The organism is Methylocapsa aurea (assembly GCF_000746085.1).
GTDB lineage: Bacteria > Pseudomonadota > Alphaproteobacteria > Rhizobiales > Beijerinckiaceae > Methylocapsa > Methylocapsa aurea.
In genome coordinates this window covers 1-55159 of the sequence record NZ_JQKO01000016.1, presented here as the reverse complement: position 1 = coordinate 55159, position 55159 = coordinate 1, and the positions used below count along the sequence as shown (strand labels likewise).

Sequence of the window (55159 nt, the reverse complement as noted above, 5' to 3'; positions counted from 1 at the left end):
TGTGGACATTCAAGGACCTGTCCTCGCTCAACGGCACTTTCATGGATTTCATATAGTGCATTGCCTCTGTACGGAAAGTTCCTGGTTTTACGGCTTCCGCCAATGCGTAGGGCGCCATGGCGACTGCGATGGTTCCCGCCATTATCGCAGGGAAAAGAAGCTTGCGTTGCATGGTCGTTTCCTTGTTGTCCGATCAATCGTCGCGGCCGGAGCCGTCGTCGGCCCGCACCGACGCATGAACTATGAGCAATCAGCCGACGAAGTTGAAATATCCTTTGGCTTGGACTTCGATAGCGGCCGGCTATCGCGAGGCTCCCCCGGCGCTTTGGACGGGACGTCGTGATCGCAGCCGGATGGGCTATGCGCGCGAGGGCCGCGAGATTTCATCGATCTCCATGCGGGTGCGAAAATCAGGATTGACCAAGCGCGCGATAACGCAGCAGTTTTCGATCGAGCGCGAAGGTCGCTGGAACGGCAGCGTCCAGCTGCCGTTGCCTTGATATTGGCTGAGGTTCAATCCGCACGCTTTCATCAAGTCAATGGCATTGTCGCCGACCCAATAAACGAGCCGGTCGAAAACGCGAACGCGTTGTCGACATCCGATAGGAGGATCAGTTCCTCATCGAGGTCATGCGCCAAAGGCCCCGTCCATGTTTGCGGCTCCGGAATGATCGATACGACTGTCGCTTGAAGAGACGCGAAGGCGGGCTTGGCCTCGATAAGGCCGTGTAGCTCGATTTGGCGGATTGGGCGCAAGTGGCCGCAATGAAAGCTCAAGATCGTGCGGCCGACGCCCGTCAAGTCCTCCAGCGTCACGAGCCTGCCGCTTTGGTCCGGACAGAAAAAAGGAGGCATGGGGTCGCCAGTCTGCGGCGCGCTTTATCCGACCCTGGCCTTGACCAGGCGCGCGACCAGCTGATCATAGACTTCGGCCAAAGGAGCATTGATCTGACCTTGCGCGCCGACAAAAGCGGCGAGGCGTTGACGCATCCGCGTGTCCAGGCAGATGATTTGCGACAGGGCTTCGGCGAGGCTGACGAATGGCTTCACGGCTTGCTCATGGCATTCGACCAAAGCGCGTTTACATTCTTCAGATGAGCCTAAAGACTGTTATTGCCGCCCTTGGCCCTATACCGCCATGCGACCCGACTCGATCGTCAGCCGCGATGTGAGAAACGCCGCCGCCGCGAGCGCGACAGCGATGCCGAGGACGCAGGCCGGCCAGCCGAAATGGTCGAAAATCAAGCCCAGAACCGCCGTACCGGCGAGGCCGCCGCAAAAATAGCTCGCGAGATAGATGCCGCTCGCGGCGCCGCGATCTTTCGTAGCCGCGCGCCCGACGAATCCCGTTGCGACCGCTTGCGCTAAAAACGTTCCAACACCGATCAGAACCATGCCCGCGACCACCGCTTCGAGACGCGGCGCCAACACCAGCGGCAGGCCGAGGCCGGCGAGCCCTAGCGAGCCCGACAAGGTCGGCCGCGTCCCCCAACGGCTGACTGCCCCGCCGGCCAGCGGCGTCGTGACAATGGACGGCGCGAAGACCAGATAGATGAAACCCACGGTCATCATGCCAACCGCGATCGGCGGGCGGACGAGGATGAAATTGATGTAGGTGAAGGTTCCGATGAAGGCAAAGAGGATGCAAAAGCCGATCATGAAGCTCGCTCGGAGCGCACGGTCGCGAAGATGCATCGCGAGCGCGTCGAAAGCGGAGCCCTGCTTCGCCGCGGCCGCCGGCATCGGGGGAGCCCGGTCAATCGTGAAATAGACGAGGATCGCGCCCGCGAGATTCAGGCCGGCGAAGACATAAAAATTAGTGACAAGACCGAAATGGTCGGCGACGCCCGCAGCCATGAGCCTCCCGAATAGGTTGGAGGCGACATTTCCGGTGATGTAGGCGGCGAAGGCGCCCGCTGTCTCGCGCGCGCTGTAATTTTCGCCGAGATAGGCAAGCGTCAGAGTGAAAGCCGACGCCATGCAGAGCCCCTGCGCGATGCGAAGCCCGGCGAAGGTCGACAGATCGGGGGCGTGCGCGAGCAGCAATGTCGGCAAGGCGAGGAGCGCGAGGCTCACGAGGATGCCGAGGCGGCGATCGATCGCGCGGCTGAAAAACGCCACGCCAAGGCTCGCGATCGCCATGCCGAGCGTCGTCGCGTTGACCGCGAGGCCCATCTCTCCGGGACTTACGCCGTAAGCTTTCGTCAGCAGCGGAAGAATGGCCTGCGTGGCGAAGAGATCCACCAGGGTAAAAAAGGCGACAAGTCCGATCATCAGCGCCCGCATGAAGAACGCCAACTGCGAGCGCTCGGAACTTCGATTGGCGCGACCTGCTGGACCAACTGTCGGATATTTTGCTTGATACGGCATTTCACAATGCTCCCGACGAGCTGCCGAGAAAGGGCGACGATTTGGCGCCCGACAATATTCGGGCCCCAAGAGCGCTGCATCGGCAGATCACATGTTCTGATCACGCTCGTCGTGCTGAACGTCGGCGGAGAGCAGCGTGACCGGCGAATGTCCGGCGTTCTTCCACCAATGCGAAGTCGCGCTCGCTTCGCGGGCGACGTCGCCGGCCTTATGCACGATCGGCACGGCGCAATTGCTGGCGTATTCGGTGATTGTCCCCTCGACGATATAGATGATGGCGGGCCGATCTCCGTGGCTATGCCAGGGAACGACGCCTTGCGGCCGCACAACGAGCTTGCGCAGGCGTAGTTTGCGATCGGCGATGTTCGCGGGCTCTTGCGCCAAGTCGATCGCCGCCAGCACCGTGTCGCTGACGCCCTTGCCCGGCGTGGCGACGGGTTTCGTCGCATCCGCTCTGACCTTGTCGGCAGGGCATTGGCCGGCCTCGGCCGAGGTGACGAGCAATGCGGCCGCGCCGGCGAGCAGCGCCGCGGGGAGGAAGAACTTTTGCCTTTTCATTTCTTGATCTCCGGTCTCTGACGCCGAGCCAGGGAATCGGCGTCGGCTCGAATGCAGCATCAAGGAAATGGGAGGCGGGGTGAAATATCGAATGGCTTTCGAGTCGATAGCCAGACGCTATCTGGGGCAGGCCCTTTGCGCTGCGCCGAGCGCCCCAAAACAGGATCAGCGTTTCCGGCCATAGCGCGTCGGCGGAGGCAGGGATACAAGTCTTTCCAACGGGTTGTCAGGGGCGTGTCGGTTCCAGGTTTTCGTTCCGGCTTCCGAATGTGCCGGGTTCGCGAACCGACAGGATCTGATAATTGAAGCGCGTGGGGCGGAGAAAGCCTGTGAAGAAGGGCTTTTGTCGCGCGCTGCAGTTCCAAAGTTTGTGAACCCAATTCGTGAAACCTGGCCTCGGCAATTTCACCAGCGGACCCGGATACGCCGACGCTGCGTCGGATTACAGATTTATGGCACGCTAATGATATACTCTATTGATTTCTCTTAATAATTTCTGTCGCCGCAAATCACAAATGGCGCCGCAGCAGCAATTTTCAAATGACACCAAGCCGTTCTCACAACCTGGGCGAGGGGGCAGCCGCGGCGTAGCTGGTCGGGTTGCGCAGCCGCGGCCGCCCCCGGTCTCGCTCGGCGCCAAAGCCCTCAGCCGACCTTGAACATATGCCGCTCCGCCTGGCCCCTCCGCCGCGGCGCCTTTTTCGAGCGCGCCATGTCGAGCTCCTTCTGCCGCTCGGCCACATAAGCCAGCACTGGGCCAAGCCGCTTATTTTCGACGATTGCCGCCTGGTCGACCTGCTGCAGCCGATCAAACATGCGATAGGGCAAATCCCGACCTTGATGGCTAATCGCCAGGCGGCCATCGGGATAGTCGAAAACCGTCACGCGCTTGCGGGCGAGCGGCCGCGTCACCTCGTTCGGCTCCAGGATGAAGAGAATCTTGTCGTACTGCAGCGTCAGGTTGTTCGAGACCGTGCGCTCCTCCTTCCAGGCGAAAACATCCTCAATCGCCACATTTTCCTGCAGCGGACGATGGGCGTCGGCGGCGGCGAACGGCGGCTTGCCGAACCGCGCGTTATGCGCTTCCAGAAAACCCGGCAGGAACGCATTCGCCGCCTCGAGCGTCGCTACGTTCGCGAGCCGCAGCTCCCTCACCAAGCGGTCTTGCAAGGTCCCGAAAGAGCGCTCGACCCGGCCCTTCGCCGGAGCCGAATTGGCGCAGAGAATATCGATGTTGAGCTCGTGCAGCGCGCGCCCAAACTGAGTCATGCCGTCGCCGCCGGCCGCGTCGCGCTTGTTGACCCGAAAGATGGCGTGCTTGTCCGAATAAAAAGCGATCGGACGCCCATGCTGCTCCACATAGGCTCGGGTCTCGCGCAAATTATCGAGCGTCGATTCGGACGGGACAAAGGCCGCATGGAGAATCCGGCTCGTCGCATCGTCGATATAGACGATCAGCGTGCATTGGGGGCCGCGGTTCTCGAACCAGAAATGTTTTGAGCCGTCGATCTGGATCAGTTCGCCCGTGCGCTCACGCCGGTTCCTGGGCTGATGCACCGAGGGCAGGCGGCGGCGCCGGTCGATCCACAAGCCGTCCTCGATCATCCATTTGCGCAGCGTCTCTCGCGAAACGCGACAGTCGTGAAGCGCGGCGAGCTTCTCGCACGCCAGCGTCGGACCAAAATCAGCGTAATGAGCCTTGACCAGGCCCATCGTCAGATCGCGCACCGCGTCGGGCAGACGGTTGTTGCTCGGCCGTCCGCGGCGCTTGGAAATCAGGCTAGCCCCGCCGTCGGCGCGGAACCCCGCCAATAATCGAAACGCCTGCCGACGTCCCATCCCCAATAGCGCGCAGGCCTCCCGGACTGACATCCGCCCAGCCGCGACATCGAGAAGAACATCAAGCCGCGAAAACTCTTTGTCGCTCATTGACACCACCGCCATCTGGCACGTCCTCCCGTAACTCCGAAAGGAGGGAGAGTGCCATTTCAACCTTGCTGAATGGTGTCATCACAATATTGCGCTTACAATTTCTATTCGCATAATTTCTGTTATGGAACTCATAGGCTCACTATCGGGTTCAAATGCTTCGTCGAGCGACGATGAACAGCGTCGGAAAGGCAAGGAGAACTTTGCCGTCAATTTGCGGCGGGTAAGCCGCGATGATTCGTGCTTCGTATTCTTCGAGAAACCTTCGACGGTGGTCTTGATCAAGCGGAGCGAGAAATGGGCCGAGGCCAGACCCCTTCATCCATTCCACGATTTTTGAAGCGTTATCAAGCGGATGAAAGTAGGTAGTGCGCCAAACATCGATTGAACCGCACGTGGTCGCGAGCATGTCATAGTAATCATTAATCGTGCCGATTCTCGGTCGAGATTTGGCAACCGACATCAGCTTTGCCTTCCATGGTCCATCGGCGGCGACCATGCGCATGAGCGCGCGAAGCGGCTCCTGAAGAGTGTCCGGCATCTGCACGGCGAAGCAGCCACCGACCGTGAGCAGCGAAACCTGCCGCGGAAAAAGTGCTTCGTGGTCAGGCAGCCATTGTAGACTCGCATTGGCGAAGATGACGTCGTAAGGCCTGTCCGGCCGCCAATGGGTTAGATCGATCTCTTCGAAGTTGACGAACGGCAATCTGAGTTTGGCCGCCGCCAGCATGCCAGGCGATTGATCGAGTCCTGTAATGCTCGCCCTAGGAAAGCAATTGACCAGCAGTTCGGTACTGTTGCCCGGTCCACAGCCCATGTCCACACATGTCCGGGGATTCTCATGGGATATTCGGGCCAGGAGATCGATTGTCGCGTGCGCTCCTTTTCAAACTTCAAGTACTGAGTCGCGTCCCAATCTGTCATTTGAGCCTTTACGTACTAAATGTACTGACTATTGGCGACGCGGTCTATCGGGCCGCGACGAAATCGGCGCTGACCCGCTGAGAGCGACATGAAGGCTCCGGACTTTGTCCAACGCTAACCAATTCTACGCGCGCTCCCATCACACTCGGATGTGCGGCGACCCTCGCCTTCGTCAAAGGTTTCGGCATTCGCCGATCTTGCGGTCTCACCGTTCTATTATGCTGCCCACATTTTGTTGACGCCAAACTGCATTTGCTTCACTTAAAGTAGCTCTAGGCAAGATTGCGTCGGAAAGGCGCTGGAATCTCGCTTAGGGCATTCGACTTTGCGTCATTTTTTCGAAAACCTGCGACGAGTTTCCGGAAATAACGCTTAGCAATCAAGGAACGCATAGCTAGACATGGCCGTTCACGCGCCGAAACGCGCAGCGACTGCGGTCGCAGTCGTGGCCGGAGCGGTCACTTTCATGGCGATCGCCAGCCCCGCCGCTGCGACTGAACCGCTCCACGGAGCGCACCTCCCCTGGCCGCTCGCCCTGCCCTTCGCCGGCATTCTGCTTTCGATCGCCTTTGGCCCGCTCGTCGTCAAGGAATGGTGGCATATCCACTACGAGAAGGCGGCAGTTTTCTGGGCAACCCTGACGATCGCCGGCCTCACTTATATTGAGGGTCCAGCCGCGACGGCGGCGGCTTTCGCGCACAGCATGGCGCTCGAATATTTGCCTTTCATTCTCATGCTTTTCGCGTTGTTCACCACGGCGGGAGGCATTTTGATTTGCGGCAGACTTGCCGGCTCACCGGTTCTCAACTGTGCAATCCTCGCGTTTGGCGCTGCGCTCGCCAGCCTTATCGGGACAACCGGCGCTTCGATGATTTTGATCCGGCCGCTCATTCGCGCCAATGAAAGCCGCGGCTTCAATGCGCATGTCGTGGTCTTTTTTATTTTTCTCGTCTCAAACATCGGCGGCGGCTTGACGCCTCTCTGCAATCCGCCGATTTTCCTCGGCTTCCTACGAGGCATCGACTTCTTCTGGACCACGCGCGTTCTTTGGCCGCAGACCTTCTTCGTGGTATCTGTCTTGCTCGCGCTTTTCTTTCTTATCGATTTCTACTTTCATTCCCGGGAAAATGGTTATCCTCTCTGCGATTTTGGGAAATCTCTGGAAGATCCGACTGCGGCGGCTTCCGCCCAAGGCGGTCGTCTCCGCGTCAGCGGCACTATAAATATCTGGCTGATCGCCGTGGCAATCTCCGCCATCATTGTGAGCGGAATCTGGCGCCCCGGCATCCACTTCGACCTTTTCGGTGCGAGGATCGAACTGCAAAACCTGGTTCGCGAGGTGGTCATGATCGGCGTCGGCCTCGCCTCGCTCGCCTTGACGAGCGCGCGGGTGCGGGCGGAAAATAGCTTCGAATGGGAGCCGATCAAGGAGGTCACCTATCTCTTCGCCGGCATTTTCATCTGCATTATTCCCGTCATGGCCATGCTTCAGGCCGGGATGGACGGACCGTTTGCCGGGATTTGTCGACTTCTTACACTTGGGGATGGCGCGCCGAATAATCCTGTTTATTTCTGGGCGACCGGCCTGCTTTCATCCTTTCTCGACAATGCGCCAACTTATCTCGTTTTTTTCGAACTCGCCGGCGGCGATCCGACGACGCTCATGGGCCCGCTGCGCGAAACATTGGAGTCGATTTCTCTCGGCGCGGTGTTCATGGGCGCCAACACCTATATCGGCAATGCACCAAATTTCATGGTCTACGCCATCGCACGGCGCTCTGGCGTGAAGATGCCGAGTTTTCTTGGCTACATGCTCTGCTCCAGCGCGATCCTTCTGCCAGTCTTCGCCGTAGTCACATGGCTGTTCATACCGTAACGCCGCCCGGTGCGATAGTCATGCGCTAGCCCGGGCTGCACTGCGTGTGAACGGGCGAAGCGCGCGCCTACCCATCGCATACATGATCGAAGCGCCAACTTGAACGGTCGGTCCCTCCCGGCCGATCGAGGCAGCGCTGGCTGGGAATGTCCCACGATCCTAGAAGCCTTGAACGCGTGCGACGATCTTTACTTCGACGCAGTCAGCCAGATCCGAATGGATGCTTGGTCCAATGGTCGGATCACTCTCGTCGGAGACGCCTGCTTCTGTCCGTCGCTTTTGGCAGGTGAAGGATCTGCCCTCGCGATGGCGGGCTCCTATATCCTCGCCGGAGAGCTCACGGCGTCGGAGGGCGCCTACGAGGGAGCATTTAGCGCCTACCAAGCGCGATTCAAACCGTACGTTGATGCGAAGCAGGCGATGGCCGAAAAATTCGGCGGATGGTTTGCGCCGAAGACATCGTTTGGCATCTGGCTGCGCAACACGACAACCGTCCTGAGGGCTGTTCCGCAACAGAGATTGAGGATGAACCGATAATCTCGAGATCCGGGCAGCCATCCAGAAACGCCTTGTCGATCCTTTCAGGCGTGAACGCCAAAAGGCCGAACGCATCGCGGCAGCGACCCTTCAGCTCCTCATATGGCCAGGGATCGGACGTCGTGTTGAGTTCCGTGCGGGCGTTACTGTCCAGCAACAGCCGAGTCTCAGGGAAAACTCTGTTGGGCGCCACGATCTTCGGCAGGTCGCGCATTGGCCGACTCCTATTTAAGCTTGCCGCGCATCCAAGCGCCGATCGCGTCGACAACCACAACACAAGCGAGGATCGCCAAGAGGATCGCGGAGACCTGATCGTACGCGATGAGCCGGAACGCAGGCACACACCCTCGTGCGATCGTTTGCAAGATCGAACGACTTGTGCAGATGATCAAGGACTTCGACAAATATCTCGAGCTCAACCAGGGGTCGCCGTGCTCGACGGGCGACTACACGACGGGACATTGCAGCTCGCCGCATGACCTCCAACAATTTCTTCCACTCTCTGGGTCAAATATGTCTTGAATGATCGTTCCATTCTCGCTATGTAAGTTCTCGAGGAGAAGGAAAATGCCGTGGCAGAAGCAGTTCGATGTCGATTGGGTCCTGGACAAGGCCATGCAGGCATTTTGGAGCCGTGGCTATGAGGCGACCTCGATGCAAGCCCTTGTGGACTGCACGGGGATCAACCGCGGCAGTCTTTACGCGACATACGGCGACAAGCACGCGCTCTTCGTGGCGGCCCTGCGCATGTACGATGAGAAGGTGCGCCGCAAGCTTTTGGATGAGGTCGAGGCAAACCATGGCCCGCGTGAGGCCATTCGTCAGCTGTTCCTCGCGTTCACCGCGCCGGTCTCGGAGAGCGGCGGCAATCGCGGCTGCTTCTTGACCAATACCGCATTAGAGCTTGCCGCGCATGATCCGGAAATAGGCCAAATCGTGGCCCATTCGCAGAAGGAAATCGAGGCCTTCTTCCTCCAGATGATCAAGAAAGGGAAAGCGCAAGGTGAAATCGCGCCTCACGTAAAGCCCGTCGAAGCTGCTCGTGGTCTGCTGGCTTCGCTGATCGGGCTTGTGGTGTTGACTCGCAGCCGCCCCGACCGGACATTGCTTTCCTCGATCGTCGATGACGCCATGCGCCGCCTCAACTAATTTTTTTTTTTGGTCATATCTTGAACGATCGTTCAAGATATACCACTAATGGGAGAAAGTGAAATGACCTATGCCGTGCATACTATTGAATCCGCTCCAGAGGCCGCCAAAGGGGCTCTCGTCGATGCAAGTAAAGCCTATGGCTTTCTGCCCAACCTTCTGGCCGTAATGTCAGAGGCGCCAGCCCTTTTGAAAGCATACCGCGCCGCGATGGGCTTGTTCGACGAAACCTCCTTCAATCCGTCCGAGCGGCAAGTCGTACTGCTGACAACGAGCAACGAAAACGATTGTGAATATTGCGTCGCGGCTCACAGCATCATTGCCGCGATGCAGAAAGTGCCGGACGAGGTCGTGCAGGCCATCCGTGAAGGCAACCCGATCGCCGACGCAAAACTAGATGCGCTCCGACGATTCACGGCAAGCGTGGTCAGCACGCGCGGCCGCCCCTCCGACGAGGACACGAAGAGATTCCTGAACGCTGGATACGCGAAGGCGCAGATCCTGGAGGTCGTGCTCGGCGTCGGGATGAAAACGCTCTCCAACTACACAAACCACATCGCCGATACGCCGCTCGATCAGGCCTTCGCCGAGGCGGCCTGGTCGAAGGTTCCGTAACCAACAATCATCAAACGGAGACGACAAATGCCGCTCATTCAGATCAAGGGCGTCGGGGGCTACCTGACGCTCGAGCAAAAGCAAGATATGATCCGCAAGGTCACGGACGCCGTATTGTCCGTGGAAGGCGAAGGCCTGCGAAACGTGACCTGGGTCACCATCGAGGACGTTCAGCCGGGCGCCTGGGGCGTCGGCGGAAATCCCGTCACCGACGAGGACCTGCGCGTCCTTGCGCGGCAAACGGCTTCCGGTTGAGCAATAGCGAATGACGAAAGCTGGTTCAGCTCATCTTCCGGGATTCGAAGCAAGCCGAACGTCATGCGATCTGGTTAACGGAAGCCTGGGATATCCGCGTCTGTCAGGCGCGGATATCCCAGGTCAGCAACAGGCGCTAACCGATCTGGTAGCCTCGATGGGATCGGAGAACGGCGCGGCCAGTCCACAATCGGCGAAGATCCCATAGTGCCGTGTAAAGTCGCCAAAGAAGTCGAAATGTGCGGCGAGCCGGCTTTCCTTTAGCATCCGCCAGGTGTTGCCGCAGACTGGGAACATGCGCCCCGCCTCGATGCGATGATGCTTGTCGAACCGGAAAATTTGTTCGGCGTCGGGAATGCCGCCACGGTAACGCACCGCTTGGCCGTAGTCTTCGCAGGCGGGCTCCAGCCCCGCGAGCTTGAACAGCCGATAGGTTGCCGAGAAAAAGCGGATCGGCGCGACCTTGGCGGCGATTTCCGGGTCTCCCACGGCCAACGGCCGATCCGACGCCAGGCGCGTGTCGAGGAAGCCGGCGGCCTTGGCGAGCATCATGAAGTCGCCCCAATAAAGAGCGCCGGCGAGGCACTCGCCATGCAGCACCGAATCCTGGCGGAGTTCCCTTGGGACGCGACGATCGGCGTAAACGTCCGAAAAGTAGAACTCGCCGCCGGGCTTCAGCAGCCGGTGCGCCGCCGCGAACACGGCCCCCTTGTCTTCGACGAGATTGATCACGCAGTTGGAAACGATCACGTCGAAACTGTTCGGCTCGAAACCCAACTCGTCGAGGCGGGCGATATCGCCGTCGATGAAATCCACCGTGGACTGCGAAAATCCGAACAGCTGGCGATGCGACTCGACGTGCCGGCGCGCTATGGCGAGTTGCTCGGGCGTCGCATCGACGCCAACGACGCGGCCGGCCGGGCCGGCGAATTGCGCCAGGACGTAGCAGTCCTGGCCCGAGCCGCAGCCGAGGTCGAGGATCCTCGCGCCCTCGAGCGCCGGAGGAACGAGCAACCCGCAGCCGAAATACCGCGCCTTCACCTCCTCATGGACGCGGCCGAGCGCCTGGCGCACGCGAAGAGAAGGAGGCTCGGCGGTCGCGCAGGCGTCTGTGCGCAGATCCTGCGAGGTCCCAAGCACCTTGCCATAATAGTCGCGGACATTCTCGAGGCTCATATCGTTCACAGCGATCTCCCTAGCGATTCCCTCGCTCGCGCAAGGGAGGTTCGTCGTACGCAGACTAATGGTTACATCTCGGCAAGGCCGTCCAAAGGAATTTTTCCGACGACAGGTTCTCCCGCGCGGCCGTTTGGCCTCAGTGGAAGAGTGATGATGTTCCGGTGGCGCAGCCCGATAAGGGGCATTGAGCAGCCCGCTCATTGCTCCCACCCGAGATTTTTTTGAGGCGCATCGTAACCTGGGCTCCGCCCAAAACGAATATCAGTTCGGCCGTCATCATCGTGGCGACGGTTGTATGTCCCCTACGGCAAGCCAGCGAGAGCAAAAACGCAAATCGTTGTAACGACCGGCCGCCTCGACAGACCCCGCTTGCGACCGGTCGGCGTTTTGTCGGATGGAACATCGCCAACTCCTACAGGAAAACTCTTATGTTGAAAGAAACTCTCGCCGCCCTTTCTCTTGCAACCGCCGCGGTCGCGGCGGCGCAGGCCGCCACCCCAGCCATTGAGCTTGCTCAAGCAAACCCCTGTTCGGCAAAGCGTAATCCTTGTTCAGCAAAATCAAATCCTTGTGCGGTCAGATCAAATCCTTGCGCCGCTAAATCAAAGCCGCGTGCGGACAAGTCGAACCCCTGCGCTCCGAAGAGATAATTTTCGACTGACGCCGACACTGTCGAGCCCGAACCGACAGTGTCGGCGTTGTAAGGAAGCTAAACGATGGCTTTTGAAGACGTTGGCGCATCGATTCCGTCTTGTAACGATGTCGGGATTGCGCAGCCGCGGACCGCCCTCGTGGGAATGCCTTCGATGGAGCAGCTGCAGATGATGGCTTCGGCCGCCGGGGTTGTCGTCCAAACGATGGCCGAGCTAGCCGCGCGCGGCTCCCAGGTCGTCGCGGATCTGCTGGCAATCTCAGGTGATGGCTTTGTGGAATGGGCCCATTATCCAGCGGATGACGCCCGCGATGCGATGCAGTCCAGCCGATATTTCTATCATGCGCATGCAGGCCCCGGCCGGTTGGCGTCCGAGCACGGCCATTTTCATCTTTTTCTCGACAAGGGCGCGGTCCAGCGGTCCGAGCCCCTCGAAATGGATCCGCTTGATCAGAACCCGAGCACCGCGGATCTCGTTCATCTTGTGGGCATCGTGATGAATCCTTTTGGGCAACCGCTCGCCCTGTTCACGACGAATCGTTGGGTGACGAACGAAACCTGGCATCCGGCGGCCGACGTCATCGCAGCGCTCGCTCATTTTGCGATGAGCTCGCCGGACACGCCAGCCAATCGCTGGATCACGGGGATGATTCGGCTCTTCCGACCGCAGATCGAGGCGCTTCTTTACGAACGCGACCGAGCAGTTGCAGCCTGGGCAAAAGACCATCCGGAGACTTTCGTCCTGGAAGACCGCCGGCTCGAGGTCACGTCGATCATAGCCGTCTCACTCGCCGATCACATCCACGCGCTTGATGAACAGCTGGTGAGGCTAGGGCTTAGCGCCGGGTGAGGAGGCATCCCGGTTTCGGGCGGCGCCACGAAAGATCAGACCCCAAGGCTACCCCATCGTATAATATCGAAGCAAAGCCCGTCCCGTCGACGATGTCCAGTCCGCCTCGCCGACCAGATAGCCGGCGACGCAGCCGTCTCGGTCGATGATGTAGGAGATCGGCAGACCGTACAGGACGAAGGGCGCGGGTCCATTGTCGCCGATGCCTTTTGCTATTTGTCCTCTGGGGTCGAGATATGGCCGCAGACGCTTGATGTTGAGGCGCTCCAAAAAAGGCTGCACCGCCCGGCTTCCTTCCTTGTCGATCGAGATGGCGACGATTTCGAGCGGCTCCGAGCGAACGATCTCTTGAAGTTCGGCGAGGAGCGGCAGCTCTCGCCTGCAGGGCGGGCACCAGGTCGCCCAGAAGTTCACGAGAACGGCCTTGCCGCGAAATCCCGCGAGATCGATCAGCTTGCCGTCGATCCGCTCAAGCCGGATAGCTGGAGCGGCGAGCGCCGGCTCGAAGACTATGAACTGCGCAACCCTCGTCTGGAACGGCGGCGGATCGACGCCCGCGGGAAGCGCCTGACCGGTTCCAGCGGCCAAACCGAGGATGGAGCCGAGCCCTGTCAGGACGGCGCGCCTGGAGGCCTCTCGTTCGATGACCGTTGCCGGCGACTTAAAGGCTGGGGTTCGCGCAGGCATGCCCTGGCTCCAAGAAGAAATTCGCTGACCGCCGCACCAAGCGAGTTTATCGACCATTGCGTCCACGCTTTCTCCGCAGCCCGCTAAAGAGGCAATGCTCATCAAACCTTGGATGGACGTCCGTTTGGAAGGCGGCAAAACCCCTGCGACGGCACGTCGAGCGCGGCGTTGAACTTCGACGATAGATTCTGGAAAGCGATCAACCCCGTCAGTTCGACGATGAAATCATTCTCCCAACATTCTTTCAGGCGCCGCCGCAGGTCGTCGCCGACCCCTGGCGCGGTGATTGTCATCGCCTCGGCGTAGTCCAGCGCAAGACGTTCCTCGGGGGTGAAAGCCGAGCTTTCGCGCCATGTCGCCAGGGCGTCGATCCTGTCCATCGCCACGCCGCGTTTGAGCAGCGTCGCGGAATTGATATCGACGCAGAAGGCGCAATGATTGATCTGCGACACCCGCACGGTAATCAGCGATCGCAGCGCCGGCGGCAAAGGCGATGAGCGCCGGTCCAATGCGCCATAGAGAAGGGCCACCGCCGCAAAGACCCAAGGCGAGCGGCCCCAAAGCAGGCCGGGGTCGAGGACGCGGCCGTAGGTGCGTTTCTGCTTCCAGAAGAACAGCCGGACGAACCAGGGATAGGAGGCAAGCGGCTTAGCTTCGACGGCGCGCATGGAGGAACTCCCATGGGGATTGGCGGGCGAGGGATTCGACATCATCGACGTCCTCCAGAACCTCGAGGCTCGCGACCGAGCGCCCCGAAAGATTGGCCAAACTATCGGCCAAGGCATGTTCGGTGGACCATCGAACCTTCTCGAAGGGATCGAGGAAGCGCGGGCGGCGGCGAAGACCGACCGCCCAATATCCCCCATCGGTTGCGGGGCCGAAGACGGCGTCATGGTCGCCCAAGGCCCGGAACCCACGCGCAACCGCGGCGGCGCCTATGCCCGGAATATCGCCGCCGACGATCAGCACCGGCCCCGGCGGCAGAACCTTGGCGACCCGCGCCATGCGCTGGCCAAGATCGCCCTGGCCCTGCGGCAGAACGCCGAAACGCGGCGGCCATGGCCCCGAACGGTCTGGCGTCACCGCGAGCCAGGTGGTCCAGCGCGGATCGGCGCCGAGGCGGCGAAGCATCAATGACAATGTCACCCGCTGGAACCGCAGCGCCTGCACCGGCCCTATTCCAGCGGCGAGGCGGCGCTTCCCGGCGCCGTAGCGTGGGCAGCGTGTGAAGATGACGAGATGGCGGCGAAGGGACATGGTCAGCCGTAAAGTCGCTGGATCAGGCGCGGCGGCGCGCCGAGAAAATACAAGGCAAGGCAAACGAGATTGCGCAGGCTGCGCCTGATCCAGCCGTCGCGCCGCCATCGCGCCGCCGAAGTGCGCGCCGCGACCGGCAGGATCACGAGCCGCCGGCGGCCGATCCGGCGCACCAGATCGACGTCCTCCATCAGCGGAAGCGGGCGAAACCCGCCTAAGCTCCGGTAGAAATCGCGGCTGATCAGCAAGCCCTGGTCGCCATAGGGCAACCCCATCCACCGCACGCGCCATGCGACCAGCCGCTCCAATCGCCTTGCTTCAGTCGACGGATCGTCGAGCGCGAAGAGGAACACGGCGGCTTTGCTCCGGTTCGCCGGATCGACGCGGAAGGTTTCGACGGCGGCCCTCCAGCCGGGGTCCAATCGCGTGTCCGCATGGAGAAGGAGCAGCCAATCGCCAAGGGCCGCCTCGGCTCCCGCCATCAACTGCCGGCCGCGCCCCCTTGGCGCAGCCATTGCCCGCGCGCCCAACCGGCTGGCAAGCTCCACTGTGCCGTCGGCGGACCCGCCATCAACCACAATCACTTCGTCGACTCCATCGAGCCGCGCCAGCGTCCCGGGCAGCGATCCAGCGGCATTCAGCGTCGGGATGATGACCGACAGGCTCATGGCCTGTTCTCCCGCATCCGTTTCACAATGACCGGGAGCAAAGCGAGAAAACCCAGTCCGATCAAACCGGCGATCAGGGTTGGGTTGAGGATATCCTTCAGATCGACGTCGCCGCCGGCGTCGAAGATGCGCCCGAGGCCGGCGCCGAAGGCGGCGAAAATCAGCGCAGCTGGAAGGATGCCTATAGCTGTCGCGGCGACGAAAGACGCCATCGGCATGCCGAGCAATGCCGCGGCCAGATTGACCGCGAAGAACGGGAAGGCCGGAACCAGGCGCAGAAACAGGAGGTAATGGAAAGCGTCGTGGCGAAAGCCATCCGCCATGCGCGCGAGGAACGGACCAGCGCGCCGGCGCAACAGCTCGCCTAAGGCCGAACGGGCGATGAGAAAGAGAGCCGCGGCGCCGCAGGTGGCGCCGACGACGCTCAGCGCCGCTCCCGCGCCGACGCCGAACAGGAAGCCGCCGCCAAGGGTCATGATCGTCGCGCCCGGCAGCGATAGGGCGACCACCCCGATATAAATGACGACAAAGACCAGCGCAGCGCCCACGCGATGGGCGGAGACGAACGCCAGCAGCAGGGAGCGGTTGTCGCGCAAGGCGTCCAGGGTCAGGAAACGCTCCAGATGCAAGGCATAGGCAACGGCGGCAAGACCAACCAGCGCCAGCAAGGGCAGCACGCGCTCGAGACTCATCCAAACATCCCCAAGACGCGCACCAGCCGGCGCATGCGCGGTGAAAACAGCGTCGGCGCGTAGAAGCAGCCGGCCGCCCGCTTGCTGATTTCGCCGAGCGTCGGATAAGGCGCGATCATCCCGGCGAGAGCGCCGATCTTGAGGCCGAGACCGACGGCGAGGACCCAGCTCTGAATCAGCTCCCCCGCGTGGGGGCCGACGATCGTGGCCCCCAGCACGTGGCCGCGTCTTGTCACCATCGCCTTGAGGAAACCCTCGACGACGCCCTCGGCCTGGGCCCGATCATTGTCCGCGAAATCCGACCGAAGCACACGGAAACGATCGCCATGGCGTTCTCGCGCCTGCGCCTCCGTCAGGCCCACTTGAGCCAGTTCCGGATCGGTGAATGTCACCCATGGTAGAGCCCGCGTATCTGCTTTGGCTGGCAAGCGGAACAAGGCGTTTTTCAGCACGATCGCGGCGTGATAGCCGGCCAAGTGAGTGAACTGATAGGAGCCCGCCACATCGCCGGCGGCGAAAATGCGCTTGTTGCTGCTGCGGAGGCGCGCGTCCACCTCGATGCCCTTGGGGCCGAACCTGACCCCTGCGGCATCGAGGCCGAGGTTTTCGACATTGGGCCGGCGGCCGGCGGCGATCAGCAGATGCGAACCCTCGATCAAGCGTTCGCCGTCCCCTTCCCGCAAAGCCACGACAATGCCGCCTTGGCTCCTTTCGACGCGCAGGATCGTAACCCCTTCGAAGGCGGCAATGCCCTCAGTGGCGAAGCTTTTGCGCACCACCGCCACCGCCTCGGGATCGTCCTTCGGCAGCATCGGGCCAAGGTCGAGCAAGGTCACTCTCGCGCCGAGCCGACGATGCGCCTGCGCCATTTCGCAGCCAACGGGCCCGGCGCCGATGACCACGAGATGGTTTGGCAAGACAATGTTGTCGAACAAAGTCTCGTTGGTGAAATAGGGAACGCCGCCGAGCCCTGGAATGGCTGGGGCGGCGGCGCGGCTGCCCGTGGCGACGACGAAACGCCGCGCGCGCACAAGCTGCCCGCCGGCCTCAACCGCGCCGGGGTCGATGAAGCGGCCATGCGCCTGAATGACCTTGCACCCGAGCCTCGTGAACCTTTCAACGGAATCGTGCGGCGCGATGGTCTCGATGACGTCGTGGACGCGGCGGGACACGGCGGCGAAATCGATGCGCGGCTCGAGACCGTCGGCGCCGAAACGCCGTGCGGCGCGGATTGCTTGCATCGCCTTGGCGGCGGCCAACAGGGATTTCGACGGCACGCAGCCGGTGTTCAGGCAGTCGCCGCCCATGCGCCCGGCCTCGATGAGCACGGTGCGCGCCCCCATGCGCGCGGCCCCCGCAGCAACCGACAGACCGGCCGAACCGGCGCCGATGATACAGATATCCACGGTGATCGCGTCGGTCATGGGCGCCTTATTTTTGTGGGTTGCAGGAGGCGCCGCCCAGGACGCAGAAGCGAGCACAATGGTTATGGTTGAGCTTGACCGGCCGCGCCGCCGCGGCCAAGGTCGCTCCCATCTCGAATTGCGGGTCGTAAGGCAGCAGCGTGCAGGCGGTGACCACCGGCCGCGCGGCGCCCTTGCGCTTTTCCACCATGCGCGAGCTGGCGCACATCATCTGATCGGGCGATTTGCCGAGAATGGTCCAGCAGGCTTCGCTGATTTCCGGCGCTTCTTCCCCGGCGTCCATCTCCGGGAACAGCACAAGACGGGTCGGATCATCCGCGTCGATCTCGAGGCCGATGTCGTCAAAGAGCGCGCGAAAGCCAGCGCGCGTAGCGGCATCGGTCTCATTCCATGCCATGCGGGCGGCAATCGCGAGATTGAAACGGTTTGCGGCAAGCCAAACCAACCCGTCGATGGCCGTTCGCCAAGAGCGCCGGCCACGCAGTTTCTCGTGACCGGCCGCCTCGTAATGGTCGAGGGAAACCCGCAATGTCAGCTTGCCCGGAAACCGCGCATTGAGGTTCAGCAGGACCGCCTTCAGGCGCTGCATGGGCTTCATCGCATTGGTCAGAACCAGGACCCGATAGCCGCCCGCCAGGCTGTCCTCGATCATGCCGAGGCAATCGGGGTTCAAGAAAGGCTCGCCCCCGGTGAAGCCGATCTCGATCGGCGGAGGCGTCAGAGTCGCGGCCTCGTCGAGGATGCCGAGCACTTCGTCGCGGGTGAGATAGGCGAGACGATCATTCCGGGGGGAGGACTCGATGTAACAATTGTGACAGGTGAGATTGCATAACGTGCCGGTGTTGAACCACAAGGTCTCCAGCCGGCTGAGGGAGACGCTGGCGCGCCGCTCGCCTTTGGCGGTGAATTCGGGATCGCTGAATTTGGCGCGAGGCGGCAGCGGGCGCGCGACGCCGGGCCAAGCGGCGGCTTCGATCGCGGGATGCGCGCCGCCCGTCATCGGTTGGGCAGTCGCCAGATCCTGCATCTTGCTGAAACGCATCAGAATGATCCTCGCCTTTCCTATACGGAACTTCGCCGGGACTTCGGAAAAGGTTACGCCAGCCGAAAATTTATTCGAGACTGTAACCTTTCCGGTCGTCGCGGCGAACAACTCCCGGGACGCCGCCGACAGGAGCGAACGGGCATGAATTGGCAATCCATCGCCTATTTGGCGTGAGGCGAACACCCCATGCAAATAGAGCTTTATTTGATTCATCCACATGTCCGACAGCCTCGACGACCCTCCACTCTCGAAAATGACCGATTGCGCGCCGTTGCGGTCGACGTCACTCTGCGATCGTCTTCGGGAGAGTCGCAGGTGGAAAAGGTGAATAGCCGCGAGGCGCGATGGGTGGGCTTGATGCGTGCGGCGCAACAGGGCGATCGCGCCGCCTACCACAGTCTTCTCTTCGAGCTCGCCCCGTTTATTCGCGGCGCTATTGGGCGGCGCTGGGGCCGGTTCGAGGGCATCGAGGATCTCGTTCAGGACGTTCTCCTATCCATGCATTCCGTCCGCCACACCTATGATCCGCAGCGCCCGTTCACGCCCTGGCTGATGGCGATCGCCCGCCACAGGATGGCGGACAACGCGCGTCGCTACGTCCGCAAGGTGAGGAACGAGGTGAATGTCGACGAATGGCCGGAAACCTTTTCCGCGCATGAGCCGAATTATCTCGATGAAGGTCCGGGCGACGTGCAGTCGTTGCGCGAGGCCATCGCCAAACTGCCGGTTGGGCAGAGGCAGGCGGTCGAAATGCTGAAGCTGCAGGAAATGTCGCTCAAGGGCGCCTCGGCTGCGAGCGGCCAGAGCGTCGCCGCCTTGAAAGTCGCGATGCACCGGGCGCTCAAGGCCCTGCGTGCGGCCCTAGGCGAAGAGAGGCAAGGATGAGAACCAACGTCTTGATCCAACGCCTGTCCGATCAGACGACGCCCGTGCGGCGGCTGCCCCCGCCGCTGCGACGTCTCGTCCTGTGGCTCGGCATCGCCGCGCCTTCCGTCATGATTATGGTCGCGGTGATGTCGCCGCGCCCTGATTTGATCGAAAAGCTCGGCGAAAGCCGTTACCTTCTGGAACAGGGCGCGGCAGTCGTCACCGCCCTGACGGCGGCATTCGCCGCTTTTTCGGCTGGCGTGCCGGGGCGTCCACGTTGGCCACTGCTTCTGCCGCTTGCGCCACTCGCCCTATGGCTCGGCAGCCTGGGTCAGGGGTGCCTTTCAAACTGGCTGAGCCTGGGGCCTGAAGGCCTGACGCTCCAACCCGACTGGATGTGTCTGCCGGCGATCGCCTTAACCGGCGCCGTTCCCGCCATCGCGATCACCGTGATGATTCGGCGTGGCGCGCCCCTCTTGCCCCGCGCCACAGTCGCGCTCGCAGCACTGGCGGCAGCAGCCCTCGGCAACGTCGGGCTCAGGCTGTTTCACCCGCAGGATGCGAGCTTGATGGTGCTTGTCTGGCAGTTCGGCAGCGTCATGCTGTTGACAACCGTCGGCTGCTGCTTTGGCAGGCTGCTCCTGCGTTGGCGCCCGATTCGTGCGTGAGGGAAAAATATGATCCTTCCCCTCGAACACGATGCCGAGGTCGAAAACTTCGACGCACACTTTCGCGCGGCGCCCGGTCGCAGTATTGATCCTGCACACCCAGAGTCGCCAATCACGCCTGATAGGGTTCGGAGACTGAGTACCTTCCGACTCATTACCGAATCTAGGGTAAATAAGTAGAGGGTTCCTAAGTAGCGTCCAATTCACGCACCTCCTGATAAGTCGTTTCCGCAGTCCACGACGTCGGCCAATCCGCCCCGGCGTCGGACGCTGTCGCGTTTGGAGCCGAAGCGCTTGCCTCGAGCGGCATGTCGTTTTGCGGCGGCTGTTCCGCTCCGGCGAATTCCGCCGCAGCTGGCGTCACTCTGAACCAGATGGCGTATAGCGCCGGCAGGAAGACCAAGATCAGAACCGTGCCGACGGCGGTGCCGCCGATCAGCGTATAGGCCATGGATCCCCAGAACACGGAATGAGTCAGCGGGATGAACGCCAGAACGGCGGCGAGCGCGGTGAGGATCACGGGCCGCGCCCGCTGGACCGTGGCCTCGAGGACTGCGTGGTAGGGATCGAGGCCATGCTCCTCGTTGGTATGGATCTGCCCGATCAGGATCAGCGTGTTGCGCATCAAGATCCCCGCCAGACCGATCAGGCCGAGGATGGCGTTGAAGCCGAAGGGCTGGTGGAACAGCAACAGGACAGGGACCGCGCCGACGAGACCGAGGGGCGCTGTGAGCATCACCATGGTCATGGCCGAGAAGGAGCGGACCTGAAGCATGATGATCGTGAGCATCGAGGCCAGCATGAGCGGGAAGATGGCGGCAAGAGCTGTGTTCGCCTTGACCGACTCTTCGATCGAACCGCCCATCTCGATCCGGTGACCCGCGGGCAGATTGGCCATCATCGGCTGGAGGGCCTCCTGGATCTCGGTCGAGACCTCCGGCGGCTGAAGGGTTTCGTCGATGTCGCCGCGCACGGTGATCGTCGGTGTGCGATCGCGGCGCTTGAGGATCGGATCCTCCATCCGCACATTGATCTGGCCGATCTGATCGAGCGGGATCATGCGCCCATCATTTGATGTGAGAGTGAAGTCGGCGAGGCGGGCGGGATCGAGACGGCCCGAGCCGGAGCTGCGGGCGACCACGTCCACCGTGCGGATATCCTCGCGCACCTGCGTGACCGTCACGCCCGTCAGCAGGAATTGCAGCTGTTGCGCGGCTTCGCTGGGCGAGAGACCAATCAGCCGCAGCCGATCCTGATCGAGGACGAACCGGACAGTCGGCGACCGTTGACCCCAGTCTTGGTTCGCCTGCCGCATGTTCGGATTGGCGCGCATTACCTCCTGGACCTCGCCGGCGAGGCCGAGCAGCACGGCGGGATCAGGACCCATGACCCGGAACGCTACGGGAAAGGGGGAATAGGGACCGAACACGAGCTGAGTGACGCGAAGGCGCGCCTCGGGAGCGAGGCCTTCGGCGATCGCCGCCCGCAGGCGGACTTTGAGAGCTTCCCGCGCCTCGGCATCTGGCGTCAGGACGACGATCTTGGCGAAGGACGGATCGGGCAGCTCCGGGTTATAGGCGAAGAAGAATCGCGGCGCGCCCTGGCCGATATAGCTGGTGACGATCTTGGCTTCAGGCTGCTCTTTCAGCCATGCCTCCACCTTGGCTGTGGCGGCGCTGGTCGCCTCGATGCTGCTGCCCTCAGGCAGCTGGACCTCAACCAGAAGCTCGGGACGATCCGATGTCGGGAAGAATTGCTTCTTTACTCCGCCCAAGCCTGCGCCGGAGATCGCCAAGGCGCCGGCCACGGCGCCCGCAACAACGATTTTGTGGCGAATGGACCAGGCGATCACGCTGCGGAGGCGCCGGTAATTGGGCGTGCCGTAGATCGCCTCGTGACCGCCCTCGATCGGCTCGATCTCGGGCAGCAGCTTCACCCCCAGGTAAGGTGTAAACGCCACGGCTACGAACCAGGAGGCGATCAGGGCGAAACCCAAGATCCAAAAGATGTTGCCGGCATATTCGCCCGCGCTGGAGCGCGCAATGCCAACCGGCAGGAAGCCGGCCACGGTGACAAGAGTGCCCGCCAACATGGGCGCCGCGGTGTGGCTCCAGGCATAGGCGGCCGCTTCGATGCGGCCCATGCCCTCCTCCAGCTTCACCACCATCGCCTCGATCGCGATAATGGCGTCGTCGACGAGAAGGCCAAGGGCGAGGATGAGGGCGCCGAGCGTGATGCGGTCGAACACCCGTCCGGTGTCGAGCATGATGACGAACACCACGGCAAGGGTCAGCGGCACCGCCGCCGCCACGACGATGCCGACGCGCCAGCCGAGGCTGATCAGGCTGATGACGAGCACGACGCTGAGGGCGACGAAGAACTTGAACATGAACTCATCGACGGCCTCTGAGATGTTGACCGCCTGATCCGTGATCTTGGTCAGGGTTATCCCAAGCGGCAGGTTGACGGAAATCGCCTTGGTTTCGGCCTCGAGCGCCTTGCCGAGGTCGAGCCCGTTCCATCCCTCCTGCATAACGACGCCGAGGGCGAGGGCCGGCTCGCCCTGGTGACGGATCAGGAAGGTTGCCGGGTCCTCATAGCCCCTGCGCACCTCGGCGACGTCGGAGAGCTTGAGATTGCGCCCTCCGGCCACGATGGGCGTGTCGGCGATCTTCCGGATATCGTCATAGGCGCCATCGAGGCGCACGAAGATTTGCGGTCCCTTGGCGTCGATCGATCCCGCTGGCGTCACGGCGTTCTGGCGCGCGAGCGCGGCGAAGACGTCCCGCGCGCTGACGCCGAGTGTGACGAGGCGCGCATAGGTGAACTCGACGAAGATCCGCTCCGGCCGCTCGCCCAAAATGTTCACCTTTTTGACGCCAGGGACATGCAGCAATTGCTGGCGCATTGTCTCCGCCTGGCGGGCGAGCAGACGCGGCGCCATGCCCGGCGCCTTCAGGGCGTAAAGGGCGAAAGTCACGTCCGAATATTCATCGTTGACGAAGGGACCGAAGGCGCCCGCGGGCAAGGTGCGGGCTTCGTCGCCGAGCTTCTTGCGAGCCTGGTAGAACTGCTCGGGAACCTCGGCCGGCGGCGTGCTGTCCTTCAAGGTGAGCGTCATGAAGGCAAGACCCGGACGGGTCATCGTCTCGACGCGGTCATACCAGCGCAGCTCCTGCAGCCGCTTCTCCAGCGGCTCAGCGACGAGATCCTGCATTTCCCGCGCGGTGGCGCCGGGCCAGACCGTCGTCACCGTCAGCACCTTGATGGTGAACGACGGATCCTCGGCGCGGCCGAGCTTCAAAAATGCATAGGTTCCGGAGATCGCGACGGCGAGAATCAAGAAGAGGGTGACGGCGCGCTCGCGCACCGCCAGCGCGGAAAGGTTGAAGCGGCTCATTGCGCCGCCATCCTGTCATTGGCGATGCGGACGCGCTCGCCCTGGTGAAGAAGGTGCGCGCCGAGCGCCACGACGCGTTCGCCCGCGCGAACGCCGCTGGCGACAGCGGTCTCCTCGGCCAGCCGGCGAACCAGCACGGGCCTGAAGGCGACGGACGACGACGCCGGATCGACGACCCACACGCCCGTGGATTTGCCATCGTCATAAAGCGCGCCGAGCGGGACTTCCGAAGCGTCGATCGCGCCGGTCGTCGCCACCCCGACGGTGACGGTTGCGCCAAGCGGGGCCCGCGAAGCCTCGCCCTCAAGGACATAGCGCGCCTCATAGGTCCGGCTCGAGGGATCGGCGGCGTCAGAAAGCTGACGGAGACGCGCCGGCGAAGCAGCGGACGAGGCCCCGTAAATCTTGGCTTGCGCGGCAGATCCGATCGCCGGGCGCACGGCCTCGGGGAGATTCACAGCGGCTTCGCGCGGACCAGCATGCGCCAGCCTCACCACGGTCTGACCGGCGGCGACCACCTGCCCCGGCTCGGCCAAGGTCTCGACGATGGTCCCGTCGGCATCCGCGAGCAGCAACGAGTACCCGGCCTCGTTCCTCGCGACCTCGGCCTGTGCTTCGGCCGCCGCCAATTGCGCATTGGCGCTGTCGAACGCGGCCTTGGCCTGATCGTATCTTTGGCGGGTCGAGTATCCCTTGGCCACGAGTTGGCGGTAGCGCGCCTCGTCGGCCGTCGCTTGGACGGCCAGCGCCCGCGCCGCCACGACCGCGTGCTCCTTGGCGGCGAGCGCAAGATTGAGATCCTGTTGGTCGAGCCGCAGGAGCGGCCGCCCGGCGCGGACGTTTTGACCAATGTCGACAAGGCGCTCGATCACCTTGCCCGGAACGCGAAACCCCAGATTGCTTTGCACACGCGCCGAAACGACGCCGGTAAAAGCCCGCTCCGAAGGCTCCGCCGGCTTCACGATGGCGATTTGGACAAGCTGCGGTCCTTGACGAGGATCTCTTTCGCCCGCCGCGGCCGCCCCAACGCCGACCGCGACGATCACAGCGGCGGCAAGAAGGACTGTCTCGAAGCTGTCCATGGGTGATCTCGCTCGTGCTGGAGGGGCGCAATATCCGCTCAGGGCGAATGTCTTGCTGAGGCTTCGATCGGCCGTCTGCGTCGCATGAAGCGGCGCAACCGCTGGCGCATCGGCGGGCGCCTCAGGGTTGAGTTGCAGGACGAGGAAGCGAATCACCCTGTTGGTCTTTCAGCTCCGCAAGCTTTCGCTCGAGCCTGGCGACGCGCGCGGCGAGCAGGGCGGTCTCGTCCAGGTCCATTGCTTCTCCGAACTGGCGGATGAGGCGCCCGATGCGCGCCCAGAAGGTTTCGCTGTTCGGCATCGCGGCATGGTCGCTCATGGGCTTGTCTCCTGATTTGCGCTTTGACTTGTTTCCTGCAATTAAGTGCATATGCCCCTATTAGGTCGTAAGGTTTTGCGCCGGATAGTCGTTCATCAAGAACTGGCGTCCGCGGGATACGGAACTCCCATTGCGCATCCGCGCAGTCTAACCGTAAGCTATCGCCTCCAGAGCGGAATGGAGACGCTCAAGGTCTGCCTCCTCGAGGCTGGCTGAGACCGCATCATTGGCGGCTTGCCAGTGAGGGACAGCCTCGACCAGCAGGGCGCGGCCTGCGTCGGTGAGGACGATCCGTCTCACGCGGGCGTCATGTTCATCGAGCCGGATCTCCAGCAGCCCTCGACGTTCCAAAGGCCTCAGGTTCTTTGTCGTCGTGGTTCGGTCCATCCCGAGCTGCTCCGCCAGTCCATTGACGGTGAGCGGGGAGGGGCGACTAAGGTTCATCAGCAAGGAAAACTGCCAGTTGTTCAGCCCGACGGACCGGAACGCATCATCGAAACGACGCCCGATGGCGCGGCTGGCCCGCTGGATGCGCAAGCAGAGGCACCTGCTCGCGATCATTTGGGCTGTTTCATATGAGGGTGCGGAAATTTGTGACATTGTCTTTAATATGTGTATATCCACGCATCCGTCAAGCGACATTATTGAATCTTGGTTCGTACCGGGTTTGCCGACTCTCCCAACTTTTGATGGACGGGCGCCGAGCTTGGTCGCGGCGCCCTTGAACTCCGACAGCGAAGCCGACCGTTCAGAAAGTCAGAACCCGGTAGCCTGCATCGAGATATTTGGAGAGATCGATGATGCCGGACGTGCCCGGGATCGCCTTTTCATCTATCAATGGCAGTCCTGTCACCTTGACGGCATCGGTTGCGCCAAAGACGTCGGCGCAGCCGCGACAAGCGCCGACGACCGTGTCCTTCACCGCATTGTAAAGGGCATGAGCGGGGTGGTCTGGTTTGATGACCTCACTCGCCCAGCGGACGCCCGCGCCCTGAAAAATAAGCGCGACCTCCTGCTTCTTCTCCTTTAACTCGTAGGCGACGAACATTGCGTTGAAGAGGCGTCCGAGCGCTTCCTCCGAACCAGCCTTTGGATCAGCGTAGACGACGATTGCTGTTTTCGACATTGAAGATGCTCCTTGCGCAGCCTTGATTATAACCGAACGTTCGGTATTATTTGGATGCTTGACCGCAGCGCGGACGTCAACCCGATATTTACCGGTCGTTCGGTCATTATTTTGTGACTTAGCAGATAGGGGACCAAATGGGGCGCAAAGCGTCGGTCGAAGAAGAAGATCTGATGGCCCGGCTCAGCGCCGTGTTTCGCGATGTTGGCTATGAGGGCGCGACGCTGACGATCTTGTCGGAAGCGACGGGCCTCAAGAAGGCGAGCCTTTATCACCGCTTTCCTCAGGGCAAGGAGCAAATGGCGCGGGAAGTGCTGGAAAGCGCCGGAGCTTGGCTCGACGAGCATATTCTTTCTCCGCTCAAGGGCAAAGGGGCGCCCAACGACCGGATCAAGGATATGATCAAGAAACTCGACGCGTTCTATTCCGGAGGAAAACAGGCCTGCCTTTTGAACATGCTGTCTTCAGCCCGTATCCATGAAGGCCCCTTCACACAGCTGATCAAACAGGTTTTCGAAGCCTGGATCAGTGCCTTGTCCGCAGTCCTTGTCGATGCGGGACTGGACAAGAAAGTCGCCAGCACGCGCGCTGAACGCGCGGTGGTCATGCTCCAGGGGAGTCTGGTCCTTTCGCGCGGAATGGGAACGACGCGCCCATTTCGCGAGTTTCTCAAAACGCTCCCCGACGAGCTATTCGGGGCCGTGTAAGGGACTCAAAACCGGCGACGTCTCGTTGATCGAAAAAACCGTCCTCCCTCCGACAGCTTCGGCGCCAAGGTGAAGGACATCGGTCACGCAAGCGCCACTTCTCCCTCCAAACATTCGCGATGCGTTTTGATCGCAGCGACGATGAATTCGGAAAAGGCGCCAATGCGCGCCGCCGCCCGAATTGCGGAGGGGAGACCAAAAACGCATAGCATCGGAGGGACGCGCAGGAGCCGTCTACGCGGCGGCGCCTGTCCATTTTTGGAAAAGACCGAACCGGCTCGTCGCGAAAAGAAAAGTCCACAGTTGGGTTTCTGTGGCGTAGGCGTTTCCGGTGATTTCCGGATTGGGGCGCCACTTGTCGGCAATTGCGAAACTAACGGCGGCTTGAAACGGACGACCTGTGGAAAGCACCCCGTTGAGCCGACGCTCCCGCCTCACGCGCCTCCAGCGATTCGGGAAAATGGCCGCCGAGCGCGAGAGCGTGCTGAACCGGGATTTCGTCTTCACGAAACTTGGCGCCAGTTCGCGGAACACAGCGCCTCGACAGCCGAGTCGAGTCCGGAAATGAGCGAGCCAGTTCACCTTTGACCGATCCAGTCCGGCGAAAAGCGAGAAACAACAACGGGCGCGTGCTTCAGGCTCGCCCGTTGCAGCCGCAACTAGATTATGGAACTTCTTACAGATTGGCTATGGTCATGGCGTAAAGAATCAAGATTAGGTTGGCTGCCGACGCGACGAGAAGAATTGGCTCACTGCCAAGAGAAGCCCATCTGGCGCCATGACGGTCGCCGAAGCGGAGCTATTGCGATCGTTGGATGACGAGAGCAGAGTTTCAGCTTTCGCCAATTCCTCTCGGCTGCAACCTCAAGCAGAAATTGCTTTGCCAGGCCCGTGTCGCGTTTTCCTCTCCTTAGCCGTTTTAGCATCAGGGCAGTATTTTCCCTCACTTAAGGTCGGACGATGAGAATCGAGTTTGGCCATCTGAAAGTCGGTGAGCGAGGCCGCGTCATAGGCTTCAAACCCGGGGATATCGGCCATCGCCAAAAATTGCTGTCCATGGGCCTCACGCCCGGCGTCGAATTTACCGTCGTCCGCGTTGCCCCGCTCGGTGATCCGGTCGAGGTTCGCGTGCGCGAAACGTCCCTCACCATGCGTGCGAGCGAGGTGTCGGCCTTGTCGATCGAGCGCGTCGGCGCCGAGGCGCCCCTTGGGCAAAGCAATACGTTTAAGATCGCGATCATCGGCAACCCCAACTGCGGCAAGAGCACATTGTTCAACGGCCTGACCGGGACCCGGCAGCGAGTGGGAAACTGGCCCGGCGTCACGGTGGAGAAAAAGGTCGGGCGATATCAGTTTGAAGACAAGCGCTTCGAGGTCGTGGATTTGCCGGGGATCTACTCACTCGACGCCTATGACGAGGCCACCGCTATCGATGAGAGGATCGCGCGAGATTACATTCTCTCGGGCGATGCCGATCTCATCATCGATCTCATCGACGCCTCGCACCTGGAGCGAAACCTCTATCTGACAACTCAATTGCTGGAGATGAAGGCGCCTTTGGTCGTCATCCTCAACATCATGGAAGACGCCAGGGGCAGCGACGCAGAGTTTGACGTCGAAGCCATCCAGCGCCGACTGGCTTGCCCGGTGCTGGCGGTGGTCGCCGCCAAGCGGGGAGAGGTCGAGGGACTCAAAGCAGAGCTTCGGCGGCTGGCTGAGGAAAAGCCGCGGCCTAGCTTCGCTATCGACTACCCGCCGTTGATCGACGATGCGGCGTCGGAACTATCGCACTCGATCAGCGAAAATTCTGGAGCGAATCGCTTCGATGTCCGCTGGCTGGCTATTCGTCTGCTGGAGGGCGACGCTTTCGCGACCCATCAGGTCGACCCCGCGGCGAGAGAAGCTCGAGAGAGGCTGGCCAATCGAATTGCGCAAGAGGCGGGCGACGAGGCCGATACCCTCATCGCCAACAGCCGTTACCGTTTCGTCCATGCGCTCGCCGGCGAGGCGCTGCCCAAGCGCGCCGCAGTGGGCCGCAGCATGTCGGACCGGATCGACGGCGTCGTGTTGAATCGGCTCCTCGGCATTCCCATCTTTCTCGGGGTCATGTATTGCCTGTTCTGGTTCACAGTTCAGCTCAGTCGGGCCTTCAAGCCGTTTGTCAATCAGCTTTCCGACACGTTATTCGTCGAAGGCCCTCGGCAACTCCTTAGCTTCGTAGACACTCCGGCGTGGCTCACCGCCCTGCTGGCCGACGGGCTTGGCAACGGCGTTCTCCAGGTCGTGAATTTCGTTCCCATCATCGGATTCCTTTATCTGTTCATTTCGATGCTCGAAGAGTCGGGCTACATGGCTCGAGCCAACTTCGTCATGGACCGGCTCATGCAAGCCCTGGGTCTTCCGGGCAACGCGTTCGTTCCGATGGTGATAGGCTTTGGCTGTAACGTGCCCGCCATCACGGCGACGCGCACCATGGAGCGCCCTCGCGATCGGATCGTGGCTGTGCTGATGAGCCCATTCATAAGCTGCGGCGGGCGGTTGGCTGTGTACACGGTGTTCGCCGCAGCCTTTTTCCCAGACCAAGGCCACTTCGTGATCTTTGGCGTTTATCTTCTCGGCATCGTCTTCGCGATGATCACCGCGCTCGTCATGAAACACAGCTTGCTTCCCCAAGAGCTCTCGCTGTACGCTTTTGAATTGCCGTCCTATCATTGGCCAAAGCCGAGGAACGTGCTGATCAATGCGTGGATGCGCGTCAAGGTCTTCGTGTTTCACGTGGGCAAGTTCATCATCCCGATGGTGCTTATCCTGAAGGTGTTGAGCGCGTGGGGGACCGACGGGTCGTTCAACGAGAAGCCGATCGACCGCTCGATGCTGGCTGCGGGCGGGCGCGCGATCACGCCCGTGTTGGCGCCGATGGGTGTTGGCCAAGACCAATGGCCGGCCACGGTCGCGCTCTTGACCGGCGTCCTGCATAAGGTCGCAATCGTGAGCACTCTGGAATCGATCTACTTGGAGGCCAAGCGCACGCCGCTGTCGGCTGCCGATCGAGGCTTCGATATAGTCGAAAGGATCAAGCGGGCGGCTCTGACCATTCCACACAATCTGAAGGCCCTGGTAGGGTTCGGCGACGGGCCCGCCCACAGAGCCGGCACAACCGCCGATACGCTGTACCAAGCGGCGGAAACGCGCGACCACGGGTACGGGCATGGCGTTAGCAGCGATCTCGCCCCAGCATTGGCAAATCGGTTCGATGGCAAGATCGGAGCGCTCGCCTATCTCCTCTTACTCCTCTGCTACCCATGTATCGCGACCACGGCGGCGACCACTCGCGAGACCAATCAGCGATGGACAGGATTCATGGTGTTTTGGACCGTTAGCCTCGGCTACGGCGCCGCCGTGCTGTTCTACCAGATCGGCACTTTTACCTCGCACCCCTCCTCGTCGATTGCATGGATGTTGGGCGTTGTGACCTATTTCATTCTCCTGAGCGCAGCGAGCGCCTATATCGGGATGGGAAATAGGCGTGGGCCGGCGCGAAAGGTGGCGACCAGGGCCTAATGCTGACCGAGATCAAAGAGTACCTGGCAACGCACAAGCGGGTATTTATCCGCGAAGTCGCCATGCATTTCGATATTCCGCCGGAGGTGGCGCGGGCGGCGCTCGATCATTGGGTGCGAAAGGGCAAGGTCTCGCGCCTCGATATCGCGGGGCAATGCCAAGCGGGCTGCGGCGGACCTTGTAGCGAACGGCGGGACGTTTATCAGTGGATCGATCGGCCGCCGCCTGGCGGGTGATCGCGGGCTGGCCATGTTTTGGGGGCGGTTTTTGTTGGCGGAAAAGCTAGGAGTTCATCGGAGAAATGAACAAGCTTCGCCAGGAGCGATGCCGCGGCCATGCCGCGTGTTAAGAATTTCAAATTGGAGCGTTTCGACAACGATCGATTGTAAAGAGCGTAGTGATCAGCGTGATCGCGCTCTATGCGCTGTTGCTGCAAGCTTTCGTTGCCGCAGCCATCCCGGTCGCAAGCTTCGAGTCCCTTGCCGGCATAAGCTGCGCGCAAGACGGATGGGGCCCGCAAACGCCGGGCGACGAACGGCATCGCCGCCACAATCTTTGCTGTATTCTGGCTTGGGCCGCCGATGGCTGCGGCTATGTCGCGGTGGCGACCGGTGTTGCGGTTTTTCCGGCGCCCACAGCTTCCCTCTTCGTCTGGGCCCTAACGCCTGCGATCGCACCGCGCCCGCCGGAGACGTGTCATTGCGCCGCGCGCGGCCTTCCGCAAACACTCTGAGCGAAGCCTCAAGAGTCGAGGGCGTGACGACCTTACGACGCCGTGGGGCTCCCACTCAAATGCTAGGGAGACCCCTTAGCGCGCAGGTGGCCGACCGCCCGCCAACCTTCCTCTTTCGAAACGAGCGCTTCAATGAAACCGGCACTCACGATGCCTCGCCGTAGGTGCGCCTGCGCCGCCGCGGCCGTTCTGACCACTTTGATCTCGGCCGACCATCATGCGGCCGCCGCCGAACTGCCTCCAGCCGAGGCTGTCATTCCTGCCTCAGCCAATGCCATGTCCGACGTCGCCGACGGTTTGATGTCGGTTTCCGGCCATGGCATGTCGCGCATGAACGATATGAGCGGGGACGCCCACAATATGAACGTTGGTACCCATGCGGCTGTGCCAGCGGGGGTGTTCGGGGGCACATGCTGCAGGCAAACTCGGTGATGCTGTTCTACTCGCCGATGTTTATGGGCATGAGCAAGAACTACATCGGATAGTCGACGGTGTCGCAGCAGTACATCGCCACCCAGAGTCCCTATGTCCCCTTCGGCGCCTCGTCGATGAAGCCGCCGACGCTGCGCATCGTGCCGTCTTCGATGAGCGCCCAGATGAACATGTTTCACGCGATGTTCGGCCTCACCGACACGGTCAACGTCATGGTCATGGGCAACTGTATTCGCAAGAGCATGACCATGACGACATTCGCCGGAATGAAGGGCGCGAGGCCTCTTGGCAACAGTTCGTCCTCGACCGAAGGTTGGGGCGATACCTCGTTCCTGGGGCTGGTCCGGCTCTACCAGGATGAGATTAACCACGTGCATCTGAACCTCGGCGTCAGTGTGCCGTCGGGGAGCATCACGGAAAAAGCGACCATGCTGAACCCCATGGGCAAGTCGATGACGATGCGAGCCAATTACGGCATGCAGCTGGGTACAGGTACCTACGACGCACTCTACGGCGTCACCTATACGGGCAAACTCGGGCCTTGGTCCTGGGGCCTCATCTATAGAGGCCGGGCTGCCCTTGGCGTCAACAGCGAAGGCTACTGCTGGGGGCCTTCCAACGAAGTGACGGGATGGGCGGCCTACCAGATGATCGACGGGCTGAATCTGACGGCGCGCGCGGCGGCGAGCGAGTGGAGGCGCATTTATGGCTATGATTACCTGATTTCCGGCCCAATGCAGGCCGCCAACCACAGCTACTACGGCGGTCAGCGCATCGAATTGTTCGGCGGCCTCGAATACAAAGTCCGCGCCTTCGGGGTTACCCCGGTGCGGTTCGCGGTCGAGGCCGGCGCCCCAGTCTACCAGACTCTGAACGGGCCGCAGATGGCCAAAGCGTGGCAGGTCAACGTCGCGCTCGGCATCCGCTTTTGATAGAGGCTGCGGGTGAGAGGGCGTTGTGCGCCCGCGAGCATTGATCGCCCATGAGCTTTAGAATGCAGCGCCAGCACATAATTCCCACCGTGGCTGATGTTGTCGCCTTGACGTGTGTCAATTCGTTCTGGCCGCATTCGAGATATGGACTCAATTGTTCCTCACTTAATCGAATGGAGGCGGATAGGGTGGGCCTGACAATTCTTGTCGTCTACTACTCGATCGAGATTGAAAACGACGCTCAAAATCGGCGAGCCTTTGTCAGCAACATTCGACTTCCTATCATCATTGGGCATGAAATCTGTGGAGATTGCAATGAGACGGAATAAGATCCTGATCGGCCAGGTGCGGATGGCGGCGGTCGCCGCGGTTTTGGTCGTTGCGAGTGGCTTTGGCGCGGCCGACGCGCAGCAAGGCATGCATGGCGGCGACATGCCGATGGGCCATGAGGGAATGGGCCATGGAGGCATGATGGGACCTGGAATGATGCATGGCGGCGGCATGCAGATGGGTCACGAGGGAATGGGCCATGAAGGCATGATGGGCCCAGGGATGATGATGTGCCGCATGGGAGAGCATATCGACGGCCGGCTCGCCTATCTCAAAGCCGAGCTGAAGATCGCCGAGGCTCAGACGCCGCAATGGAATGCCTTCGCCGATGCGTTCCGCGCCAGCGGGCAAAAAGCGGCGCAGCATTGCGCGATGATGAAGGAGCATGACGGCTCCATGATGTCCACCAAGGTTCCTGAGCGGCTCAATATGATGGAACAGCATATGACGATGCACCTCGAAAACATGCGCGCGATAAAGGCGGCGTTGCAGCCGCTTTATTCCGTTCTGAGCGATGAGCAAAAGAAGACCGCCGATGAGCTCATGAAGGGCATGCCCGCCATGTGGGGATGATGTAACGGCATAGCGAACCGGAGGCGAGTGGCTCGCGCGGCCATTCGCACAGGGCGGTTTCTGAACGGCATCGCTGCTCGGCTCCCAATCGTTTAGTATGTGGTCGGCCTTAAATATGATCGCGATCATATGACTGTGAAGTGATTTAATGCTATCACAAAGTTGAAGTAAATGAGGACAGATATGCGCAATGCGCTTACCCTTGGAGTTGCGGCTTTTGCTCTTCTAGCAACGGCCAATGGCAGCCGGGCGGAGGATGACCGTCAGCTCGTCGAAATGCCGGAAATGATGCAGCAACATATGCTCACCAACATGCGCGACCACCTGAAGGCGTTGGAGGAGATCCTCGCCGACATCTCTGCTGAAAAATACGATGACGCGGCAAATGTGGCGGAGGAACGGCTGGGGATGAGTTCCCTCGAACGCCATCACGCATCGCATATGGCTCCGTATATGCCAAAGCCCATGCAGGACGCGGGAATCGCCTTTCATCGTGCGGCCAGTCGTTTCGCCATCGTGGCGAAAAACGTCGATGTGGAACGCTCCTACGATGCCATGAAACAGCTGAACGCCTCTCTGAGCGACATGATCGTTGCTTGCAATGTTTGTCACGCAAGTTACCGGATTCACTGATCAAACGGATTGATCTTGAAGCCGCTTCTTTTGTGCGGGCGACGACGACCGCCTAGATCGAGGCAACGACGATCCGACGTCGTAGCAGGCGCTCACAGGACAAGCTCACGGAACGGAGGCAGCAATGCCGGGAGAATTGGACCAACGCAGCGTCAGCCGGCGGAATGTCCTCGGGACCGTGGTCTCCGGGACCATCGCCGCGAGCACGCTCTCCGCGATTCCGACACGAGGTCATGCCGACGACCTTGTGGTTCCAGAACCCACCCCCGACTCACCGCGGCGGGTCGCGCTCCAGCTTTCCGATGCCTCACACAGGGCCGTGAACAACCTGCTGTTCAACGTCGTGAATGTGCAAAAGCGATACGGCCTCGACAATGTCAAAGTAGCAGTTTTTGCCTATGCCGACGGCGTTCGAGCCCTTTATAAGGACAGTGCGCCGGCGCCAGACCGGATTCGAAGCTTGATGGAATATGGCGTGGAATTCGTTGCCTGCGGCAGCACTCTAGAGGCCGAAAAGCGATCGGCGACGGACGTGATCGACGGCGTTTCAGTTGTGGCCGCGGCGATCCCTGAACTGGTCGAACGCCACCTTCGCGGGTGGGTCGTGATCCACCCTTGATCAGGGTAATTACACGAGAAGGACCAAGATAATGTCGAGTTCCCCATTGTCGGGATGGAGCCGCCGAGAACTCCTTGCGGCGAGCGGAGCGACGGCTGTCGCCCTGGCCGGCCTCACCCTTGTCAGCACTGCGGCCATGGCGACGCCGGTCGAACTCGAAGAGGCGATCGGCAAGCTCGTTGGGAAGGCGCCCGTGAAAGAAGGGCGGGTCAATTTAAGGTTGCCGCCCATCGCTGAAGACGGCGACGTCGTGCCGCTCACCGTCAGCGTCGACAGCCCGATGAGCGACAGCGACTACGTGAGGAAAATCCACATCCTGGCGCAGGAGAACCCATGGCCGCGTGTCTGCTCCTTCGCCTTGGGGCCGCAGAACGGCAAGGCCGAGGTATCGACCCGCATCCGTCTCGCCAAGGACCAGACAGTTGTCGCAGTGGCGGAAATGAATGACGGCTCAGCCTATCGCATGGCGGTCGCCGTCAAGGTTTCCGTCGGGGGATGCGGCGGCATTTGACGATCAGCAGGAAAAGACTATGGCGCGCTCTCATATCAGAATCCTCAAAGAAGCGAAAGCTGACCAGATCATCGAGGTGAAGACCCGCATCTCGCATCCAATGGAAACCGGCCTCCGGAAGACGGCGGATGGCGCCCCCATCCCCCGCAAGATCATCAACCGGTTCGAATGTATCTATCTTGGGCAATCGGTCTTTGTCGCCGAGCTCCAGCCGGCGGTATCCGCCGATCCCTACATCTCGTTCTTTGTGCGAGCGAGGCAATCAGGCAAGCTCGAATTCGTGTGGACCGACGACGATGGCGCCGCCTACCGCGACGAAGCTGATTTGACTGTCATCTGACCGAGTGAGGCCGGAACCCGTCTCGACGGACTAATTGAGGAATTTGATTTTCAGGGCTGCGACCCAGCCGGACCATTGAGCAATTTCTTGTTTCTCACTCATTTCAGCGCGTTGGCGCACGAAAGCACGAATGAGGCCAAAGCGCTTGAATTCGCCGCGCAAGGTTTGATCTGAAATCGGCATTTATGTGGCCACCCCGAGAGAGGGGGCAGATTATGCGTCCGCAGGTGGAGGTGTTCTTCGATGAGGCAACCAGCACCATGAGTTATGTGTCAAGGACACGGGGTCTGAGCCTGTTCCATTAAGTTGACGCTCCTAGCCCGCGATCGCGTCGGCTATCTCGTCGACCGATATTCCCAACGAAAGCAAGCGCCGAACTATTGTCGAAACGGGTCAACCAGCGATCAATCTGAGCGAGCGGTTCCCGGAGCAACATCCGCCGACTCATTTCGAGAGCGCCGTTCAGAGTGGCCCCGTCCACGCGTCGGCTGCCTTACGCCACCCGAAGACAGCCGACGGTGGATCTTCTCACATAATGCGCTTGACCGCATATGCGCATTACCATATATAAAAGCCATGCAAACCGCGATTCACCTTCTCTCCGCTCTCGCCGAGCCGACGCGGCTCGGAGCCATCCGGTTGCTATGGGACGGCCGGGAGCATTGTCTTTGCGAACTCATGCGGGAACTGGACGCCACGCAGTCGCGCATGTCTCGGCACATGGCGGCGCTGAAGCATGCGGGCCTGGTCGTCGACCGCCGCGACGCACAATGGGTCCGCTACCGCCGCAATCCGCATCTATCCGATAACCTCGGCATAATCGTCGATGCCGTCCTCGCAAGTCTGCCCGACGCCGCGACAAGGAAAGCAGCATGAGCGCCAACGCGTCATCGATCCTGCGCAAGCAACCGCGCGAGCCGTCTTCGGCGGTCTGGCTGGCCGGGACGGCCGTCGCCGCGGCGGCATGGTTCGCCGTCTACGGCCAACTCGCTCCCTTCGCGGAGTGGATCGTGTCTCTCCTGCCCCTAGTGCGCGGCGCCCACCTCGAGGAGGCTATCAAGTTTTTCGTCTACGACACGCCGAAAGTGCTGATGCTGCTGACCCTCGTGGTGTTCGCCATGGGCCTCGTGCGCAGCTTCTTCTCGCCCGAGCGGACGCGCGTCCTGCTCGCCGGCCGGCGCGAAGGACTGGGCAATGTCGCGGCCGCCGGCCTCGGCATTTTCACTCCATTCTGCTCGTGCTCGGCGGTGCCGCTCTTCGTCGGTTTCGTCTCGGCCGGCGTGCCGCTCGGCGTGACATTCTCGTTCCTGATCTCCGCGCCGATGGTCAACGAGGTAGCGCTGGGGCTGCTTTTCGCCCTGCTCGGCTGGAAGGTCGCGCTTACCTATCTCGCGTTTGGCCTCGCGGTGGCGATTGTCTCGGGCTGGGTCATAGGCCGGCTGCATCTCGAAGGCTGGCTTGAGGAATGGGTCCGCAGTGTGCGCTCAGGCGCCGTCGACCTGCCGGCCGACCGGCTGACCCTGGTCGATCGAATCAAGGCCGGCATCGAGGCGATCCGCGAAATCGTCGGCAAGGTCTGGGTGTGGATCATCGCAGGCATCGCCGTCGGAGCGTTCATCCACGGTTATGCGCCATCTGACTTGCTGGCCTCCATCATGGGCAAGGACGCCTGGTGGTCGGTACCCGCCGCTGTCCTGATCGGCATCCCAATGTATTCGAACGCCGCCGGCATCATCCCCGTGGTCGAGGCGCTTCTGGGCAAAGGCGCCGCGCTCGGCACCGCGCTCGCCTTCATGATGTCGGTGATCGCGCTCTCCCTGCCTGAGTTGATCATCCTGCGCAAGGTGCTGAGTGTGAAGCTGATCGCCGTCTTTGTTGGCGTGGTAAGCCTGGGCATTCTCGCCGTGGGCTTCCTGTTCAACGCGATCTTCTCCTGAAGAAAGGCAAATCGTCATGATAGACATCAAAGTACTGGGGCCGGGTTGCGCCAACTGCAAGAACACCACCGCGCTCATTGAGCGCGTTGCTCAAGAGAAGAGCCTTCCAATCAACTTGCAGAAGGTCGAAGAGCTTCGCGAGATCATGAGCTACGGGGTTATGTCGACGCCTGGCGTCGTGGTCGACGGCAAGGTCGTCCACGCTGGCGGTGTGCCAAGCCGCGAAAAAGTTGAGCAGTGGCTGACCTGACGCCTATGTCTCAGCATTGGGCTACCTCTCAACACAGGCTCCACTGGAGTCGCGGTTCGCCGGCCTGCCGCGTGATTGCAAACTTATCACGGTCTGCCAAGTCGGCGGGAGAAGCCTGAAAACGACGAATTTCTTAATGTACCTGGACTTCGATCAAGTCGCGAACCTGGAGGGTGGCATTCCCAAATTGGCAAGCAAGAGTTTCCCGGTAAGGGGCGATGTTTCTGTGCTGCAGTAGGTGTACGCGGCGGCGGAATATTAGGCCACGGAGCGGCGGCATTTTGCGGCTGCGTGGCGGAGTAAAACCCGGCCACTTTTGGGGCTGACCCTTTCCGGATTTTGATTCGGAAGGGCGGCCGGGGATGTTTGCGGTGGAGACTTACGCAGCGGTTCGACGGTTTATTTTCGTCGGGGGAAAGAGCCAGCGCGAGGCGGCGCGGGTTTTCGGATTGAGCCGAGAGACGATCGCCAAGATGTGCCGCTATTCGGTGCCGCCTGGCTACGTGCGGACCAAGGAGCCCGAAAAGCCGAAGCTTGGACCGCTGGTTCCGTTTATCGACGCTGTCGGGATACATTTGAATAGGGTCTGTGTCGGGTTGACGTTATTGGCGAGATTCCAGGTGATGAAACTTCAATGTCTTGGCGACATTGCTGTCGTGAGACAATTGACGTTAAAACTGATACTGACGATCAATCGCTGATTTTATAGTGAGACGGATTGCGGGAAAATGTTGAGCCAGTTTAGGAGTCGGTTTTTTGCCTTCGAGGTGGCGAACCCCACGTTCTCGTTGGGTAATTCGATCTCATAATTGACGTTAATTCTAAGACGATTTCGCCCGATTATCTCAAATTAGCGTCAATTCAACCGCTCCAAGCTCCGAATTCTCGCCCTTAACGTCAGCGCGACAATCTCTTCAGGTGTCATATCGCGATAGAGCATCATGCCTCCCCCTTCACGCGGGCCTTGCGGATACGCTCGCGTCCCAACCGTCGAGCGGAAGAGTCGCCGTCCGCCGCCGATGCGCTTCGGAGGTTTTCAGCTTCCCGTCGCGGGCCGATTAGCGGCGAGTTTTCTGTCATCAAGGCACACCTCTCTCGTGGTTTTTAATGGAACGCGCAGCACCGAACGCCTCATGCTGTTGACGTGACGGGCGGCGGCCGCAATTCCGCATGCGCTACGCTCCACGCGTCAAGCGCAGAAACTCCTCACGCGTTCGGGGATCATTGCGGATCACTCCGAGCAGGCGACTGGTCGTCAGGGTGGCTCCGAGCGTGTTGACGCCGCGCAGCGTCCTGCAGCTGTGCTCGGCCTCGATCACCACGCCAACGCCTTGTGGCTCGAGAATGTCCTGGCTGGCTTCCGCGATCTCGGCGGTAAGCTTCTCCTGGATCTGCAGCCGACGGGCGAACCCGTGAACCACCCGCACCAGTTTGGAGATGCCCACTACTCGATTCGTTGGCAGGTAACCGACGTGCACGCGCCCGACCACCGGCAGCATGTGATGCTCGCAAAAGCTGACCACGCGGATGTCCCGCAGCACCACCAGCTCGTCGTAACCGCCAACTTCCTCGAAGGTGCGTTTTAGATAATCGCGCTGATCAGCTGCATAGCCGGCGAACAGTTCTCGATAGGACCGCGCCACCCGATCTGGCGTATCGATCAGCCCCTCGCGGTGCGGATCGTCGCCAGCCCATTCGATGAGCACCCTGACGGCCGCTTCGGCCTCGGCCTGGGTCGGCTTCGCCATCCCTCTTGCTCCAAATTGATCGCCGCCCCCGAACAGCCGAGGACCCGCAATGCATTAGATTTGCCTCGCCCCGAAATTAGGCGAACCGGCTTCTTGATTTGGAAGAGCGAACGCTCCGCATTCCTCATAACATGCCACCAAAGACCGCGTCTTTTGCTGTTTCCTGCGTCCGCGTGGCGTTTTGCCCGAAGCTAAAGGCATGCGAGCTCTCCAAATAACAGGCGCCATTCGCCCTGACTTTTAATGGCTCTGCTTCCGCCCAAGACAATGCATCATCCGTGTTTCCGATCCTTGCGTTTGGTGCGGATAAGCGCCATGAGCACTGGCCCAAGCGAGAAGCTCCCTGCCCTCGCCTTTTCGGTCAAGCTGCGCAAGTAGCCGCCCGCGCTCTTGATCGCGTCCGATCGTTGCACAATGGCCGCGACCGCGACCGCGGCATCCTCAGGTCCAAGCACCTCGTTGGCGTCCTCCCAGGCGCTTGGACTGATCCCGATGATCGATCGCACCATTCCTGCGGTCGCGACGAGATCCCGCCATGAATTGATCCCATGCCTTGCGTAATCGACGATATCGGGACAGGCGTCGAGCACCATTCCCAGCGGATAGGATCGTTGCGGCGATCTCGGCCTATCCGGTTTGGGCTCGATGGTCGGCCCGTGGCTTATTGGTAAGCCATGTTCAGATTCAATTTTGAGGTTTGTGTTTGAATTCTGTATGTGCCGCTCACTATGAGACTCATTGGCGTTCATTTTTTGTGTTTTGATGAACCCTTCCAACAACTTGCGGATCTGCTCAGCCAACTGAGTCATTTCGCCCGCCAAGGGGTCAAGCTCGGCAAGCGTAGCCGTCCGTGGGATCCGGGCGGCAAGCTCGACATAGGCCGCGTGGAAGCCTGGCCAATCTCCCGGCACATCCTCTTCGATCCCCGTCGCGATCATTTTCACGATATCGCGCCGGCCCAGCGTGATCCTCTCGCGAACCAGTGCCAGAGCGCGATGCTCCGCCCGCGCAGCCTCAGCTAGTTCCTCGAATTCGGCCGCGCGCGCCACGATCGGCGTGAGATCGAAACCGAATGCGTTCTGGATCGCGCCCCCCTGCCCTTTCCGAGCGTAGCGCTTGCCGTTGGGGCTGTCGCGACGGATGATCAGGCCGCAGTTGACGAGCACCGCCAGATGCCGCCGCAGGGTCGCCGGAGCCATGCCGTGCGAGCGGAGCGTGAGCTGCTCGTTGGAGGGAAAGACGACGATGTCGCCCTCCCCGGTCAGCGTCGTCTCCGGGTGGAAGGTCAGGAGCGCATTGAGCACGGCGAGCGCTCGGTCGGTAACCCCTATCGCCGCCCTGCCCTCGCAAATCGCGCGGAACGCCTGCCATTTATGGACCACCGCCTCAGGTGGCCGCGCCTTCGCGGCCACCTGGCTCGCCACCATGGCGAGCGTCAGCGGTCGCCGCCCAAAGGGCGTCGTTGAAAGATTTGGTTGCATGTTCTTCACCTTGTTTCAGGCAAAGAAAATCTGCTCGTCGAAACGACGCCAAGACTCTTGACTATGATTCGCGGAAGTGGTTCTTTCGAGGTTGCCAGACGACGAAAGGGGCTTCCGGAACGGTGACGTTGCGGGGGCCTTTTTCTTTTGCCTATTGCTCCTGCATTGCACCCCGGATGTTTGGGGCGGGTTAAGGGAAGTCGCCGAGAGAGATCAAGTAGTTTCTCCTCAGGGCGCGTTTTGCTCAAACTCCTCGACCAAGGCCGGAAGCCGAGACAAGACGAACGCTCGAAATTGCGGCTCGTCGAGTGATAAAACCATTCGCCGCGAAGTCTCCTCAATCCTAGCCAAGACTTGCCCGCTGACGCCAAGCACGGACTTTGGCGTTGAGCGCGCCTTTTCCGGCGCCGCCGCGAGAGCCTGGATGATCAGATTAAAGCGCATATTAGTATCGGCGCGGCCAAATGCTGGATCGGTGACCACCGCACAAGCTTTCTTCTGAGCGCCGGCGGCCTTCAACATATCGGAGAGCTGGACCCAACGCGGGCGGCCAACCTTTGGCGCCGGCCCGATAGCCCGAATAATTTCGGAAGGAATGCCGCTCGCGACCATCAAGAGCCGGGACATATCCCCTTTGTCCACACCGAGCGCCGCCATGATAGTCCCGCGCTCAAATTTTCTCTGTTCGAGACGCCAAGCAAAAAGGGCCCGCTCGATGTAGGAGAGGTCTCGGCGATCGAGGTTTTCCTTGGCCTGAGCGATGACCAATTCTATGTCGGTCAAAGGTCGAACAATGGCCTTGACTGCACGCCCGAGAATTGCGGCAGCCTTCAGCCGACGGTGCCCATAGGCGACCTGAAACCGTCCTTCGGACTGCGCGTCAGGACGAACGAGAATCGGCACTTGTTGGCCTTGTTCCTCAATGCTCTTGAGGAACGCATTGAATTCGGCGTCGTGATCGACGGGAATTCGATCACTCACGAAAGACGCGTCCACCAGCTTTGGATCAAGCTCGACAACGTATTCGCCGCCTTCTATTTTCGCCTTAAGATCCCGAGCGGTTTCCGCTTCGGCGGACATCCGCTCGAGCGAAAATCCCATGGCGCGCAAGGCACCGGACGCCACAGGTTCGGGCATATCCGGAGGCAATTCAGTCGCCTGCTCGGAACCTTGCCTTAGAAGATCAGCCAGCGTGCTTCGGCGCTTCATGCAGCCGCCCTCCCCCACACTTTCCTAATCAAGTTCTCGATTTCTCCGTTCACGGCATCGAGTGATTCGATGGCTCGCTCATAGGTCTGCCGATTGATCTGGTCGCGGCTGATTTCATAGACTGTTTGTTTGCGCAGCCCGGCTTCTGAGACGGCGGTCGACTTCAACATCGCCTGCGTCAAAACCAGGTCGCCAAAAAGATTGCGAAGAAAGCCAACAACTTGGGCTTGCGGGCCATCATTAGGCTCGAAGCGCGTAATCAGATAGCGCAGAAAGTCGTATTGGAGATTCCCGCCAGCTTTTCGAACCACAGACAGGAGTCCAGAGGTCATCTGCAGGAACTGGGACATCGACGCAACGTCAAGCATTTGCGGATGAATCGTAATGAGAACGCCTGTCGCCGCACAAAGAGCGCCCAGGGTCAGAAAGCCGAGCTGGGGCGGGCAATCGATGACAACAATGTCATAATCTTGATCGACGGTTGTAAGCGCCTTGGCCACGCGGGCGAAGAAAAGCCCGTCGCCTTTCTTACCCTCAGCGAGCATCCTTGGCGTATCGTGCTCGAACTCATGAAGCTCAAGATTGCCCGGCACGATATCGAGACCCTGAAAATACGTCGGGCGGATTATCTCTTTGAGGGGGCGACGATCGCCGTCGTACCGGATGGCCCCGTAGAGCGTTTCATTGGGCTTGATATCAAATTCCGGCTGGTAGCCGAAAAGCGCCGACATGCTCGCTTGTGGATCAAGATCAATGGCCAGGACACGAAAACCCCGTAACGCAAGATATTGCGCGAGATGAGTGCTAACCGTCGTTTTTCCGGAGCCGCCCTTAAAGTTGGTTACCGCAATTACCTGCAGATGTTCAGAACCGACGCGGGCAGGGATATACCCCGGCTTGGATTTTGCGAGGAACCGCCGCAGCTCATGAACTTGAGCGAGTGAATAGAGGCGACGCCCTCCGGGCCCCCTCTCGGCCGCCGGCCCCCCTCCCCCGAGCGCAAGCTGGCGAAGATATCCATCCGTTACGCCAATAAGGCGCGCGGCCTCCGCGCTGGAAAAAAGTCGCAGCTCCTTTTGCGCCGTTGGCGGGAATAGCCGCGCACGTAGCGTGTGCAGCTGCGATGACAAAGCCCTGGCATTATCGGCGATCAACTGGTCAATTGACGCCGGCGGCGAAGTGCTTCGCGAGATGTCTTGGGTAGCAGCTTGATCCGTCATTAACGCCAATCGAAGGAGATGAGGCTTAGTTTGCGTAGATTTGTGGATTCGGCATTGCCCGTCAACATAAAAATTGTAAACGGAAATTAACCAAGCGGCTGAAAGGTCACTTGATTCGCTTCGCAAGTAAAGTCAGCAGATCAGATCGCCAATGTTGGCAGCTGCCAACCCTGGGTTGGCAGTATGTTTTACGAGAGCATTTTCGAGCGACGAGGAGGCCGTTTCGCGTTAAGAAAATGCGATAAAACAAAAGTCCAGAGCTGCTTTCTGATTTCGATGAACCCGAAGGCGGTCTAGCCCACTAGATGAAGCGCCCCAACCAGCGCCCATCGAAGGGTTGCGCTGCTTGGGCTATCCTCTGAGGAGATTAGAGCCCCCGCCACATGGTTGGCAGATGCCAACCCCAAAATGGGTTCGACCTTTTGACCCCTCCCTTACAAACTTCCCGATCCTTTTTTTGGTAGCTCCCCGCCCTCACCCCACCCCTGGGAAGTCGAGAAAAGCTGATTGTGAACCCGCTACCTTTCGACATATTCGAGGAAGACAGAGACGTCAGCGCAGAACGGAGAGCTCCAGGGTAGCGCCCGAAACATCTCGTGGTCACATGAATAGACGATTGCGTGGTGACCGCCGTCGAGACGCGGCTAATAAGCGCGAAAGGCGGCGCGGCCCACAGCCGCGTTTCCCTTAAACCACCAGCCGCGCGGCCTTGCCCATCTGCCGTTCGGCGTCATTATAATAGCTCGCGGCCTGCTGGACGGAGCGATGCTGGGACTGCTGCATCGCCTCGGGCAGGGCGACGCCGCGCCGCGCCGCCTCGGTGAGATAGCCGGCGCGCAGCCCGTGCGCGGAAAACTCCCTCGGATCGAGCCCGGCCAGGGCGACGCGCCGCTTCAGAATCAGATTGACGGCTTGAGGGGTGAGCGCCTTGGCTTCAACGCTGCCCCATCGATCAATCGCCCGGAATATCGGACCTTTGGCGATGGCTCCGCGCAGAAGCCATTGGTTCAGAACGTCAACCGGGCGACCGACCAAAAGCACGCGCTGATTCTCGTCGGCCTGGCCGGTTTTGGTGCGCCCAAGCACGATCGTCAGGCAGGGCAGGGCGGGGGAGTTGGCATCCGTAGGATCGGAGGGCACCCGCGCCTCTTCGACAAGCTGCTCGACGCGAAGGCCCGCGACCTCGCTGCGCCGGCGCCCGCCGGAGCCGAAGGCCACCAGGAGCAGCGCGGCGTCGCGGGCATCGACCAGGCGATCGGACGTGCACGTCGTGAGAAGCTTCTCGAGCACATCGCCAGTGACCGCCCGCTTGCTCTTCCGGGCGCGCGGCCGCGCCGCCGCGCGCACCGCCAGCCGGATCGCCGAGCGAAGCGCCGGCGAGGCGAAGGGTCCCCCCGTCCCTTTCCAATGATGCAGGGTCGTCCAGCTGGACAGCCGCCGCCGCACGGTCGCCGGCGCATGCGGGCCTTCGACCCGCAACAGCTGCTCCGCGCGCAGGAAATCGGCGATGTCCGCCGGCATGCCGTGGTTCGGATTGCTCTCACGCTGCGCCGGGTCCCACAGATGATGCGCGACGAATTTCAACGCCAGAGCCTCCGGCGCCGGCCAGGGCAGGGGGTTGGCGGTGGCGGCGAGCGCCCAGGCCTCGAGATAGGCGAGGTCGGAGGCGAGCGCCCGAAGGCTGTTCTCACCCATGCCCTCGCGAGCGAGGTGCTTGAGGGTCTCGACGTCGTCGTCGGTCAAAATCTCGGCGAGCCGATCGCGTCGATCCATCGGCAGGATCGCCGCCAGGGCGTCGAGCTCGAGCGCGCGACGGGTCGCCGGATTTTTCCGCGACAGGGCGGGCGTGGAATCGCTCATGGCGCCGCCAAGGGTCCAAGCAAGGGAATGTTTTCGCGCCGGGCCGCCGCGGCGAGCTTGCGATCGAGGGTCGCGAGCGCGACGGCCTCGCCGATCGCCAGGGCGAGATAGGCGGCGTCATAGGCGCTGAGCTGATGAACTCTGGCCAAGGTCAGAACCGCATGGTCCTCGCCCGGCCCCAAATGCCGCAGGGGCAAAAGGTTGAACCGCTGCATCGCCCAGGGCAAAAAACTCTCGCGCACGCGCTGCCGTTTGACTGCGGCCAGGAACAGGCTGCGGATCTCGTGGCGTAAAAGATCGGGGGCCAAAGCCGGGCTCTCGCGCAAGAGGTCGAGGAGCGCGTCCGTCTCCGGCGTCTGTTCGTCCGGCATCAGCCAGGCGGCGACCATCGAGGCGTCGGCGACGAACGCCATTTAGCGCCGCCCCTCGGCTTTCCAGTCCAGAATCTCGTCCAAGCTGACCGGAGCCAGCGCGAAGGAGTTCCGGCCGGCCTTGATCTCGGCGATGACCGCGGCGACGTCATTGTCCTTGCGCAGGGGGCTGAGGCGGGCGATCGGATCGGGCCCCCGGGAAATGATCACCTCTTCGCCGGCTTCGACCTTGGCGAGAAGTTCGGACAGGTGGGCTTTGGCTTCGGCGACTTTGACGGTGAGAGTCATGGCGCGTGTGTCCTTCCAAAAATGGCGTGATCGAAACGCGCTCTTTGCGCCCATTTGCGTCATTTTAGGGCGCAAACGCCAGTTGGTCAACCCGTAGACCTCCTCGCTATCGATAAACGTCAGATAGCGATCCTCGTCGGGATGAGCTTGCGGAGCGCCGAGCCCAAGCAGCGATTCGCTCCAGCAGCGCCCGGGCGAATCGGGGCGATCATGTCGCCGCTTTAATCGACCATCCCCGGATCGGCCAGTCCGACCACGAGCGAGAGCGCATAGTTGAGAGCGCGGATCTGAGCCCGGGTCAGCCGGCCGATCGGCTCCCCGCATTTGCCGCGCGGAAGGGCGAAAATCTTATCGACCATGACGTCGGAGGGATCGCGCAATCCATTTTCAGGCGTCGGCGCGAGCGCCAGCCGGTAGAACGGCGCCGGCCGCTGGGTCGTGGTCAGGAGGCAGACGAGAAGGCTCCCGGTTTCATCGAGCGCGTCGGATTGAATAATGACGGCCGGACGGGGTTTCCCGTAGTCACCCGGCGCCGCGACGACGATCAGATCGCCGCGCCTCATCGGCTGGACTCATCCGCGGCCATGATTTGTTCGATGAATGCCAGCGCCTCGGCCTCTTCGGGGGCGCCGCGCAGAACTTCGGCCTGGCGCCGGGCTTCCTCGCGAAAGCCCGGGGCGCGCGGGTCGGGGACCCAGATCCGGAGCAGCCGCATGCCCTGATGGCGCTTGGTGGCGCGGTAGCGGCTGGCGCGGTTATGGCCATCGTCTTTGGCGGGGCGGGGCATCGAAGGTCCAGTCTCCAAGCGTCGATTGGGCGCGCATTGGGGCGATCGCGGCGCGTTCGCGGCCATTTCCAACCGTTTTCCAAGTGTTTTAAGCGTAGCGCGTCACGTTATTTGGGTCAATCCCTATCACTATCGATAAACGCTAATTATCGATAGTTAGAGCCGCGGAAAAGAGGCGTCCGGGTGACAGAAGTACACCCCTCATACACTTCTTTTTTGCTATAGTCCTCACGCTAATTCAGTGACATAATCCCTAAACTCAGAAGCGGAGACCAGCGTGGGCGCCGAGCAACGGGAAATCCTTGCTGTCGGTCTCGCTTAAGGATTTCAATTTGAATCGCTTAAGCAAAACTCAGCGCTCGATTGTTGCCTAATGAGTTCAATGCAAGGCCGCGTAACCCCTTTGCAACACAACGGTTTAGGGGTTATGAGTCCGCAAGGTGAAAAGCGAAAGCGCAGTGGTGAAAACTACGCCCAAGGCGCGCCGCGTCTTCGACAAGTGAGCTTGTTCAGATCCGCCCTTCACTCCGCGCGGCCTTTGCCGGAGGAATGCGAGGCCGGCGGAAGCGGAAACTGAAGTGCTTTACTAAAATTGAACTTCTTAGTCAAAAATGCAAACTGTAATTCGGGCTACCCTCGTGGAAACATGAGGAGTTGTGGAATTGAAGTCCTGAAGCAAAAGCCACAGCAATCGTCCGATCTCTTGACTTTACCGGCTATTGGCCGTACAATGTTGGTACAGGAGATTGACGATGGCCAAACCTGCAATTCACGCCCCTCGCGGTCGGATTCGTGGCGAGCGTCTAGAAACGCGGGTTACGGCCGATCAAAAGAGTCTCATCGAACGCGCTGCAGCCCTGCAGGGTCGCACGGTCACCGATTTCGTGCTGACCAGCGTGCAGGAAGCCGCCCGCCGCGCCATCGAAGAGCACCAGCGCCTCGACCTATCGGTTCGGGACAGCCAAGCCTTCGTGGAAGCCCTGATCAATCCGCAGCCGGTCAACGATCGTCTGCGCGACACGGTGCGTCGGTATCGCCAGGTCACTGGTGTCTAAGGAGTGTCTCGAGCTGGCGACGACACGCTCAGGGTCGAGGTCCTCGGTCCGCAGCATGATCGCACCGCGTTCGAGAGTGGTGTAGAGCTACTCGATCGGTATTTGCGGGTCCAGGCCGGGCAGGATGCTCGAAAGAATATGGCAGCCCCGTTCGTGCTGGTGCTGCCCGATGGCGCCATCGGAGGGTACTATACCTTGTCGGCGACGAGCGTGAACCTGGCGGAGTTGCCGGCGCAGATCACCCGGAAGCTGCCGCGCTACCCCCTCGTGCCGGCGACCCTGCTCGGGCGACTTGCGGTGGATCGACGGCATCAAGGCAACGGTTACGGGCGCTTCCTGCTGGCCGACGCGCTGTTCCGATCGGTGCGCAGCGAGATCGCGTCCTTTGCTGTGATCGTCGAAGCCAAGGATGAGAATGCAAGGCGGTTTTACGAGCGTGAGAGTTTCCTGTCATTGCCCGATCAGCCGATGAAACTGTTCCGACCGATGACGGACATCACGGAGATGTTCAAATAATCGTTCGAAAGACTGCCTAACTTAAAGAAATCGGGAGAACAGCGCATGAAGGCAAAGACGAGATTGGTTATTGGCGTCCGCAGCGCTGAGGAGCGTTGATGGCCCTCGCCCCGCATGCCGCAAGCATTTCTGTCAGCGAAACGCTCGCGCTGCTCGACGGCCAGTTTGAAGCTTTCGCCAAAGGTGTCGCCGAAGACCGCTATGTGCTGTGGCTAGGGTCCGGCATTTCATTCGGCCGCGTCGACGGGCTCAAAAACGTTGTCCCGCGCGTCATTGAGTTTCTTCGGGCACGAATCGATGTGGGCGACCCGGTCTGCCGTTTCAAAGCGGCGCTTGAGGAAGCGCTCGTCCTCGCCCACCTGAGCGACGACGAAAAGCGTCGGATCGACTTTACGCGACCATTCGTCGACTGGCCCGACGCAACGGCGATCACGGAACGACTGATCGGGGAATACGCGCATCTTCTGGAGACGCCAGTTGAAGGCGAGCCAGAAGATTTCGTGCTGTGGAACGGTGTGAACATCACAGCGACCTTCGCCGATCCAGCTCTTGAACCGGATATCGAGCACATCTGCATTGCCATCCTAATCTTGGAAGGCCTGGCGTCGGAGATCGCATCGGCAAATTGGGATGGTCTCGTCGAGAAGGCGGTCGAACGGCTGACACGCGGAACGCCCGCACTGGTCGTCTGCGTCCGGCCCGAAGATCTGCGCGAGCCGGAGCTCAAGGCGCGGTTGTTCAAATTCCACGGTTGCGCAGTCAAGGCCTGTGGCGATGAAGCGACCTTTCGTCCCTATCTGGTCGGCCGGCAGTCGCAAATCCACGGCTGGGTGGCACAGCCGGAAAATGCCGCCATGGTCAATCGTCTGATCGACCTGATCGCCGCCAAGCCAACCCTAATGATGGGGTTGTCGGCGCAGGACGCAAACATCCAAGCGATATTTGCGCACGCGGAGGCGCGGATGGCCTGGCCGTGGCCCGGCGATCGGCCGAGCTATGTGTTTTCCGAGAATGTGATTGGCGTCGACCAGCGCGGGTTGCTGAAAAATGTCTATCGGGCGGCCTATACCGCGGTCAGCCGCCAGCGGATCATGGATAGCGCGCTGATCCGCGCCTTCGCCAAACCGCTCCTCGTCGCCCTGGTGTTGCACGTACTTTGCTCGAAGCTGAGGCGGTTGATCGAACTCGCGCCCGGCGCTCTCGGAGCTGGCGAACAGCAAGCGCTGCAGGACGGCGTGCTGGCCGTTCGAGATCTATTGGCGGCCGCGGCGGAACCGGATCGCCTGACCTTCATGCACGACCTGATCGATCAGGGCAGCCGGGCGATCACGTTGTTTCGCGATGGGCATGCGGGAGCCCCGCCGAGGCCTTACAATCCGATTTCGCCGATGCCCCTGCAGCAAATGGCGGCCGATATGAGCCTTCCTGCCTCAGGCTTGCGGGAAGTCGCCGTCGCGACGGGTATTCTTGGCGTCGGTGTCAAGGACGGCTCTTGGAACTTGGATGTGACTGACCCCACCGACTCGACGGCTGGCGCCATACGTGTGAATTCGCCTGCCGCCTCAGCCAAGATGTTCTTCGCTGCCAATAGCCAGGCGGCGCTTCGTCTGCGGCACCACGGGCATCTCGTCGACGGTGACGAGGCAATCTTGGTTCATAGCCTTGAAGTTCCACTGCGCCTGCCGAGGTCGCCGCGTGGCGCGCCGGGGCGGACCGGCAAGTTGGGACTCCGGGAAGTAAGCATCGCCAATTTGATGAGCGAGGTCGCGACGAGCGCGGAGCTCGTCCAGCGGTTCCGCGAAGAGATAGCCTTATGACTGCGGCGACCCCTGTCGATCGTGTGGCCGAGGTTCTGGCCAGTGCCAAGTATCGCCGCTTGTCGACGCCGCTCGAAATCGCCGGATTGAAGTTCGATTTGCCTGCCGCCTTCATCGGCACGGCTCCGTCGCCGGATCTCATTCTCGTTGCCGATACGGCCTTCGATGAGGAAAGGCGCATCTTAAGCAAGATCGAGGGCATCGCCCGGGCTATGGATGTGGTGCAATCCAAACGGCCGGTGACGGTCGTGCTCGCGGGCCCACGGCCGAGTTCCGCCACGCTCGATTCGCTCTCCAGGGTGTGCCGTGTTTTGCCGATTGGGGCCGTGCTGGATGAAGATCCAGACATCACCCTCCGGAACTGGCTAGCAGTGCTTATGCCGCTGAGCTTGCCCGAGGCGAACGCCAGTCTCGCCGATCCGCTGACGGAGATCGCGGCTCAACTGGAAGGTCTGGAACCCGAGGTGGCTGCTCTCGTTGATTTGGCGCAGAAGGGGGCGGATGCTGTGCAGGCGCGCCTGCACGCGATCATTGCCGAGCCCATGACAGATGAAGAGGAGGGCGAGGAACCATGACCCGCTTCTTGAGATCCATCACGGTCACGAATTTCCGCAGCATCAAGGGCTCGGTGACGGTGCCGCTGGATGCGCCTGTCGTTCTCATCCATGGCCAAAACGGAACCGGCAAGACGAGTCTGCTATCGGCGATCGAGCTGGGTTTGACGGCTCAGCTGCCGTCGCTGGCGCGACTCGATCGCGACTATTTAGCTCATCTCGTCCATAAGGAGGCCAAGGAGGGCCATGTCGCCGCGACCGTCGATGGATTGAATGGGGCTTCCAGATCGACCGATATTGTCGTTGGCCGGTCGAGTGTTTCCGGTGATGCGGTGCTGTCCCGGGAGCAGGCGCACTTCTACAGCGAGCGATGTTACCTGGCGCAGGCTAGCCTTGGCCGGCTGCTGGAAATCTATGAGGACAAGGATACGCGGAAGAGCGATTCTCCGCTGACTAAGTTCGTCAAAGACCTGCTGGGCCTGGATCATCTGGACGCCTTGATCGAGGGCTTGCACGATGCGGGCGATGTGCGCCGCCTTCGTGAGTCCGTACCGCTTTATTGGGACGCTCGCGAAACTATCCCAACTCTTGAGAAGGACATACGCCGAGATTCCGCCGAGAAACTGCGGCTCGATGGAGAGATTAAAGCCGCTACGGATCGGTTATTGAACAAACTCACGGCGCTGAACATGCCGTCGACACCGACACCCGCGGATGCGGAGCTGACCCATATTTTTGAAAACCGACCGGAGGAGCCGGAGCTTCAACGCTTGGCGCGATTGCGCCGCGATATCATCGCAACGCGTGATCAATGGCGGAGCATCCAGTCACCTGTCGACGCGGCTGACCGCGATGGCGCGGAACGGGCCTCGACCGAAGCCAACGCGGCCCTCGATGCGTGGCGGTCGTCGACCGGCAGTGCCCTTGAGGGTCTCTTTGCCCGCCTTTCCGGATTCCTTGCGGACCTTGCCTTGCCACAGGCGGTCGGACCGGAGCGGGCGCGCGCGGCGGCGCTTCAAACGCTTAACGCAGAGCTGAACCGGTGCGTTACAGTGCTGACGCGGGACGCCGACGCTACGGGACGCATTGCAACGCTGGATCAGAACTTGGAACGGGCTCGGTCGCGCGCCGCCGTGCTCGACAATCAGATCGCAGGCCATGCCGCAGCGGCGGGAACGTTGGCGCAAGCACTTGCCGGAATACTTCCGCACATCCACTCAGAGGACTGTCCGGTGTGTGGACGTGACTTTGGCGAGACGTCAGGAGGGTCGCTGCAGGCTCACGTCTCGAACCATATTGCAGCGTTGACGGAAAGCGCAGGCAGGCTCCAGGCGCTCACACGCGAGCGAGCGAATGCAGCCAAGACTTTGGCCGACGCGGAACGAGAACGGGCTGCAATCGCGGCCGGCCAACTCGCCGCGACGGCGCGCGACGATCTAAAGGGCCGACGCGCTCGACTTGAGGAGCTTCAGAGAGCTCTGATGGAAATCGCACTAGCAACCACGGCCGGTGAGCAACTGATCGGCGCGGCGGCTGCCGCATCGCAGCGGCTGGCCGAGTATCGCAGCCGCGACGAACGAGCAACGACGTTACGCGTGTCCGCGACCCGCTTTGCGCAGGATCTAAGCCTTGATGCGATTGGGCAGACAGAGAGTTTGGAAACCGCGCTCGAACGCTTCCAAGGCAACATCGCCGAGCGGGAAACGACTTTGGTCGTGCGGCAGTCGGCCCGCCGCGACGGCTTGATCGAACTCCGCGAACGACAGGCCTTAGTCGCACGGCGCGGCGGGGTGGCCGACGCCGTCAAAGGGGGAGAGGAGCGTCTTAGCCGGCTAACGACTGCAAAAGAGAAAGCGGATGTGCGAATCCAGCAGGCACGCGAACTCGGACGGCGCGCACGCGATGCCCGGACAAACATCGTGCGTCGGGTCTTCAATGATTCGCTCAATGCTGTTTGGCGCGATCTCTTTGTTCACCTTGCCCCGGACGAGCCCTTCGTGCCGGCCTTTGCTCTCCCTGAAACTCAAAGTGGTCCCGTCGAAGCGGTCCTCGAGACGGTTTATCGCACAGGCGGAAAGGGCGGAAATCCGCGTGCGATGTTGAGCGCAGGCAACCTGAATACGGCTGCATTGACGCTCTTTCTCGCCTTGCACCTGTCCGTCAAGCCGACGCTGCCTTGGCTGGTGATCGATGATCCGGTTCAAAGCATGGACGAGGTGCATATCGCTCAGTTCGCGGCCCTTCTTCGGACCCTATCGAAACAGCACGGCCGCCAGGTGATCATCGCTGTGCATGAGAAGCCGCTATTCGACTACCTGACGCTTGAGCTTAGTCCCGCGTTCCAGGACGACCGGCTGATTACGATCGAAATGGGACGAACCGCGAGCGGGGGCACGATCGTGAACTACGAACCAATAATCTGGAAGCCGGATACGGCCATAGCAGCATAGAGATTGGGAGAGACGTGGCGGTCAGGGCCATCTTCGTCGGCATAAACAAACATCGGGACCCCGCGATCCCGGAGCTTGGCGGTGCTCGGCGCGACGCGATGACGTTGTGGGCGTTGTTCACCGACACTGTCGATGGAATGACGGCGCGGCTTCTGGTCGACGACCGCGCGACCCACACTGAGGTGTCGCAGGCCATTCTGGGAACGCTATCAACCGCGCAGGAAGATGATGTGATCGTCATCAGCTTCGCGGGCCATGGCTCGCCGGACGGAAGCCTGGTGTTGTTCGACACTGATGTTGCGGATCTCGCGGGCACTGCGCTGTCGATGACCGCCCTCGCTGAGGCATTCAAGAGCACCAAGGCACGTGCGGTGCTGTGCATCCTTGATTGTTGCTTTAGCGGCCAGGCGCCAGCGCGTGTGCTCGAGACGGCCGCGCGACCACGCAACGCCTTCGCGCTCGCGGGCATCTATGGCGAGGGGCGCATCCTCCTTGCTGCGTGCGCCGCAAGCGAAGCGGCGTGGGAGCAGCCAGGGACCGGCCATGGGCTGCTCACATACGCCACGATCGAGGCATTGAGCAGGGGCGAAGGGGCGTCAGTAAGCTTTCCAGAGATCGCCGGCGAGATCATCCGGCTTGCCCGGGTCGAAGCCGAGCGCATCGGTGTTACTCAAACGCCCGTCTTCCTAGGGACTGTCCAGGGCGGCCTGACCTTCCCGGTGCTCAAACGCGGCGACAACTTCGTTGCGGCATTTCCCGCATTTTCGATCCACGAGATGTCCGGCTCGTTTGCGGAATTCGCGGCGTACGGCTTTCCGGAGGATATCGTCGGCCAGTGGACGGCGGACTTCCCGAGCGGGCTCAACGCTCTTCAGCTCAAGGCAGTTAATGAGCATGGGGTGCTCGACGGCAAGTCGTTGCTCGTGGTCGCGCCGACGAGCTCGGGCAAGACACTGATCGGCGAGGTGGCCGCGATCCAGGCCGTAACGGCCGGAAAAAAGGCGGCATTCCTCCTACCGTACCGTGCCCTGGTCAACGAGAAGTTCGAAGACTTCAGCCAGCGCTATGGGCCGGCTGGCCTGCGTGTGGTCCGGTGCAGCGGCGACGCGGCGGATGGCGTCGGTCCGGTCCTGACCGGCCGCTACGATCTCGGCTTCTTTACTTACGAGACCTTCCTCAACCTAGCGCTTGGATCGCCGCGCCTGCTCAATCAATTGGGCTTGGTGGTGCTCGACGAGGGTCAGTTTATCACCGATCCCAATCGCGGAATCACGGTCGAACTAATCTTCGCACTTTTGGTCAGGGCGCGGCAGCGCGGTGTTTGGCCCCAGTTGGTAGTCCTCTCGGCTGTTATCGGGAAGCTTAATAATTTCGATCGCTGGCTCGATCTGCCTTTGCTCACGTCGCGGGAGCGGCCCGTGCCGTTGATCGAGGGTGTACTCGATCGCCGTGGAACGTTTCAGTTCGTTGATGTGGACGGCGCGACCAAGTCGGAGGCAATGCTCCCGGCGCATCAGATTGTGCAGCGCCGTGACAAACCGAGTTCGCAGGATGTGATCGTGCCGCTGGCGAAGCAGTTAGTCGCAAAGGGCGAAAAATTGCTCGTGTTTCGCAATATGCGAGGCCCGGCCCAGGGCTGCGCCCGATACCTCTCGAAGGAACTGGGCCTCGGTCCCGCCACGACAGTTATCGAGGCGCTGCCGACGCGGGATTTGACCGGCGCCTCGCAAGACCTGCGCGGCTGCTTGGCTGGCGGCACCGCCTTTCATAATACCAACCTGTTGCGTGCTGAGCGGGAAGCGATCGAGAAGGGCTATCTGTTGATTTCCGCTTCGAACTGACCCGGGATTTTCATTGAGAAGTGACCCGGGTGGATGTTGTGTCCCGCGTTGCGGGCGAGGGTCAAGCGGCGGATTTTTCCTTTCGTGTTTTGGGAGCTGCGGCGCTTGCCTTGAACCGGTAGCTGTCGTTGCCTGTCTCAATGATATGGCAATGGTGGGTCAGCCGGTCCAGCAGTGCGGTGGTCATCTTAGCGTCGCCGAACACTCCGGCCCACTCGCTGAAGCTGAGATTGGTGGTGATGACGACGCTGGTGCGCTCGTAAAGTTTGCTGAGC

General features: G+C 61.1%; 60 protein-coding genes and 3 pseudogenes (1 of these 63 cut by a window edge). 30 read left to right on the top strand and 33 right to left on the bottom strand.

Annotated elements, in window-relative coordinates; genetic code table 11:
- On the bottom strand, positions 1-172 hold the 5' portion of the coding sequence (locus DL86_RS12160) for a hypothetical protein (protein WP_051953303.1). The gene continues 101 nt to the left of window position 1, outside the view; 172 of the gene's 273 nt are visible here — the first part of the coding sequence; it begins with the start codon at positions 170-172; its stop codon lies off the left edge, out of view.
- A 181-nt stretch (positions 173-353) separates the two neighbouring features.
- On the opposite strand from DL86_RS12160, the gene DL86_RS20130 reads away from it, so the two are divergent.
- Positions 354-500, top strand: a complete 147-nt coding sequence (locus DL86_RS20130) for a hypothetical protein (protein ID WP_162180431.1) — start codon at positions 354-356, stop codon at positions 498-500.
- Between the two features lie 31 nt (positions 501-531).
- Here DL86_RS20130 and DL86_RS12155 read toward each other — a convergent pair whose 3' ends face one another.
- The 6 genes and pseudogenes from DL86_RS12155 to tam all read right to left on the bottom strand — a co-directional run bounded on the left by DL86_RS12155 (position 532) and on the right by tam (position 5781).
- The gene (locus tag DL86_RS12155) at positions 532-855 is read right to left on the bottom strand and encodes a peroxiredoxin family protein (RefSeq protein ID WP_036261781.1); all 324 of its coding nucleotides are present in this window, start codon (positions 853-855) and stop codon (positions 532-534) included.
- A 24-nt stretch (positions 856-879) separates the two neighbouring features.
- Positions 880-1050 carry a hypothetical protein gene (locus DL86_RS12150; protein ID WP_156964620.1) on the bottom strand — a complete coding sequence of 57 codons (171 nt, stop codon included), beginning with the start codon at positions 1048-1050 and terminating at the stop codon, positions 880-882.
- Between the two features lie 78 nt (positions 1051-1128).
- Positions 1129-2286: an MFS transporter gene (locus DL86_RS12145; RefSeq protein WP_036261777.1), complete on the bottom strand. Its 1158-nt coding sequence runs from the start codon at positions 2284-2286 to the stop codon at positions 1129-1131.
- 171 nt (positions 2287-2457) lie between these two features.
- Positions 2458-2928, bottom strand: coding sequence for a cupin domain-containing protein (locus DL86_RS12140; RefSeq protein ID WP_036261775.1), 471 nt, complete (start codon positions 2926-2928; stop codon positions 2458-2460).
- A gap of 645 nt (positions 2929-3573) precedes the next feature.
- Positions 3574-4872 (bottom strand): ISNCY family transposase, encoded by a 1299-nt coding sequence (locus DL86_RS12135; RefSeq protein ID WP_036261773.1) that lies wholly within the window; start codon positions 4870-4872, stop codon positions 3574-3576.
- A 136-nt stretch (positions 4873-5008) separates the two neighbouring features.
- A pseudogene (gene tam, locus DL86_RS12130) lies at positions 5009-5781 on the bottom strand (trans-aconitate 2-methyltransferase).
- 400 nt (positions 5782-6181) lie between these two features.
- On the opposite strand from tam, the gene DL86_RS12125 reads away from it, so the two are divergent.
- Positions 6182-7657: a sodium:proton antiporter gene (locus DL86_RS12125; RefSeq protein WP_051953301.1), complete on the top strand. Its 1476-nt coding sequence runs from the start codon at positions 6182-6184 to the stop codon at positions 7655-7657.
- Positions 7658-7675: 18 nt separating this feature from the next.
- Here DL86_RS12125 and DL86_RS20750 read toward each other — a convergent pair whose 3' ends face one another.
- Positions 7676-7783: a hypothetical protein gene (locus tag DL86_RS20750; protein WP_202899204.1), complete on the bottom strand. Its 108-nt coding sequence runs from the start codon at positions 7781-7783 to the stop codon at positions 7676-7678.
- 265 nt (positions 7784-8048) lie between these two features.
- Positions 8049-8408, bottom strand: a complete 360-nt coding sequence (locus DL86_RS19860) for a Rossmann-fold NAD(P)-binding domain-containing protein (protein ID WP_156964619.1) — start codon at positions 8406-8408, stop codon at positions 8049-8051.
- 308 nt (positions 8409-8716) lie between these two features.
- On the opposite strand from DL86_RS19860, the gene DL86_RS12115 reads away from it, so the two are divergent.
- From DL86_RS12115 to DL86_RS12105, 3 genes are all read left to right on the top strand, one after another.
- Positions 8717-9343, top strand: a complete 627-nt coding sequence (locus DL86_RS12115; RefSeq protein WP_084572882.1) for a TetR/AcrR family transcriptional regulator — start codon at positions 8717-8719, stop codon at positions 9341-9343.
- Between the two features lie 63 nt (positions 9344-9406).
- Positions 9407-9958: a carboxymuconolactone decarboxylase family protein gene (locus tag DL86_RS12110; RefSeq protein WP_036261769.1), complete on the top strand. Its 552-nt coding sequence runs from the start codon at positions 9407-9409 to the stop codon at positions 9956-9958.
- A gap of 27 nt (positions 9959-9985) precedes the next feature.
- Positions 9986-10213 carry a tautomerase family protein gene (locus DL86_RS12105; protein ID WP_036261767.1) on the top strand — a complete coding sequence of 76 codons (228 nt, stop codon included), beginning with the start codon at positions 9986-9988 and terminating at the stop codon, positions 10211-10213.
- 123 nt (positions 10214-10336) lie between these two features.
- Here DL86_RS12105 and DL86_RS12100 read toward each other — a convergent pair whose 3' ends face one another.
- Complete coding sequence (locus tag DL86_RS12100) at positions 10337-11389, bottom strand: methyltransferase domain-containing protein (RefSeq protein ID WP_036261765.1); 1053 nt, start codon at positions 11387-11389, stop codon at positions 10337-10339.
- Between the two features lie 719 nt (positions 11390-12108).
- Here DL86_RS12100 and DL86_RS12090 point away from each other — a divergent pair.
- A complete protein-coding gene (locus DL86_RS12090; RefSeq protein WP_156964618.1) occupies positions 12109-12894 on the top strand; it encodes a DUF6969 family protein in 786 nt (261 codons plus the stop codon).
- Positions 12895-12942: 48 nt separating this feature from the next.
- On the opposite strand, the gene DL86_RS18755 is transcribed toward DL86_RS12090, so the two are convergent.
- From DL86_RS18755 to DL86_RS12055, 7 genes are all read right to left on the bottom strand, one after another.
- Positions 12943-13581 (bottom strand): TlpA disulfide reductase family protein, encoded by a 639-nt coding sequence (locus DL86_RS18755; RefSeq protein WP_162180430.1) that lies wholly within the window; start codon positions 13579-13581, stop codon positions 12943-12945.
- Positions 13582-13682: 101 nt separating this feature from the next.
- Entirely contained in the window at positions 13683-14249 is a 567-nt protein-coding gene (locus DL86_RS12080; protein WP_036261755.1) for a carboxymuconolactone decarboxylase family protein, read from the bottom strand.
- Positions 14230-14838, bottom strand: a complete 609-nt coding sequence (locus tag DL86_RS12075; protein WP_036261753.1) for a TIGR04282 family arsenosugar biosynthesis glycosyltransferase — start codon at positions 14836-14838, stop codon at positions 14230-14232. The genes DL86_RS12080 and DL86_RS12075 overlap by 20 nt, the downstream gene beginning before the upstream one ends.
- A 2-nt stretch (positions 14839-14840) precedes the next feature.
- On the bottom strand, positions 14841-15506 hold the full coding sequence (locus tag DL86_RS12070; RefSeq protein WP_036261750.1) for a TIGR04283 family arsenosugar biosynthesis glycosyltransferase: 666 nt from the start codon (positions 15504-15506) through the stop codon (positions 14841-14843).
- The gene (locus DL86_RS12065) at positions 15503-16198 is read right to left on the bottom strand and encodes a TVP38/TMEM64 family protein (protein ID WP_036261745.1); all 696 of its coding nucleotides are present in this window, start codon (positions 16196-16198) and stop codon (positions 15503-15505) included. The genes DL86_RS12070 and DL86_RS12065 overlap by 4 nt, the downstream gene beginning before the upstream one ends.
- Entirely contained in the window at positions 16195-17622 is a 1428-nt protein-coding gene (locus DL86_RS12060; protein WP_036261741.1) for a dihydrolipoyl dehydrogenase family protein, read from the bottom strand. Before DL86_RS12060 ends, DL86_RS12065 begins: the two co-directional genes overlap by 4 nt.
- 7 nt (positions 17623-17629) lie before the next feature.
- On the bottom strand, positions 17630-18880 hold the full coding sequence (locus DL86_RS12055; protein WP_245276353.1) for a radical SAM protein: 1251 nt from the start codon (positions 18878-18880) through the stop codon (positions 17630-17632).
- 102 nt (positions 18881-18982) lie between these two features.
- On the opposite strand from DL86_RS12055, the gene DL86_RS12050 reads away from it, so the two are divergent.
- Entirely contained in the window at positions 18983-19552 is a 570-nt protein-coding gene (locus tag DL86_RS12050; RefSeq protein WP_036261738.1) for a sigma-70 family RNA polymerase sigma factor, read from the top strand.
- The gene (locus DL86_RS12045; protein ID WP_036261736.1) at positions 19549-20202 is read left to right on the top strand and encodes an NrsF family protein; all 654 of its coding nucleotides are present in this window, start codon (positions 19549-19551) and stop codon (positions 20200-20202) included. The genes DL86_RS12050 and DL86_RS12045 overlap by 4 nt, the downstream gene beginning before the upstream one ends.
- Positions 20203-20551: 349 nt before the next feature.
- On the opposite strand, the pseudogene DL86_RS12040 reads toward DL86_RS12045, so the two are convergent.
- The 5 genes and pseudogenes from DL86_RS12040 to DL86_RS12025 form a co-directional block, all read right to left on the bottom strand.
- Positions 20552-23602, bottom strand: a pseudogene (locus DL86_RS12040) (efflux RND transporter permease subunit); the annotation flags it as partial.
- Complete coding sequence (locus DL86_RS12035; RefSeq protein ID WP_036261734.1) at positions 23599-24684, bottom strand: efflux RND transporter periplasmic adaptor subunit; 1086 nt, start codon at positions 24682-24684, stop codon at positions 23599-23601. The pseudogene DL86_RS12040 and the gene DL86_RS12035, both read right to left, overlap by 4 nt.
- A 121-nt stretch (positions 24685-24805) precedes the next feature.
- Positions 24806-25003 (bottom strand): hypothetical protein, encoded by a 198-nt coding sequence (locus DL86_RS19855; protein ID WP_156964617.1) that lies wholly within the window; start codon positions 25001-25003, stop codon positions 24806-24808.
- 147 nt (positions 25004-25150) lie between these two features.
- A complete protein-coding gene (locus DL86_RS12030) occupies positions 25151-25564 on the bottom strand; it encodes a MarR family winged helix-turn-helix transcriptional regulator (protein ID WP_245276352.1) in 414 nt (137 codons plus the stop codon).
- Positions 25565-25751: 187 nt separating this feature from the next.
- Positions 25752-26129: a DsrE family protein gene (locus tag DL86_RS12025; RefSeq protein ID WP_036261732.1), complete on the bottom strand. Its 378-nt coding sequence runs from the start codon at positions 26127-26129 to the stop codon at positions 25752-25754.
- Positions 26130-26266: 137 nt separating this feature from the next.
- On the opposite strand from DL86_RS12025, the gene DL86_RS12020 reads away from it, so the two are divergent.
- The 11 genes from DL86_RS12020 (at position 26267) to soxZ (ending at position 35500) form a co-directional block, all read left to right on the top strand.
- Positions 26267-26836: a TetR/AcrR family transcriptional regulator gene (locus tag DL86_RS12020; protein WP_051953292.1), complete on the top strand. Its 570-nt coding sequence runs from the start codon at positions 26267-26269 to the stop codon at positions 26834-26836.
- A gap of 960 nt (positions 26837-27796) precedes the next feature.
- Positions 27797-30397: a Fe(2+) transporter permease subunit FeoB gene (gene feoB, locus DL86_RS12010; RefSeq protein ID WP_051953290.1), complete on the top strand. Its 2601-nt coding sequence runs from the start codon at positions 27797-27799 to the stop codon at positions 30395-30397.
- Positions 30397-30633, top strand: a complete 237-nt coding sequence (locus DL86_RS12005) for a FeoC-like transcriptional regulator (RefSeq protein ID WP_036261726.1) — start codon at positions 30397-30399, stop codon at positions 30631-30633. Before feoB ends, DL86_RS12005 begins: the two co-directional genes overlap by 1 nt.
- Positions 30634-30794: 161 nt before the next feature.
- Positions 30795-31130: a hypothetical protein gene (locus tag DL86_RS12000; protein WP_036261723.1), complete on the top strand. Its 336-nt coding sequence runs from the start codon at positions 30795-30797 to the stop codon at positions 31128-31130.
- Between the two features lie 132 nt (positions 31131-31262).
- Positions 31263-31562 carry a hypothetical protein gene (locus DL86_RS11995; protein ID WP_036261722.1) on the top strand — a complete coding sequence of 100 codons (300 nt, stop codon included), beginning with the start codon at positions 31263-31265 and terminating at the stop codon, positions 31560-31562.
- Between the two features lie 59 nt (positions 31563-31621).
- Positions 31622-32494: an alpha-amylase gene (locus tag DL86_RS11990; protein ID WP_156964616.1), complete on the top strand. Its 873-nt coding sequence runs from the start codon at positions 31622-31624 to the stop codon at positions 32492-32494.
- A 315-nt stretch (positions 32495-32809) separates the two neighbouring features.
- Positions 32810-33397 carry a Spy/CpxP family protein refolding chaperone gene (locus tag DL86_RS11985; protein ID WP_036261717.1) on the top strand — a complete coding sequence of 196 codons (588 nt, stop codon included), beginning with the start codon at positions 32810-32812 and terminating at the stop codon, positions 33395-33397.
- Positions 33398-33580: 183 nt separating this feature from the next.
- A complete protein-coding gene (locus DL86_RS11980) occupies positions 33581-34030 on the top strand; it encodes a hypothetical protein (RefSeq protein ID WP_036261847.1) in 450 nt (149 codons plus the stop codon).
- 124 nt (positions 34031-34154) lie between these two features.
- Entirely contained in the window at positions 34155-34649 is a 495-nt protein-coding gene (locus DL86_RS19295; RefSeq protein ID WP_084572877.1) for a DsrE family protein, read from the top strand.
- 31 nt (positions 34650-34680) lie between these two features.
- A complete protein-coding gene (soxY, locus tag DL86_RS11970) occupies positions 34681-35160 on the top strand; it encodes a thiosulfate oxidation carrier protein SoxY (protein WP_036261714.1) in 480 nt (159 codons plus the stop codon).
- Positions 35161-35179: 19 nt separating this feature from the next.
- On the top strand, positions 35180-35500 hold the full coding sequence (gene soxZ / locus DL86_RS11965) for a thiosulfate oxidation carrier complex protein SoxZ (protein WP_036261711.1): 321 nt from the start codon (positions 35180-35182) through the stop codon (positions 35498-35500).
- Between the two features lie 30 nt (positions 35501-35530).
- On the opposite strand, the gene DL86_RS19850 is transcribed toward soxZ, so the two are convergent.
- Positions 35531-35683 (bottom strand): hypothetical protein, encoded by a 153-nt coding sequence (locus tag DL86_RS19850; protein ID WP_156964614.1) that lies wholly within the window; start codon positions 35681-35683, stop codon positions 35531-35533.
- Between the two features lie 393 nt (positions 35684-36076).
- On the opposite strand from DL86_RS19850, the gene DL86_RS11960 reads away from it, so the two are divergent.
- The 5 genes and pseudogenes from DL86_RS11960 to DL86_RS19290 all read left to right on the top strand — a co-directional run.
- On the top strand, positions 36077-36376 hold the full coding sequence (locus DL86_RS11960; protein WP_036261708.1) for an ArsR/SmtB family transcription factor: 300 nt from the start codon (positions 36077-36079) through the stop codon (positions 36374-36376).
- On the top strand, positions 36373-37437 hold the full coding sequence (locus tag DL86_RS11955; RefSeq protein ID WP_036261705.1) for a permease: 1065 nt from the start codon (positions 36373-36375) through the stop codon (positions 37435-37437). The genes DL86_RS11960 and DL86_RS11955 overlap by 4 nt, the downstream gene beginning before the upstream one ends.
- Positions 37438-37453: 16 nt before the next feature.
- Positions 37454-37687: a thioredoxin family protein gene (locus tag DL86_RS11950; protein WP_036261703.1), complete on the top strand. Its 234-nt coding sequence runs from the start codon at positions 37454-37456 to the stop codon at positions 37685-37687.
- A gap of 16 nt (positions 37688-37703) precedes the next feature.
- Positions 37704-37925, top strand: coding sequence for a rhodanese-like domain-containing protein (locus DL86_RS20825; protein ID WP_425348920.1), 222 nt, complete (start codon positions 37704-37706; stop codon positions 37923-37925).
- A 124-nt stretch (positions 37926-38049) separates the two neighbouring features.
- Positions 38050-38253: pseudogene (locus DL86_RS19290) on the top strand (IS21 family transposase); the annotation flags it as partial.
- A 609-nt stretch (positions 38254-38862) separates the two neighbouring features.
- Here DL86_RS19290 and folE read toward each other — a convergent pair.
- The 9 genes from folE to DL86_RS11900 all read right to left on the bottom strand — a co-directional run bounded on the left by folE (position 38863) and on the right by DL86_RS11900 (position 46651).
- Positions 38863-39435: a GTP cyclohydrolase I FolE gene (folE, locus tag DL86_RS11940; RefSeq protein WP_036261700.1), complete on the bottom strand. Its 573-nt coding sequence runs from the start codon at positions 39433-39435 to the stop codon at positions 38863-38865.
- Between the two features lie 272 nt (positions 39436-39707).
- Positions 39708-40916, bottom strand: coding sequence for a plasmid replication protein RepC (gene repC, locus DL86_RS11935; protein WP_036261698.1), 1209 nt, complete (start codon positions 40914-40916; stop codon positions 39708-39710).
- Positions 40917-41144: 228 nt separating this feature from the next.
- Positions 41145-42125 (bottom strand): plasmid partitioning protein RepB, encoded by a 981-nt coding sequence (gene repB, locus DL86_RS11930; protein ID WP_051953284.1) that lies wholly within the window; start codon positions 42123-42125, stop codon positions 41145-41147.
- A complete protein-coding gene (gene repA / locus DL86_RS11925; protein ID WP_051953283.1) occupies positions 42122-43345 on the bottom strand; it encodes a plasmid partitioning protein RepA in 1224 nt (407 codons plus the stop codon). Before repA ends, repB begins: the two co-directional genes overlap by 4 nt.
- Positions 43346-44032: 687 nt before the next feature.
- Complete coding sequence (locus DL86_RS11920; protein ID WP_036261693.1) at positions 44033-45205, bottom strand: tyrosine-type recombinase/integrase; 1173 nt, start codon at positions 45203-45205, stop codon at positions 44033-44035.
- Positions 45202-45618 carry a type II toxin-antitoxin system VapC family toxin gene (locus tag DL86_RS11915; RefSeq protein WP_036261690.1) on the bottom strand — a complete coding sequence of 139 codons (417 nt, stop codon included), beginning with the start codon at positions 45616-45618 and terminating at the stop codon, positions 45202-45204. Before DL86_RS11915 ends, DL86_RS11920 begins: the two co-directional genes overlap by 4 nt.
- Positions 45619-45864 carry a type II toxin-antitoxin system Phd/YefM family antitoxin gene (locus tag DL86_RS11910; protein ID WP_036261687.1) on the bottom strand — a complete coding sequence of 82 codons (246 nt, stop codon included), beginning with the start codon at positions 45862-45864 and terminating at the stop codon, positions 45619-45621.
- Positions 45865-46085: 221 nt separating this feature from the next.
- Positions 46086-46427, bottom strand: coding sequence for a type II toxin-antitoxin system PemK/MazF family toxin (locus DL86_RS11905; RefSeq protein WP_036261685.1), 342 nt, complete (start codon positions 46425-46427; stop codon positions 46086-46088).
- On the bottom strand, positions 46424-46651 hold the full coding sequence (locus DL86_RS11900; protein ID WP_036261838.1) for an antitoxin MazE family protein: 228 nt from the start codon (positions 46649-46651) through the stop codon (positions 46424-46426). The genes DL86_RS11905 and DL86_RS11900 overlap by 4 nt, the downstream gene beginning before the upstream one ends.
- A gap of 752 nt (positions 46652-47403) precedes the next feature.
- Between DL86_RS11900 and DL86_RS11895 the strand changes: the two genes are divergently transcribed.
- The 6 genes from DL86_RS11895 (at position 47404) to DL86_RS11870 (ending at position 54884) form a co-directional block, all read left to right on the top strand.
- Positions 47404-47706, top strand: a complete 303-nt coding sequence (locus tag DL86_RS11895; RefSeq protein ID WP_036261682.1) for a type II toxin-antitoxin system TacA family antitoxin — start codon at positions 47404-47406, stop codon at positions 47704-47706.
- A 3-nt stretch (positions 47707-47709) separates the two neighbouring features.
- Positions 47710-48222, top strand: coding sequence for a GNAT family N-acetyltransferase (locus DL86_RS11890; RefSeq protein WP_036261680.1), 513 nt, complete (start codon positions 47710-47712; stop codon positions 48220-48222).
- A 98-nt stretch (positions 48223-48320) separates the two neighbouring features.
- Complete coding sequence (locus DL86_RS11885) at positions 48321-50039, top strand: SIR2 family protein (RefSeq protein WP_036261678.1); 1719 nt, start codon at positions 48321-48323, stop codon at positions 50037-50039.
- Positions 50036-50614 carry a hypothetical protein gene (locus tag DL86_RS11880; RefSeq protein ID WP_051953281.1) on the top strand — a complete coding sequence of 193 codons (579 nt, stop codon included), beginning with the start codon at positions 50036-50038 and terminating at the stop codon, positions 50612-50614. The genes DL86_RS11885 and DL86_RS11880 overlap by 4 nt, the downstream gene beginning before the upstream one ends.
- Positions 50611-53043, top strand: a complete 2433-nt coding sequence (locus DL86_RS11875; RefSeq protein ID WP_036261676.1) for an AAA family ATPase — start codon at positions 50611-50613, stop codon at positions 53041-53043. The genes DL86_RS11880 and DL86_RS11875 overlap by 4 nt, the downstream gene beginning before the upstream one ends.
- Before the next feature lie 14 nt (positions 53044-53057).
- Positions 53058-54884 (top strand): DEAD/DEAH box helicase, encoded by a 1827-nt coding sequence (locus DL86_RS11870; RefSeq protein ID WP_202899199.1) that lies wholly within the window; start codon positions 53058-53060, stop codon positions 54882-54884.
- Between the two features lie 61 nt (positions 54885-54945).
- On the opposite strand, the gene DL86_RS11865 is transcribed toward DL86_RS11870, so the two are convergent.
- Positions 54946-55159, bottom strand: a 214-nt coding sequence (locus tag DL86_RS11865) for an ATP-binding protein (protein WP_036261675.1), incomplete at its 5' end; no start/stop codon positions are given.

Coding starts and splice junctions, on each gene's coding strand:
- DL86_RS20130 (WP_162180431.1), top strand. CDS start 354: ATGGGCTATGCGCGCGAGGGCCGCGAGATTTCATCGATCTCCATGCGG.
- DL86_RS12155 (WP_036261781.1), bottom strand. CDS start 855: ATGCCTCCTTTTTTCTGTCCGGACCAAAGCGGCAGGCTCGTGACGCTG.
- DL86_RS12145 (WP_036261777.1), bottom strand. CDS start 2,286: ATGCGGGCGCTGATGATCGGACTTGTCGCCTTTTTTACCCTGGTGGAT.
- DL86_RS12140 (WP_036261775.1), bottom strand. CDS start 2,928: ATGAAAAGGCAAAAGTTCTTCCTCCCCGCGGCGCTGCTCGCCGGCGCG.
- DL86_RS12135 (WP_036261773.1), bottom strand. CDS start 4,872: ATGGCGGTGGTGTCAATGAGCGACAAAGAGTTTTCGCGGCTTGATGTT.
- DL86_RS12125 (WP_051953301.1), top strand. CDS start 6,182: ATGGCCGTTCACGCGCCGAAACGCGCAGCGACTGCGGTCGCAGTCGTG.
- DL86_RS19860 (WP_156964619.1), bottom strand. CDS start 8,408: ATGCGCGACCTGCCGAAGATCGTGGCGCCCAACAGAGTTTTCCCTGAG.
- DL86_RS12115 (WP_084572882.1), top strand. CDS start 8,717: ATGATCGTTCCATTCTCGCTATGTAAGTTCTCGAGGAGAAGGAAAATG.
- DL86_RS12110 (WP_036261769.1), top strand. CDS start 9,407: ATGACCTATGCCGTGCATACTATTGAATCCGCTCCAGAGGCCGCCAAA.
- DL86_RS12105 (WP_036261767.1), top strand. CDS start 9,986: ATGCCGCTCATTCAGATCAAGGGCGTCGGGGGCTACCTGACGCTCGAG.
- DL86_RS12100 (WP_036261765.1), bottom strand. CDS start 11,389: ATGAGCCTCGAGAATGTCCGCGACTATTATGGCAAGGTGCTTGGGACC.
- DL86_RS12090 (WP_156964618.1), top strand. CDS start 12,109: ATGGCTTTTGAAGACGTTGGCGCATCGATTCCGTCTTGTAACGATGTC.
- DL86_RS18755 (WP_162180430.1), bottom strand. CDS start 13,581: ATGCCTGCGCGAACCCCAGCCTTTAAGTCGCCGGCAACGGTCATCGAA.
- DL86_RS12080 (WP_036261755.1), bottom strand. CDS start 14,249: ATGCGCGCCGTCGAAGCTAAGCCGCTTGCCTCCTATCCCTGGTTCGTC.
- DL86_RS12075 (WP_036261753.1), bottom strand. CDS start 14,838: ATGTCCCTTCGCCGCCATCTCGTCATCTTCACACGCTGCCCACGCTAC.
- DL86_RS12070 (WP_036261750.1), bottom strand. CDS start 15,506: ATGAGCCTGTCGGTCATCATCCCGACGCTGAATGCCGCTGGATCGCTG.
- DL86_RS12065 (WP_036261745.1), bottom strand. CDS start 16,198: ATGAGTCTCGAGCGCGTGCTGCCCTTGCTGGCGCTGGTTGGTCTTGCC.
- DL86_RS12060 (WP_036261741.1), bottom strand. CDS start 17,622: ATGACCGACGCGATCACCGTGGATATCTGTATCATCGGCGCCGGTTCG.
- DL86_RS12055 (WP_245276353.1), bottom strand. CDS start 18,880: ATGAATCAAATAAAGCTCTATTTGCATGGGGTGTTCGCCTCACGCCAA.
- DL86_RS12045 (WP_036261736.1), top strand. CDS start 19,549: ATGAGAACCAACGTCTTGATCCAACGCCTGTCCGATCAGACGACGCCC.
- DL86_RS12035 (WP_036261734.1), bottom strand. CDS start 24,684: ATGGACAGCTTCGAGACAGTCCTTCTTGCCGCCGCTGTGATCGTCGCG.
- DL86_RS19855 (WP_156964617.1), bottom strand. CDS start 25,003: ATGAGCGACCATGCCGCGATGCCGAACAGCGAAACCTTCTGGGCGCGC.
- DL86_RS12030 (WP_245276352.1), bottom strand. CDS start 25,564: ATGATCGCGAGCAGGTGCCTCTGCTTGCGCATCCAGCGGGCCAGCCGC.
- DL86_RS12025 (WP_036261732.1), bottom strand. CDS start 26,129: ATGTCGAAAACAGCAATCGTCGTCTACGCTGATCCAAAGGCTGGTTCG.
- DL86_RS12020 (WP_051953292.1), top strand. CDS start 26,267: ATGGGGCGCAAAGCGTCGGTCGAAGAAGAAGATCTGATGGCCCGGCTC.
- feoB (WP_051953290.1), top strand. CDS start 27,797: ATGAGAATCGAGTTTGGCCATCTGAAAGTCGGTGAGCGAGGCCGCGTC.
- DL86_RS12005 (WP_036261726.1), top strand. CDS start 30,397: ATGCTGACCGAGATCAAAGAGTACCTGGCAACGCACAAGCGGGTATTT.
- DL86_RS11995 (WP_036261722.1), top strand. CDS start 31,263: ATGAAACCGGCACTCACGATGCCTCGCCGTAGGTGCGCCTGCGCCGCC.
- DL86_RS11985 (WP_036261717.1), top strand. CDS start 32,810: ATGAGACGGAATAAGATCCTGATCGGCCAGGTGCGGATGGCGGCGGTC.
- DL86_RS11980 (WP_036261847.1), top strand. CDS start 33,581: ATGCGCAATGCGCTTACCCTTGGAGTTGCGGCTTTTGCTCTTCTAGCA.
- DL86_RS19295 (WP_084572877.1), top strand. CDS start 34,155: ATGCCGGGAGAATTGGACCAACGCAGCGTCAGCCGGCGGAATGTCCTC.
- soxY (WP_036261714.1), top strand. CDS start 34,681: ATGTCGAGTTCCCCATTGTCGGGATGGAGCCGCCGAGAACTCCTTGCG.
- soxZ (WP_036261711.1), top strand. CDS start 35,180: ATGGCGCGCTCTCATATCAGAATCCTCAAAGAAGCGAAAGCTGACCAG.
- DL86_RS19850 (WP_156964614.1), bottom strand. CDS start 35,683: ATGCCGATTTCAGATCAAACCTTGCGCGGCGAATTCAAGCGCTTTGGC.
- DL86_RS11960 (WP_036261708.1), top strand. CDS start 36,077: ATGCAAACCGCGATTCACCTTCTCTCCGCTCTCGCCGAGCCGACGCGG.
- DL86_RS11955 (WP_036261705.1), top strand. CDS start 36,373: ATGAGCGCCAACGCGTCATCGATCCTGCGCAAGCAACCGCGCGAGCCG.
- DL86_RS11950 (WP_036261703.1), top strand. CDS start 37,454: ATGATAGACATCAAAGTACTGGGGCCGGGTTGCGCCAACTGCAAGAAC.
- folE (WP_036261700.1), bottom strand. CDS start 39,435: ATGGCGAAGCCGACCCAGGCCGAGGCCGAAGCGGCCGTCAGGGTGCTC.
- repC (WP_036261698.1), bottom strand. CDS start 40,916: ATGCAACCAAATCTTTCAACGACGCCCTTTGGGCGGCGACCGCTGACG.
- repB (WP_051953284.1), bottom strand. CDS start 42,125: ATGAAGCGCCGAAGCACGCTGGCTGATCTTCTAAGGCAAGGTTCCGAG.
- repA (WP_051953283.1), bottom strand. CDS start 43,345: ATGACGGATCAAGCTGCTACCCAAGACATCTCGCGAAGCACTTCGCCG.
- DL86_RS11920 (WP_036261693.1), bottom strand. CDS start 45,205: ATGAGCGATTCCACGCCCGCCCTGTCGCGGAAAAATCCGGCGACCCGT.
- DL86_RS11915 (WP_036261690.1), bottom strand. CDS start 45,618: ATGGCGTTCGTCGCCGACGCCTCGATGGTCGCCGCCTGGCTGATGCCG.
- DL86_RS11910 (WP_036261687.1), bottom strand. CDS start 45,864: ATGACTCTCACCGTCAAAGTCGCCGAAGCCAAAGCCCACCTGTCCGAA.
- DL86_RS11905 (WP_036261685.1), bottom strand. CDS start 46,427: ATGAGGCGCGGCGATCTGATCGTCGTCGCGGCGCCGGGTGACTACGGG.
- DL86_RS11900 (WP_036261838.1), bottom strand. CDS start 46,651: ATGCCCCGCCCCGCCAAAGACGATGGCCATAACCGCGCCAGCCGCTAC.
- DL86_RS11895 (WP_036261682.1), top strand. CDS start 47,404: ATGGCCAAACCTGCAATTCACGCCCCTCGCGGTCGGATTCGTGGCGAG.
- DL86_RS11885 (WP_036261678.1), top strand. CDS start 48,321: ATGGCCCTCGCCCCGCATGCCGCAAGCATTTCTGTCAGCGAAACGCTC.
- DL86_RS11880 (WP_051953281.1), top strand. CDS start 50,036: ATGACTGCGGCGACCCCTGTCGATCGTGTGGCCGAGGTTCTGGCCAGT.
- DL86_RS11875 (WP_036261676.1), top strand. CDS start 50,611: ATGACCCGCTTCTTGAGATCCATCACGGTCACGAATTTCCGCAGCATC.